Origin of the sequence: Cellulomonas cellasea (genome assembly GCF_030372105.1) — a bacterium.
Lineage (GTDB): Bacteria > Actinomycetota > Actinomycetes > Actinomycetales > Cellulomonadaceae > Cellulomonas_A > Cellulomonas_A cellasea_A.
The window spans coordinates 168,530-224,113 of sequence record NZ_JAUDBQ010000003.1 but is presented as its reverse complement, the minus strand read 5'-3'; the positions used below and the strand labels follow the sequence as shown (position 1 = coordinate 224,113).

Sequence of the window (55,584 nt, the reverse complement as noted above, 5' to 3'; positions counted from 1 at the left end):
GGCCATCGCCGGGCGCCACGGGGTGAGCCCCGCGCAGGTCGTGCTGCGCTGGCACCTGGACATCGGCAACATCGTGATCCCCAAGTCGGTGACCCCCGCGCGGATCGCCGCGAACCTGGACGTCTTCGGCTTCGCGCTGACTGCGGAGGACCACGCCGAGATCGCCGGGCTGGACCGTGGCGCGCGGATCGGCCCCGACCCCGACGTGATGGGAGCGTGAGCGACATGGCCTCGACGCCTGTGCTGACCGAGGAGCTGCTCGCGCGGATCGCCGAGCGGGCGCCGTTGCACGACAAGGCGAACACGTTCCCGCATGACGACCTGAGCGACCTCGTCGCGGCCGGCTACCTCCGGGCGTTCGTGCCCGAGCGGCTCGGCGGGCTCGGGCTGACGCTCGAGCAGGTCGCCCAGGAGCAGGTGCGGCTGGGCGCGGCGGCGCCCGCCACCGCGCTGGCGGTGAACATGCACCTCGTGGTGACCGGCATCGCCGCAGCCCTCGCGGCGCGCGGCGACGACGCCCTCGAGTTCGTCCTGGAGGACGCCGGGCGGGGCGAGGTGTTCGCGTTCGGGAACTCCGAGGGCGGCAACGACCTGGTGATGTTCGGCTCGCGCACCCGCGCGGAGCCGCAGCCGGACGGCGGCTACCGCTACTACGGCACGAAGATCTTCACGTCGCTGTCCCCGGTGTGGACGCGGCTGGCGACGTTCGGGCGCGACGACTCGAACCCGGACGACCCCCGCCTGGTGCACGCCGTGGTCTCGCGTGAGGACGGCGGCGTCGAGGTCCGGGACGACTGGGACACGTTGGGGATGCGCGCGAGCCAGTCGTGCACCACGGTGCTGGACGGCGCGTACGCCCGACCCGAGCGGGTGTACCGGTCCCTGCCGCCCGGCCCGAGCGCCGACCCGTTCATCTTCGCGTTGTTCGCCACCTTCGAGATCCTGCTGGCGGCCGTCTACACCGGCATCGGGCAGCGGGCGGTGGAGCTCGCCGTGGCGGCCGCGCATCGGCGCACGTCGATGAAGAATGACGGCCGCACGTACGCGCAGGACCCGGACATCCGCTGGAAGATCGCCACCGCGGCGATCGCCCAGGACGGCATGCTGCCGCAGATCACCTCCCTCGCCCGGGACGTCGACGAACTGGCCGACCACGGCAGCCAGTGGTTCCCGCGGCTCGTGGGCCTCAAGGTGCGCGCCACCGAGAACGCGCGGTTCGTCGTCGACCAGGCGCTGCGCGTGTCGGGTGGCGGCTCGTACTTCTCCGGGAATGAGCTGGGCCGGTTGTACCGGGACGTGCTCGCGGGGATCTTCCACCCCTCGGATGACGAGTCGGCGCATGCGACAGTCGCGAACGCGCTGCTGGGGCCCATCGAGCGCTGAGGTTTTCGCTCGCCACCCTGCCAGTGCTGCTGGCAGGGTGGCGCGATGACGACGACGACCGACGTGGCGGTGTGGCCCCTCGCCGGGCTGCGGGTGGCGCAGGGCGGCCTCGAGCTGAGGTACCTCTCCGACGACCTGCTGCACCGGCTCGCCGCCGTCGCCGCGGGCGGTGTGCATGAGCCCGACGCGATGCCGTTCTCGAACCCGTGGAGCCGGGGCACGCCCGAGGAGGTGGCCCACAGGGTCCTCGCGTACCAGTGGGGCCTGCGGGCTGCCGTCACCCCGGAGAAGTGGGCGATCGAGCTCGCCGTGGTCCTCGACGGCCAGGTCGTCGGAGTGCAGGGGCTGTACACCCAGGACTTCGCTGTGACCCGCGAGGTCACCACCGGCTCGTGGCTGGGGCTGCCGCACCAGGGCCGGGGGACGGGCACCCGGATGCGCGCGCTGATCCTGCACCTCGCCTTCGAGGGCTTCGGCGCCCGTGTGGCCAGGACGGACGCGTTCGCCGACAACGCCGCGTCCAACCGGGTCACCCGCAAGCTCGGGTATGCGCCAGATGGCACCGAGTCCTTCGCGCGCGACGGCCGGGCGGCGGTGTCGAACCGCTACCGGCTGGACCGGGAGGACTGGGAGCGGCGAGGGGGCAGGCTGGACCGCGTCGAGCTGCACGGCGTCGCCGACGCGCGCCGATTCCTCGCCGTCGACGCGCTAGCGGCTGACGGGGCTCCGACGGCTGACGGGGCTCCGACGGCTGACGGGGCTCCGACGGCTGACGGGGTGCCGTCGGGTGACGCGGCTACCCCAGGATGTTGACGGCCCGCGCGACGACCAACGCGACAGTCACCAGCGAGATCGCCGACTGCAGCAGCATGATCAGCTTGGCCCAACGCGTCAGCGGCAGCGTGTCCGCGGGGCCCCAGGTCGCGGCGTTCGTGGACGACAGGTACAGGTAGTCCGCGAACCTCGGCTCCCAGTGCGGGTCGGCGATGTGCGGCGTGGCCATCTGCGGGAAGACGAAGTCGGGGAACTGCCGGTCGCCCAGCGCGCGCATGGCGGGGCCGCCTCGGTCCAGCTCCCAGTACCAGAGCGCGAACACCAGGATGTTGGTCAGGAACACCGACCCGCCCGCCCACAGCAGCCCCGCGCCGGTCTGCCCGAGGCCGCCGGTGACGAGCAGGTAGACCAGTTGCGCCGCGGCGACGCCGTTCCCCAGGCTGACCAGCGCGATCAGGATGAGGCCCGCGATCCGCAGCGGCCCCGACGCCCGGACGATGTGGCGGGGGTTCAGCACGAGCAGCACGAGGAGCAGCAGGGCCTCGACGCCGGGCAGCAGATAGCGCGGCTGGGGGGTCAGGTCCTCCGGGAGGGACACCTGGAGCGCGATGGCCACGCCGATCGCGACCAGCACCGGCCAGCGGACCTCGCCCCGGGTCCGGCGCCGCCACGCGGGCACGGCGGCCTTGCCGTCCGCGTGCACAACCGGGTTGGCGGTGGCCGCTGCCGGCTCGCCCGAGGTGTTCTCGGGCGGCGAAGGCCCGGGTGGTGGCGGATCCGGCGGCGTGGCGCCCATGGCTCGCCCTTTCCCGTGCGGCCGCATGCCGATGACGACACGCCCACGATGCCAGCGTGACGCGCCGCCCGCCTGGGCGGTCGGGTGCGGTCAGGTCACCAGCGGCGGGCGCGCCACTCCTCGAGGTGGGGGCGCTCGGCGCCGAGCGTCGTGTCGCGTCCGTGCCCCGGGTAGACCCAGGTGTCGTCGGGCAGGGTGTCGAACACGCGCCGCTGGAGGTCGTCCATCAGGCTGTCGAAGTCGTCGCCGCCCGAGGTGCGCCCCGGCCCTCCGGGGAACAGCGAGTCGCCGGTGAACAGGTGGGTGCGCCCCGGGACGGCCTCCGGCGCCCGCGCGTCGCGGGGCTCGCGGTAGGCGAGGGCGATCGACCCCGGGGTGTGGCCGCGCAGCGCGATGACCTCGAGGGCGAGATCGCCTAGCGGGACCGTGGCGCCGTGGTGCACGCGGCCCTCCACGTGGACGTCCGCCGCCTCGCCGATCGCCTGCGCGTCGTCGGCGCCGGCAAGGGCGCGGGCGCCGGTGACCGCGAGGATCGAGGTGAGCGCCCCGATGTGGTCGCGGTGCCGATGCGTGGTCACCACGGCGTCGAGCCGCGCCTGGGGTGAGCCCTCTCGGATGAGCTCGAGCAGGCGGTCGGCGTCCGCCGCCGCGTCCACGAGGAGCTGGGCGCCGGTGCGGCGGCAGGTGAGCAGGTAGGCGTTGTTGTCCATCGGCCCCACCGAGGCCTTGCGGATCGTCAGGGCGTCGAGCTCGCGGACGTCGGCCGGGCCGCCGGGGGAGGCCACTCCGGTGTAGGCCATGGTCATTCCTCCAGCAGGGGTCTGTCGGCGCGTGGGGCCGCGGGTGACGGCCGACGCGCGGCTCGGCGGGCGAGGGCCCGGTCGTGGCTGTGGACGGCCTGCACCAAAGCGAGGTGCGAGAGCGCCTGGGGGAAGTTGCCGACCATCCGCCCGCCCACCGGGTCGTACTGCTCCGCGAAGAGTCCCACATCGTTGCCCAGGCCGATGAGGCGGTCCAGCAGCTCGCCGGCCTCGTCGACCTCGTCGCCGCGCGCCAGGGCGTCCACGAGCCAGAACGAGCACGCGAGGAATGGGTGCTCGTCGCCGCGCATGCCGTCGTCCGTCGCGTCGGCGCGGTACCGAAGGACGAGGCCAGGGGCGACCTCCAACTCCTCGCGGATCGCGGCGACGGTGCCCCGCATCCGGGGGTCGTCCGGTGGCAGGAAGCCCACCTGCAGCATCTGCAGCAGCGCGGCGTCGGTGTGCGCCGAGCCGTAGTGCTGGGTGAACGTGCCTCGTCGGGCGTCGAAGCCGTGCGTCAGCACGTCCAGGCGGATCGCGGCGCGCTCCGCCCGCCACCGCTCCAGCGGGCCGGGCAGCCGATGCTGCTCGACGGCACGGACAGCGCGGTCGAGCGCGGCCCATGCCATCACCTTCGAGTGCGTGAAGTGCTGCGGCTGCCCGCGCACCTCCCAGATGCCGTGGTCCGGCTCCCGCCAGTGCCCGATGAGCTCGGCGACGAGGTGCTGCTGCATCGACCAGGAGTCGGTCGTCTCGCGCAGGCCGGCCTCCCGCGCCGACTCGAGCGCGACCATCACCCCGCCGAGCACGTCGTTCTGGACCTGGCCGACGGCGGCGTTGCCGACCCGCACCGGCCGGGAGGCCGCATAGCCGGCCAGGTGGTCCAGCGTGGTCTCGGGCAGGTCCCGCCGCCCGTCCGAGCCGTACATGATCTGCAGGTCGGCCGGGTCTCCCGCCACCGCGCGCAGCAGCCAGTCCCGCCACGCCGTGGCCTCCGCGCGGTACCCGTAGCCGAGCAGGGCGTCGAGGGTCATCGCGGCGTCGCGCAGCCAGCAGTACCGGTAGTCCCAATTCCGCTCCCCGCCGAAGGACTCCGGCAGCGACGTGGTGGGCGCCGCGACGATGCCGCCGGTCTCCTCGTCGGTGAGCATCCGCAGCACGAGCAGCGAGCGCACCACGGCGTCCCGGTGCGGGCCCTGGTGCTGGCACAGCCCCGCCCACCGCACCCAGCGCTGCCGGGTCTCGGCCAGCCGATCGGTGACCGACAAACGGCGCGGCGCACGCCGCCAGGAGTTGGTCCAGGTCGCGGCGAGTTCCACGACCTCGCCCTCGGCGAGGTCGAACGCGTCGACGTGCGCCCGCCCGGCGCCGTGCGGCAGGCGCGTGCCGCGCAGCATCAGCGAGTCGGGGCCGGCGATCGCGCGAATGGTGTCGTGGCCCTCGCGGTCCTCGACGTGGTGCACCCACGGCACGATCGTCCCGTAGCCGAACCGCACGACCCACTCATGCCGGACGGCGACAGTCCCCGACAGGCACTCGATGCGGCGCACGAGGTCGGCGCGGCCGTCGCCGAGCGGCATCGCCTCGGTGACCAGCGCGACGCCGGTGGGGGAGGTGTACGTGGTCTGCAGCACGAACGACTCGCCGAGGTAGGCCCGCCGCACGTCGGTGGCGTCGGGCACGGTGAGCAGCCACCTGCCCTGCGACGGGCCGCCGAGCAGCGCGGCGAAGCAGGCGGGGGAGTCGAAGAACGGGAAGCAGAGCCAGTCGACGGAGCCGTCCCGGGAGACGAGGGCCGCCGTGCGGCCGTCCCCGAGCACGGCGTACTCGCCGATCGGCGTCGTCCGCAGTCGGGCCATGGCTCCATCATCGTCCGGGGGATGGCCGGCCGGGAGATGGGTGAGATCTGCGACACAGTTCGAACACCTGTGCGATGTCAGCGGATCGCCTTACCATGTCCGGGTGAATGATCGACTGATCGTGCAAGGAGCGCGCGAGCACAACTTGCGCAACGTCGACCTCGATCTTCCCCGGGACTCGCTCGTCGTGTTCACGGGGCTGTCCGGGTCCGGCAAGTCCTCCCTCGCCTTCGACACCATCTTCGCGGAGGGGCAGCGGCGGTACGTCGAGTCGCTGTCGGCGTACGCGCGGCAGTTCCTCGGGCAGATGGACAAGCCCGACGTGGACTTCATCGAAGGGCTGTCCCCGGCCGTCTCGATCGACCAGAAGTCGACGAACCGCAACCCGCGCTCCACCGTCGGCACCATCACCGAGGTCTACGACTACCTGCGCCTGCTGTTCGCGCGCTCGGGCACCCAGTTCTGCCCGGTGTGCGGCGAGCAGGTCACGGCCCAGACGCCGCAGCAGATCGTCGACCGCCTGCTCGAGCTGCCCGAGGGCACGCGCTACCAGGTGCTCGCGCCGGTGGTCCGTGGGCGCAAGGGCGAGTACGCCGACCTGTTCAAGGAGCTGCAGTCCAAGGGCTTCGCCCGCGCCCGCGTGGACGGCGAGGTGGTGCAGCTCACCGACCCGCCGACCCTGGAGAAGAAGCTCAAGCACGACATCGAGGTCGTCGTCGACCGGCTGGTGGCGCGTGAGGGCGTCCAGCGCCGGCTGACCGACTCGGTGGAGACGGCGCTCGGCCTCGCCGGCGGGCTCCTCGTGGTCGAGATGGTCGACGCGGACAAGGACGACCCGGAGCGCGAGCGCCGGTTCTCCGAGCACCGGGCCTGCCCCAACGACCACCAGCTCGCGCTCGAGGAGATCGAGCCCCGCACGTTCTCCTTCAACGCCCCGTATGGCGCCTGCCCGGAGTGCACCGGCATCGGCTCGCGGCTCGAGGTGGACACCGACCTGGTGGTCCCCGATGAGGACCTGTCGCTCGCCGAGGGCGCCGTCGCGCCGTGGGCGCAGACGTCCAGCGAGTACTTCACGCGGGTGCTGTCGGCGCTCGCGAGCGACCTGGGCTTCTCGATGGACGTCCCGTGGCGGGCGCTGCCCGAGCGCGCCCGCAACGCCGTGCTGTACGGCGAGAACCATGAGGTGCAGGTCAGGTACAAGAACCGCTGGGGTCGTGAGCGGCAGTACTCGACCGGCTTCGAGGGCGCCGTGACGTTCATCGAGCGCCGGCACAAGGAGACCGAGTCGGACTGGAGCAAGGAGCGCTACGAGGCGTACATGCGCGAGGTCCCGTGCCCGGTCTGCCAGGGCGCCCGGCTCAAGCCCGAGGTGCTCGCGGTGCGCGTCGGCGGGCGCTCGATCGCCGAGGTCTGCGACCTGCCGATCCGGGAGGCGCGGGACTTCCTCAACGACCTGCGGCTCGGCGAGCGCGAGCGCGCCATCGCGGTCGAGGTGCTCAAGGAGATCCAGGCGCGGCTCGGCTTCCTGCTCGACGTCGGGCTCGACTACCTGTCGCTGTCCCGCCCCGCCGCGACGCTCTCCGGCGGTGAGGCGCAGCGCATCCGCCTGGCGACGCAGATCGGCTCCGGGCTGGTCGGCGTGCTGTACGTCCTGGACGAGCCGAGCATCGGCCTGCACCAGCGCGACAACCGCCGCCTCATCGAGACGCTGACCCGGCTCCGCGACCTGGGCAACACCCTCATCGTCGTCGAGCACGACGAGGACACGATCCGCGCCGCGGACTGGATCGTCGACATCGGCCCCGGCGCCGGGGAGCACGGCGGGCACGTCGTGCACTCGGGCGACTTCGCCGGGCTGCTGGCCTCACCCGAGTCGATCACGGGCGCGTACCTCTCCGGCCGGCGCTCGATCCCGATGCCCGCCGAGCGCCGCCCCATCGACCCGGCCCGGCAGGTGACGGTGGTCGGCGCGCGGGAGCACAACCTGCGGGGCATCGACGTCTCCTTCCCGCTGGGCACGCTCACCGCCGTCACCGGCGTCTCAGGCTCGGGCAAGTCCACGCTCGTGAACACGATCCTGTACACGGTGCTCGCCAACGAGCTCAACGGCGCCCGCCAGGTCGCCGGGCGGCACAAGCGCGTGACCGGGATGGAGCACCTCGACAAGGTCGTGCACGTGGACCAGGGGCCGATCGGACGCACCCCCCGGTCGAACCCGGCCACGTACACCGGCGTCTGGGACCGCATCCGCAAGCTCTTCGCCGAGACGACCGAGGCGAAGGTCCGGGGCTACACGCCGGGCCGGTTCTCGTTCAACGTCAAGGGCGGGCGCTGTGAGGCGTGCGCGGGCGACGGGACGCTGAAGATCGAGATGAACTTCCTGCCCGACGTGTACGTGCCGTGCGAGGTCTGCCATGGCGCGCGCTACAACCGGGAGACCCTCGAGGTCCGGTACAAGGGCAAGAACGTCGCCGACGTGCTCGACATGCCGATCGAGGAGGCGGCCGAGTTCTTCGCGCCGTTCGCCGCGATCTCCCGCCACCTGAACACGCTCGTGGACGTCGGCCTCGGGTACGTGCGGCTCGGGCAGCCGGCTCCGACGCTCTCCGGCGGCGAGGCCCAGCGGGTCAAGCTCGCGACCGAGCTGGCCCGCCGCTCGACGGGCCGGACCATCTACGTGCTCGACGAGCCGACCACGGGCCTGCACTTCGAGGACATCCGCAAGCTGCTCCAGGTGCTGCAGTCGCTCGTCGACAAGGGCAACAGCGTGATCGTCATCGAGCACAACCTCGACGTGATCAAGAACGCCGACTGGGTCATCGACATGGGGCCCGAGGGCGGCTCAGGCGGTGGCATGGTCATCGCGGAGGGCACACCGGAGCAGGTCGCCGCCAGCGAGGACAGCCACACCGGGCGGTTCCTTGCCGAGGTGCTCGAGCCGGCGCCGGTCGCCGTCAGCGCTTAGCCGCACAGCGCCGGTGGTCGCCGCTCAGGACGTGGGGGCCGCGACCACCGGGGTGGGCTCCGTGCGCGGGGTCGATGGCTCGCAACGCACCGGGAAGTTGACGGAGCGGGCGATGAAGCAGTGCTCGTGGGCGCGCACATGCAGGGCGTCCAACCGGGCGTCGTCCACGGCGCCGCCCTGCGTGGCGTGCGAGCCCGCGGCGAGGGCGACTGACGGGCGCAGCACCACCTCGGTGAACTGGCCGTGCCCCGCGGCCTCCACCCGCATCGTGCCGTGCGCCCGGTCGGTGTAGCCCGTGACCACCACGCCGTCCGTCGCGGCCAGGTGCAGGAACCACAGCATGTGGCACTGGGCGAGCGCCGCCACGAGCAGCTCCTCGGGGCTGTACCGGGTGGGGTCGCCCCGGAACGCGGGATCGGCCGACCCCGGCAGCGGCGGCTTGGAGCCGATGCGCACGTCGTGGTCGCGGCTGTACGACGTGTAGCTCGTGGTGCCGGTGTCCCCGGCGCCCGTCCAGACGACATCGGCTGAATAGGTGTGCAGCGGTCCCATCGCGCCACGCTATCGGCGGTGGGCCGCCCATGTGCCGCGTTGAGCGTCAGGAGCGCGAACTACGCTCGTCGCATGGCCGATCCCGCGACCTATCGCCCCTCACCCGGTGAGATCCCCGACTCCCCGGGCGTCTACCGGTTCCGCGACGAGCACGGGCGGGTCATCTACGTCGGCAAGGCCAAGAGCCTGCGCTCCCGGCTGAACAGCTATTTCCAGGACGTCGCGGGCCTGCACCAGCGCACCCAGCAGATGGTCACCACCGCGGCGTCGGTGCAGTGGACGGTGGTGGGCACCGAGGTCGAGGCGCTGGCGCTGGAGTACTCCTGGATCAAGGAGTTCGACCCGCGCTTCAACATCAAGTACCGCGACGACAAGTCCTACCCGTACCTGGCCGTCACCATGTCGGAGGAGTTCCCGCGCGTGCAGGTCATGCGCGGCGCGAAGCGTCCTGGCACCCGCTACTTCGGCCCGTACGGGCACGCCTGGGCGATCCGCGAGACCGTCGACCTGCTGCTGCGCGTCTTCCCGGTGCGCACCTGCTCGGCGGGGGTGTTCAAGCGCGCGCACCAGCAGGGCCGGCCCTGCCTGCTCGGCTACATCGACAAGTGCTCGGCGCCGTGCGTGGGCCGCATCTCCCCGGAGGACCACAAGGCGCTCGCCCAGGACTTCTGCGACTTCATGGCGGGGGACACCGCGAAGTTCACGCGGCGCCTCACCGCGCGCATGAAGGAGGCCGCCGCCGACCTGGACTTCGAGCGGGCCGCCCGCCTGCGCGACGACATCGCCGCCCTGGAGCGGGCGACGGAGCGCAACGCCGTGGTGCTGCCCGACGGCACCGACGCCGACATCTTCGCGCTCGTCGGCGACGAGCTGGAGGCCGCCGTCCAGGTCTTCCACGTGCGCGACGGGCGCATCCGGGGCCAGCGCGGCTGGGTCGTGGAGAAGGTCGAGGACGCCACCGACGCCGACCTGGTCGAGCACCTGTTGCAGCAGGTGTACGGCGGTGAGGACGAGGCGGCCCGCCTCGAGGGCGAGCGGCGCGGCGACACCCGCGCGGTGCCCCGCGAGGTGCTGGTGCCGGTGCTGCCGCCCGACGTCGAGCAGGTGCAGGCCTGGCTCACCGGGCTGCGCGGCAGCAGGGTCGAGGTCCGGGTGCCGCAGCGCGGTGACAAGAAGGACCTCGCCGAGACGGTGCGCCGCAACGCCGAGCACGCGCTGGCGCTGCACCGCACGCGCCGGGCCGGCGACCTCACGACCCGCAGCCAGGCCCTGCGCGAGATCCAGGAGGCGCTCGAGCTGCCCACCGCCCCGCTGCGCATCGAGTGCTACGACGTGTCGCATAACCAGGGCACGTTCCAGTCGGCGTCGATGGTCGTGTTCGAGGACGGCCTGGCGCGCAAGAGCGAGTACCGGCACTTCTCGGTGCGGGGCGCGGAGGGCCAGGGCGCCCGGGACGACACCGAGGCGATGCACGAGGTCATCACCCGCCGGTTCCGCCGCTACCTGGCCGAGCGCACAGCGTCGGGGGACCTGGAGATGGGCGCCGACGAGGACGACGCGCCGCGCTCCGGGCCCATCGACGAGACGACGGGCAAGCCGGTGCGGTTCGCGTACCCGCCGAACCTCGTGGTCGTCGACGGCGGGCCGCCCCAGGTGGCCGCGGCCGCTGCGGCGCTGGCGGAGCTGGGCATCGACGACGTGGCGCTGTGCGGGCTCGCGAAGCGTCTCGAGGAGGTGTGGCTGCCCGGGGAGGAGTACCCGGTGATCCTGCAGCGCAGCTCGGAGGGCCTCTACCTGCTGCAGCGGGTTCGGGACGAGGCGCACCGGTTCGCGATCACGGCGCACCGCAAACGGCGCAGCAAGGGGATGACGGTCTCCGCCCTCGACTCGGTGCCCGGCCTCGGCCCGGCCCGGTCGGCGGCGCTGCTCAAGCACTTCGGCTCGCTCAAACGGCTGCGCGCCGCCTCGGTGGAGGAGATCGCATCGGTGCCGGGCATGGGGGAGCGGACCGCCGCCGCCGTGGTCGCGGCGCTCGCCACGCCCTCGCCCGCGGAAGCGACGCTCACCTAAGCCCGCCTGGCATGCTGGGGCCATGTCAGACGAGCCGTCCCCCATCACGGTGCCAGCCGGCATCCCCGCTCTCGAGGCAGCAGCCGAGGCCCCTCGCCTGGAGACCCCCGAAGTCCTCATCATCACGGGCATGTCGGGCGCCGGGCGCACGCGCGCCGCCGCCGTGCTCGAAGACCTCGACTGGTACGTCGTGGACAACCTGCCCGCGCAGATGCTCACGCACCTCGTCGGGCTGATGACCCACGGCGCCGGCGGCGGCCTGCGCCAGCGGCTCGCCGCGGTCGTGGACGTGCGGGGCCGCGAGTTCTTCGCGGACCTGGAGCAGGTGCTGTCGGGGCTCGGCGAGGCGGGCATCCAGTACCGCGTGCTGTTCCTCGACGCCTCCGACGAGGTGCTCGTCCGCCGGTACGAGCAGGTGCGGCGCCCGCACCCGCTGCAGGGCGACGGCCGGATCCTGGACGGCATCGGGGCGGAGCGCGCGATGCTGCGCAGCACCCGCGAGCGGGCGGACATGCTCATCGACACGTCCGACCTCAACGTCCACGACCTGGCCCGGGAGGTTCGGGCCGCGGTGGCGGGCGGCAGCTCGGACGGCCTGCGCGTCAACGTGGTCTCCTTCGGCTTCAAGTACGGCCTGCCGTTGGACGCCGACCTCGTCGTGGACGTCCGGTTCCTGGCCAACCCGTACTGGATCACCGAGCTGCGCCACCTGTCGGGGCGAGACGCCCCGGTCCGCGACTACGTGCTGGGCCTGCCCGGCGCCCTGACGTTCGTCGAGCGCTACGTGGACGCCCTGGAGCCGGCGCTCGCCGGGTACGTGCAGGAGGAGAAGCGCTACCTGACGATCGCCGTCGGGTGCACCGGCGGCAAGCACCGGTCCGTGGCGATCAGCGAGGTGATGGCCGCGCGGCTGCGTGAGCGCGGTGTGCGGGTGACCGTCTCGGCCCGGGACCTCGGCAAGGAATGAGCGCGCTCGCCAGCGGGGGCCCCGCGTTCGTCGCCCTCGGCGGGGGGCATGGCCTGTCCGCGACGCTCTCGGCGTTGCGGCTCATGTCGGACCAGCTCACAGCGGTCGTGACCGTCGCGGACGACGGGGGCTCGTCGGGACGGCTGCGCGACGAGCTGGGCGTGCTGCCGCCAGGCGACCTGCGGATGGCGTTGGCGGCGCTCTGCGACGACTCCGAGTGGGGCAGGACGTGGCGGGACGTGCTGCAGCACCGGTTCTCGTCGTCGGGCGACCTGGACCGTCACGCGGTCGGGAACCTGCTGATCGTGGCGCTCTGGGAGCTCCTCGGGGACACCGTCGAGGGGCTCGACTGGGTGGCCAAGCTGCTCGGCGCCCGGGGGCGGGTGCTGCCCATGGCGGCGGTCCCGCTGGAGATCGAGGCGGACGTCGACAAGGGCGACGGTGTGACGTGCGTGGTCCGCGGGCAGAGCGCTGTGGCCGTCGTGGGCGAGCGCATCACGCAGGTCCGCCTGGTGCCCGAGGCGCCGCCGGCGTGCCCCGAGGCTGTCGCGGCCGTCGAGTCCGCGGACTGGGTGGTGCTGGGGCCGGGATCGTGGTTCACGTCGGTGCTGCCGCACCTGCTGGTGCCGGAGCTCGCCGCCGCCCTGCACCGCACCTCGGCTCGCCGGGTCGTCGTCCTCAACCTCGAGCCGGACGCCGGCGAGACGGACGGGATGCGCGCGGAGGACTACATCGACGTGCTCCGCCGGCATGCGCCAGACCTCCGCGTGGACGCCGTGGTGGCCGATCCCGGGGCCGTGGAGGACGTGTCGGTGCTCGTCGAGCGGACCCGTGCGATCGGCGCCCGGCTGCTGCTCCGGCAGGTCGGCAGCAGCGACGGATCAGCCCGTCACGACCCGTTGCGCCTGGCTGCGGCGCTGCGCGACGTGGTCGACGGGTTTCTCGGCGACGTGGGGACGCGTACTGCGGACGCGTAGGAAATGGCAGGATGACGGCATGGCGCTGACGGCACAGGTGAAAGATGAGCTCGCACGGCTCCAGGTCGACAAGACGTCCTGCCGCAAGGCAGAGGTCTCGGCGATGCTGCGGTTCGCGGGGGGGCTGCACATCATCTCGGGGCGGATCGTCATCGAGGCGGAGCTGGACACGGGCATCGCGGCGAGGCGGCTGCGGCTGGCGATCGCGGAGGTCTACGGGCACGGGAGCGACGTGATCGTGGTCTCGGGCGGTGGTTTGCGGCGAGGGAGCCGCTACGTGGTGCGGGTGGTCAAGGACGGGGAGTCGCTGGCCCGCCAGACGGGCCTGCTCGACAACCGCGGCCGGCCGGTGCGGGGTCTGCCCCCGCAGGTCGTCTCGGCGGGCGTCGGCGAGGCGGAGGCCGCATGGCGCGGGGCGTTCCTGGCGCATGGCTCGCTCACCGAGCCCGGGCGCTCCTCCGCGCTCGAGGTGACGTGCCCGGGACCGGAGGCCGCGCTGGCCCTGGTGGGCGCGGCCCGGCGGCTCGGCATCGCGGCCAAGGCCCGCGAGGTGCGCGGTGTGGACCGCGTGGTGATCCGCGACGGCGACGCGATCAGCGCGATGCTGGCCCGGCTCGGCGCCCACGACACGATGCTGGTGTGGGAGGAGCGGAGGGTGCGGCGCGAGGTGCGCGGCACCGCGAACCGGCTCGCGAACTTCGACGACGCGAACTTGCGGCGATCGGCCCGGGCGGCGGTGGCGGCCGGCGCGCGGGTCGAGCGGGCCTTCGAGATCCTCGGCGCCGACCTGCCCGAGCACCTGCGTGAGGCTGGCGAGCTACGCCTGGCGCACAAGGAGGCCTCGCTCGAGGAGCTGGGCAAGCTGGCCGACCCGGTGCTCACCAAGGACGCCGTCGCCGGCCGCATACGGCGGCTGCTCGCGACGGCGGACAAGCGCGCCTCAGAGCTCGGCATACCCGACACCGAGGCAGGCCTGAGCCCGGAGCTGTTGGACCTCTGAGCACGTCTCACGCAGACCAAGGTCCCGGCGTGATGCCTGTCACGGGTATAGGCTCGGGGATAGCCGGTGGCCGGGGGAGGGCCAAGGGGGAGCACGACTCTTCCTCGCAGGACACCGGTGCGCACATCGGCGTGCGTGTCAGTCAATCACCGTAAATGTGTGCGCCGACCTCCGTCGGCGCTGCCGAGGAGGGCAAGTGACCATCCGCGTCGGTATCAACGGCTTCGGCCGCATCGGACGTAACTTCTACCGGGCCATCCTGGCGTCCGGGGCGGACATCGACGTTGTCGCTGTCAACGACCTCACGGACAACAAGACCCTGGCGCACCTGCTGAAGTACGACTCCGTCCTGGGCCGCCTCCCCGCCGAGGTCACCTACGACGAGTCGTCGATCATCGTGGACGGCAAGGCCATCCGCGCCCTCGAGGAGCGCGACCCCGCGCTGCTGCCGTGGGCCGAGCTGGGCGTCGACATCGTCATCGAGTCGACCGGCTTCTTCACTGACGCGACCAAGGCGAAGGCGCACATCGACGCCGGCGCCAAGAAGGTCATCATCTCGGCTCCGGCCAAGAACGAGGACGGCACGTTCGTCATCGGCGTCAACGAGCAGGACTACGACGCTGCCACGCAGCACATCATCTCGAACGCGTCCTGCACGACGAACTGCCTGGCGCCGCTCGCGAAGGTGCTCGACGAGGCCTTCGGCATCGAGCGTGGTCTCATGACCACGATCCACGCCTACACGGGCGACCAGAACCTGCAGGACGGCCCGCACCGCGACCTGCGTCGCGCGCGTGCCGCTGCGGTCAACATCGTCCCGACCTCGACGGGCGCCGCGAAGGCTGTGGCCCTCGTGCTCCCGCAGCTCAAGGGCAAGCTCGACGGCTACGCGCTGCGCGTCCCGGTCCCGACCGGCTCCGCCACGGACCTGACGTTCACGGCTGGCCGCGAGGTCACCGCCGCTGAGGTCAACGCCGCGGTCAAGGCCGCCGCGGAGACCGACGCGCTCAAGGGCGTCCTGGTCTACACCGAGGACGAGATCGTGTCCTCGGACATCGTCACCGACCCGGCCTCGAGCATCTTCGACTCGAAGCTCACCAAGGTGATCGGCGACCAGGTCAAGGTTGTCGCCTGGTACGACAACGAGTGGGGCTACTCGAACCGTCTCGTGGACCTCACGGTCTACGTCGGCGAGCGTCTCTGATCGTCGACCTGACGTAGCACGACCATGCGTCCGCGTGCGCGCCGCGGCCTTCGGGTCCGGGCGCGCACGCGGACGCTGTCATGTGTGGCGGGTCGCCCCGCGCGACCCCTGTGAGGAATGAGAACGCCATGAAGACCATCGAGGACCTCGGGGACCTGCGGGGCAAGACCGTGCTGGTCCGCTCCGACTTCAACGTGCCGCTCGACGGCACGACCATCACCGATGACGGGCGCATCCGCGCGGCGCTGCCGACGCTGACGACGCTGCTCGACAAGGGCGCGCGCGTCGTCGTCGCCGCCCACCTGGGCCGCCCCAAGGGCGCCCCGGACGCGAAGTACTCCCTGGCGCCCGTCGCGGCCCGCCTGAGCGAGCTGCTCGGCAAGCCCGTCGCCCTCGCCGAGGACACCGTCGGCGACTCCGCCAAGGCGACTGTCGCGGCGCTGCAGGACGGCCAGATCGCCCTGCTCGAGAACATCCGCTTCGACGCGCGTGAGACCTCCAAGGTCGACGCCGAGCGCGAGTCGCTCGCCGAGGACCTCGCGGCGCTGGCCGACGCGTTCGTCTCGGACGGTTTCGGCGTGGTGCACCGCAAGCAGGCGTCGGTGTACGACGTCGCGAAGAAGCTGCCCAGCGCTGTGGGCCTGCTCGTCCTCAAGGAGGTCGAGTCCCTGAAGAAGGCGACCGAGAACCCGGAGCGCCCCTACGCCGTCGTGCTCGGCGGCTCGAAGGTCTCCGACAAGCTCGGGGTCATCGACAATCTCATCACCAAGGCCGACCGCATCCTCATCGGCGGCGGCATGGTGTTCACGTTCCTCGCCGCCAAGGGCTACTCGGTGGGCGCCTCGCTGCTCGAGGCCGACCAGATCGAGACCGTCAAGGGCTACCTGGCGAAGGCCGAGGAGCGCGGCGTCGAGATCGTGCTGCCCACGGACATCGTGGTGGCCGACGCGTTCGCCGCGGACTCCCCGCACCAGGACGTCGCCGCCGACTCGATCCCCGACGGCAAGATCGGGCTGGACATCGGCCCCGACTCGCGTGACCTGTTCCGCTCGAAGATCCTCGACGCGAAGACCGTCGTGTGGAACGGCCCGGCGGGCGTGTTCGAGTTCGAGGCGTTCTCGAAGGGCACCCGCGCCGTCGCGCAGGCGCTCGTCGAGGCCGCGCAGAACGGCGCGTTCACCATCGTCGGCGGCGGCGACTCGGCTGCGGCCGTGCGCGTCCTCGGCTTCGACGAGGCCGGCTTCGGCCACATCTCCACGGGTGGCGGCGCCAGCCTGGAGTTCCTCGAGGGCAAGTCCCTCCCCGGCATCGCAGTTCTGGAGGGCTGAGCCATGGCAACCCGCATCCCGCTCATCGCGGGCAACTGGAAGATGAACCTCGACCACAACGAGGCCATCCACCTGGTGCAGAAGCTGGCCTGGACGCTCAAGGACGGCAAGTTCGACTACGCCACGACCGAGGTCGTCGTGCTGCCGTCGTTCACGTCGATCCGCTCCGTGCAGACGCTCGTGGACGCTGACAAGCTCGAGCTCGGCTACGGCGCGCAGGACATCTCGCAGCACGCCAGCGGCGCGTACACCGGCGAGGTCTCGGCGGCGCAGCTCTCGAAGCTGGGCGTCACGTACGTGACGGTCGGCCACTCGGAGCGCCGCGAGTACCACCACGAGACGGACGCGATTGTCGCGGCCAAGGCCGTCGCGGCCTTCGGCGCGGGCATCGTCCCGATCGTGTGCGTCGGCGAGGGCCTGGACATCCGCAAGGCCGGCGAGCAGGTGCCCTACACGCTGACCCAGCTCGAGGGCTCGCTGGCGGGCATCACCGCCGAGCAGGCCGCGAAGGTCGTCATCGCGTACGAGCCCGTCTGGGCCATCGGCACCGGCGAGGTCGCCACGCCTGAGGACGCGCAGGAGGTCTGCGGCGCGATCCGCGGCAAGCTGGCCGAGCTGTACGGCCAGGAGGTCGCCGACGCCGTGCGCGTGCTGTACGGCGGCTCGGTGAAGTCCGGCAACGTGGCCTCGATCATGGCCAAGCCCGACGTTGACGGCGCGCTCGTCGGCGGCGCGAGCCTGGACGCCGAGGAGTTCGCGAAGATCGCGCGCTTCCAGGCGCACGAGGTCGGTCTCTGACCCGCTAGCGCACCTCGATGGTGGGCGTGCGGGCCGTATTCGGCCCGCACGCCCACCGGCATGTCGGCGGCGCGCGCCCCCTATTCGCCCGGATGTTGGCGAACAGGGTGTGCCGTCGCCTAGGCTGGATCGCCTAGTCTTGACGCGATCACCTCTCGGTGACGCCCCGCACGAGTGAGGACAGACCCCCGACGTGGACGCCCTGCGCATCACCCTCCAGGTCCTGCTGGTGCTCTCCAGCTTCCTGCTGATCCCCCTGGTCCTGCTGCACAAGGGCCGTGGTGGCGGTCTGTCTGACATGTTCGGCGGCGGCATCACCTCGAGCGCCGGGAGCTCCGGCGTCGCCGAGCGGAACCTGAACCGCATCACGGTGACCGTCGCGGTCCTGTGGGCCGTGATCATCGTCCTGCTGGGCTTGATCCAGCGCGTGGGTTGAGGGGGGAACTCGATGGCGAGTGGGAGTGCGATCCGCGGATCGCGAGTGGGCGCCGGCCCGATGGGCGAGGCCGAGCGGGGCGACAGCGCTCCGCGGGTCTGGATCTCGTACTGGTGCGCGAACGGGCATGAGACGCGCCCCAGCTTCGCCGAGGAGGCCGCCGAGGAGGCGCCCGTCACCTGGGACTGCCCCCGGTGTGGATTCCCCGGAGGCCAGGACCAGGAGAACCCTCCGGCGCCGTCCAGGAACGAGCCGTACAAGACGCACCTCGCCTACGTGAAGGAGCGCCGCTCGGACGAGGACGGCGAGGCGATACTCGACGAGGCGCTGGCCGCCCTGCGCGCGCGTCGCGGACGACGCTGAGAGCCTCAGCGACACAGACAGCACAGAGCGCCCGACCCCTCCTGGGGTCGGGCGCTCTTGTCATGCGTGCCCGAGGCGGACGGCAGGGACGCTCAGACGGCCGTCCCGGCGGCGGCGACGTCGAGCAGCCACAACGTCCGCTCCTGGCCGTGCACGCCCGCCGCTGGCGTCTGCTCGACCGGTCCGCCCGAGAGCGCCGACGCGACAGCCTCGGCCTTCTCCGGGCCCGCGGCGACCACCCAGGCCTCGCGTGCGGCGTGCAGGGCGTCGAAGGTCAGCGAGACCCGCTGCGGCGGCGGCTTGGGGGAGGCGTGCACGCCGACGGTGGCGACCCCAGCGGCCTCGAGGGCCGGGTGCCCGGGGAACAGCGACGCGACGTGGCCGTCAGGCCCCATGCCCAGCAGCAGGACGTCGAAGGCGGGCGCCTGGGCTCCGGGCGGGGCCCAGCGGGCGAGCTCGTCGGCGTACAGCGCCGCCGACAGCTCCGGGGTGGCGACGGTGGCGTCGAGCGCCGGGATGGCGTGCACGTTGGCGGCTGGCAGCGCGTCGCCGAGCGAGTCGATCAGCGCGTCGCGCGCCTGGGTCTCGTTGCGGTCCGGGTCGCCGTCGGGCAGGAACCGCTCGTCGCCCCACCACAGGTGCACCTGCGACCAGTCCACGGCGGTGCGCACCGGGTTGCGCGCGACGGCCGCGAGCGTGGCGATGCCGACGGTGCCGCCGGTGAGCACCAGGTGGACGGGGCTGCGCTCCGACTGGACGTCCAGGACGCGGGTGAGGAGTCGTGCCGCCGTCGCCTCGGCGAGGATGGCGGCGTCCGGGTGGACGATGACGAGGCGGCTCATGACTCGATCCTCGTCAGGCCCTTGCGGAGCACCTCGCCGTACACCTCGTCCGGGTCGAGCCTGCGCAACTCCTCCGAGAGGCACTCGCGCAGCTGGCGGATCGGCAGCGCGATGCGGTGCTCGGGCTGGCCCGGCTGCGTGAGCGCGGCCGTCTTGCCGTCCGGCCGGTCGAGGACGATGGGGCCGCTCTTGCGCTCCAGGCGCACCTGGGTGATGGCGGGGGCGCCCGCGACGCGCTCGACGTCGACGGGGCACCGCAGCGCCTCGGCCAGCCACGCGGCCATGAGGTCCACCGACGGGTGGGTGCTCTCCCCGACGACGAGTGCGCGCTGCACCTCCTCGTAGGGCGGCTGGTCGAGCGTCGCGGCGATGAGCCCGCGCCACAGCGTCGTGCGGGTCCACGCGAGGTCCGAGTCGCCGTCCGAGTACACGGACGCGAGGCTCCGCAGCGCGTCCGATGGGACGTCGGCGTTCACGGAGTCGGTGATCCGGCGCTGCGCCATCTTGCCGACGGGGTGCTCCGCGGGGTTCTCCGGCGCCTCGTACGGCCACCACACGACTATCGGCGCGTCGGGCAGGAGCAACGGGATGACGAGCGTGTCCGCGTGGCGGCACAGCGCGCCGGCCGAGCGGAGCAGGATCACCTCGCTGGCGCCCGCGTCGCCGCCCAGGCGGATCTGCGCGTCGAGTGAGGCCGGCGCGTCCCCGGGCTGGTCCTGGAGCACGATGATGCGGCACGGGTGCTCACGGCTGGCCTCGTTGGCCGCGGCGATCGCCTCCTCGGGGTCGTGCCCCGCGAGGTCGATGATGAGGGTCAGCACCCGCCCGAGGGCGACGGCGCCGCCCTCGTCACGGGCCTTCACCAGGCGCTTGTTGATCGCCCGGGTGCTGGTGCCGGGAAGGTCGATGATCACGGGATCCTCCAGGCGCGGCCGTCGCGGGCCATCATCTCGTCGGCGGACGCCGGGCCCCACGTGCCGGAGCGATACGGGTCGGGCTTGCCGTGGGTGGCCCAGTACTCGGTGATCGGGTCCAGGATCTTCCAGGACAGCTCGACCTCCTCGTGGCGGGGGAAGAGCGGCGGGTCGCCGAGCAGCACGTCGAGGATGAGTCGCTCGTAGGCCTCCGGGGAGGACTCGGTGAACGCGTGGCCGTAGCCGAAGTCCATCGTGACGTCGCGGACCTCCATGGCCGTCCCGGGCACCTTGGCGCCGAACCGCAGGGTGACGCCCTCGTCGGGCTGCACGCGGATGACCAGGGCGTTCTTGCCGAGCTCCTCCGTGGCCGTCGACTCGAACGGCAGGTGCGGGGCCTTCTTGAAGACCACGGCGATCTCGGTGACGCGGCGGCCGAGCCGCTTGCCGGTGCGCAGGTAGAACGGCACCCCGGCCCAGCGGCGGGTGTCGATGTCGACGCGGATCGCGGCGAACGTCTCGGTCGTCGAGCCGGGGTTGAAGCCCTCTTCCTCGGTGTACCCGGCGACCTTCTCGCCGCCCTGCCAGCCCGCGGCGTACTGCCCGCGCGAGGTGTGCTTGCCCAGGTCCTTCGGCAGGCGCACCGCCGAGAGCACCTTGGTCTTCTCGGCGCGCAGGCCCTCCGCGTCGAAGGAGACGGGCTCCTCCATCGCGGTCAGCGCCAGGAGCTGCAGCAGGTGGTTCTGGATGACGTCGCGCGCGGCGCCGATGCCGTCGTAGTAGCCGGCGCGACCGCCGATGCCGATGTCCTCGGCCATCGTGATCTGCACGTGGTCCACGTAGTTGGCGTTCCAGATCGGCTCGAAGAGCTGGTTGGCGAACCGCAAGGCGAGGATGTTCTGCACCGTCTCCTTGCCGAGGTAGTGGTCGATGCGGAACACGTCGTCGGGCCGGAAGACCTCGGAGACGACGGCGTTGAGCTCGCGTGCGCTCTGCAGGTCGTGCCCGAACGGCTTCTCGATGACGACCCGGCGCCAGGTGCCCTCACGCGGCTGGGAGAGCCCGGAGCGCGCGAGCTGGCGGCACACCACCGGGAAGGAGCTCGGGGGCACGGACAGGTAGAACGCGTGGTTCCCCTCGGTGCCGCGCACCTCGTCGAGCTCGTGCACGGTGTCGCTGAGCCGGTCGAAGGCCGCGTCGTCGTCGAAGGAGCCCTCCACGAAGCGGATGCCCTCCGCGAGCTGGCGCCACGTCGCCTCGCGGAACGGGGTGCGCGCGTGCTCCTTGACGGAGTCGTGCACGATCTCGGCGAACTGCCGGGTGTCCCAGTCGCGGCGCGCGAAGCCGGTGAGCGCGAAGCCCGGCGGCAGCAGGCCACGGTTCGTGAGGTCGTAGACCGCCGGCATGAGCTTCTTGCGCGCGAGGTCGCCCGTCACGCCGAAGATCACCAGCCCGGAGGGGCCGGCGATCCGGGGCAGCCGGCGGTCGCGCGGGTCCCGCAGCGGGTTGTGGTCGGCGGTGACTTCCGCCGGGCTCACCGGGCCACCTGGCCGAGTCCTGCCGAGACGGTGCTCAGGAGCTGTTCCCAGCTCGCCTCGAACTTCTGCACGCCCTCGACCTCGAGCTGGGCGGTGACCTCGTCGAGGTCGACGCCGAGCGCCGCGAGGTCCGAGACCACCCGGGCAGACTCCGCCTGGGTCCCGCTCACGGTGTCCCCGCGCACCTCGCCGTGGTCGGCGAACGCGAGGAGCGTGGCCTCGGGCATGGTGTTGACGACGCCCGGGGCGATCAGCTCCGAGACGTACAGCGTGTCGGGGTAGGCCGGGTCCTTGACGCCCGTGGAGGCCCACAACGGTCGCTGCGGGCTCGCGCCGCGCTCGGCGAGGGCCTGCCACCGGTCGCCGGCGACGACCTTCTCGTACAGCCCGAAGGCGAGCCGGGCGTTCGCGATCGCGGCCTTGCCCCGCAGCGCGGCGGCCTCGGGCGTGCCGAGGGCGTCGAGCCGGGGGTCGATCGCGGCGTCCACGCGGGAGACGAAGAACGACGCGACGGAGCCGATCGTGCGCAGGTTGTAGCCGTTGTCGTGGGCGCGCTCGAGTCCTTCGAGGAACGCGTCCAGGACGGCCGCGTAGCGCTCGAGCGAGAAGATCAGCGTCACGTTGACGCTGATCCCCTCGGCGAGCACCGCGGTGATCGCCGGCAGGCCCTCCAGGGTCGCCGGGATCTTGATGAAGACGTTGGGGCGGTCGACGGCAGCCCAGAGGGCCTTCGCCGAGTCGATGGTGCCCCGGGTGTCGTGCGCGAGGCGGGGATCCACCTCGATCGAGACTCGACCGTCGACGCTGTCCGTCGCGTCGTACACGGGACGCAGCACGTCGGCCGCCTCCCGCACGTCGTCGGTCGTGATCGCGAACACTGCCGCGTCGACGTCGGCGCCGGCGGACGCGAGCTCACGGAGCTGCGCGTCGTAGGCGTCGATCTTCGCGAGCGCGCTCGCGAAGATCGACGGGTTGGTCGTGACCCCGACGACGTCGAGGTCGGCGACGAGCCCCGCCAGGTTGCCCGTGCGGAGCCGCTCGCGCGACAGGTCGTCGAGCCACACCGACACGCCGGCCTCGCTGAGCCGGTCGATCGGGTTGGTGGTGGCCTCGGTCATGGTGGATCCCCTTTTCCTCGCTGGCGGGCTATCAGACGATCTGGTCGCCGGTCCCGCTCTCCGTCGGCGTCCCCGCGTCGGACGCCGGCGCGTGCTGCCCGCGTGCCGCTGCGAGGGACTCGCGCGCTGCCTCGGCGACGGCCTCGGCCGTGATGCCGAACTCCTGGTAGAGGCGCTCGTAGTCCGCCGAGGCGCCGTAGTGCTCGAGCGAGATGACCCGCCCGGCGTCCCCGACGAGGCGGTGCCACGGCAGCGCGATCCCGGCCTCGACGGCCACGCGTGCGCGCACCGACGACGGCAGGACCTGCTCGCGGTACGCCTCGTCCTGCTCGGCGAACCACTCGAGGCTCGGGGCGGAGACGACGCGCGTGGCGATGCCCTGCGCCTCGAGGGCCTCACGCGCGGCGACCGCGAGCTGGACCTCGGAGCCGGTGCCGATGAGGATGACGTCCGGCGTGCCGGTCGACGCCTCGAGCAGCACGTAGGCGCCGCGGGCGACGCCGTCCGTGGTGGCGTAGCCGTCCTCGCCGCGCGGGAACGTGGGGACGTTCTGACGCGTGAGGATGAGGCCGACGGGGCCCTCGGGGCGCTCGAGGATCGCCTTCCACGCCGCCGCCGTCTCGTTGGCGTCGGCCGGGCGGACGATGTCCAGGCCCGGGATGGCGCGCAGCGCGGCGAGGTGCTCCACCGGCTGGTGCGTGGGGCCGTCCTCGCCGAGCCCGATGGAGTCGTGCGTCCAGACGTAGACGACCGGCACGCCCATGAGCGCCGCGAGGCGCACGGAGCCGCGCATGTAGTCGCTGAACGTCAGGAACGTCCCGCCGTAGGGGCGCGTGAGCCCGTGCAGCGCGATCCCCGAGAGGATCGAGCCCATCGCGTGCTCGCGGATGCCGAAGTGCAGCGTGCGCCCGTAGGGGTTGCCCGCGAACTCCTTGGTGGAGCGCTCCGTGGGGAGGAAGGACGGCTCGCCCTTCATCGTGGTGTTGTTCGAGCCGGCGAGGTCGGCGGAGCCGCCCCACAGCTCGGGCAGCGGCTCGGCGAGCGCGGAGAGCACCTCGCCGGAGGCGGCGCGGGTGGCGACGGCCTTGCCGGCGGGGAACGTCGGGATCGCGTCGGCCCAGCCCTCGGGGAGCTTGCCCTCGACGAGCCGGTCGAGGAGCGTCGCGCGCTCGGGGTTGGCGGCGCGCCAGGCGTCGTACTTCGGCTGCCACTGCTCCTTGGCCGCCTTGGCGCGCGCGGCGACCTGGCCACGCGTGTGGGCGATGACCGCGGGGTCGACGTCGAAGGACTTGTCGGGGTTGAAGCCCACGACCTCCTTCAGCGCGCGGACCTCGTCGGCGCCGAGCTTGGAGCCGTGCGCGCTGTGGCTGTTCTGCTTCGTGGGCGACGGCCAGGCGATGATCGTGCGCAGCCCGATGAAGGACGGGCGGTCGGTGACCTGCTTGGCGGCCTCGATGGCGGCGTTCAGCGCGTCGATGTTCTCGGTGTAACCGTCGTCGCCGGCGGTCCAGTCGACGAACTGCACGTGCCAGCCGTACGCCTCGTAGCGCTTGAGGACGTCCTCGGTGAAGGCGATGTCGGTGTCGCCCTCGATGGAGATGTGGTTGTCGTCCCACAGCACCACGAGGTTGCCGAGCTGCTGGGTGCCGGCGATCGAGGAGGCCTCGCTCGTGACGCCCTCCTGCAGGTCGCCGTCGGAGGCGATGACGTAGACGAAGTGGTCGAACGGGCTCTCGCCGGCGGGGGCGTCGGGGTCGAGGAGGCCACGCTCGCGGCGCGAGGCCATCGCGAAGCCGACGGCGGACGCGAGGCCCTGCCCGAGCGGCCCGGTGGTGATCTCCACGCCGGTGGTGTGCTTGTACTCGGGGTGGCCCGGGGTCTTGGAGCCCCAGGTGCGCAGCGCCTCGATGTCCTCGATCTCGAGGCCGTAGCCCGCGAGGTACAGCTCGAGGTACTGCGTCAGGCTCGAGTGGCCCGCGGACAGGATGAAGCGGTCGCGACCGAGCCAGCTCGGGTCGGCCGGGTCGTGCCTCATCACGTTCTGGTAGAGCAGGTACGCCGCTGGGGCAAGGCTGATCGCGGTGCCGGGGTGGCCGTTTCCGACCTTCTCCACGGCATCGGCGGCCAGGACACGCGCTGTGTCCACTGCCTTCTTGTCGAGCTCGCTCCAGCCGACTGACTGGGCCTCGGGGGCCTTGGCGTTCACCGCACCTCATTCCCGCCCGGGCATGGTGCGCCTGGGCGTTGGATCGAACTGTCCGGCCGCCCGTCGATGGACGCCGGCCACGAGATGTGCTCAGCCCGGAGGGGCGCGTGGCGTACTCGTGAGGTTCGACCCTATCTCGCCTGGGGGGTCGCGGAGTGAAGGCGCCCAGATGGCGGGAAGCGCTTTCCGCCCGGTTCTCCGGCCAATGTCACACCTGCCGCGGCCCGCGGGACGCGCCGGGAGGCCACTCCTGCTGGGCAGCGCCGTAGCATGGGCATCCGACGAAGGTCCCGCTTTGCTGAAGAACGGAAGTCCTACGCGCGTGCGCACCACGAGCCCAGCCCCCCTGGACGATGCCGGGGCGTCCGCCCGAGCAGCGGGAGACTGGCGCCCTCCCATCCGTGAGGCCAGCGCATCAGCCCCTGAGGCGAGCGCGCCAGCGAAGGTCGCCGCGCCGGCTGTCGTCGTGCCGCCGATCGACGCCGCCGAGCGCCGCCCGCAGGGCTGGCAGGCCGCCCGCCGGACGCTCGCCAACTACATCTCGCTCACCAAGCCGCGCGTCATCGAGCTGCTCCTGGTGACCACCATCCCCACCATGATCCTGGCCGAGGGCGGCTTCCCGTCGATCGGCCTGATGCTCGCCACGCTCGTCGGCGGGGGAGCGGCGGCCGGGGCCGCGAACTCCTTCAACTGCTACCTCGACCGCGACATCGACGAGGTGATGAACCGCACCAAGCGGCGGCCGCTCGTCACCGGGGAGATCACCCCCCGCGCCGCGCTCGTCTTCTCCTGGGTGCTCGCGATCATCTCGCTCGCCTGGCTCGCGCTGCTCGTCAACGTGGCCTCCGCGGCGCTGACCGCCGTCGCGGTGCTGCTGTACGTCGTCGGCTACACGATGATCCTCAAGCGCCGCACCCCGCAGAACATCGTGTGGGGCGGGGCCGCCGGCTGCATGCCGGTGCTCATCGGCTGGTCGGCCGTCACCGGCAGGGTCTCCTGGGCCGCTGTGCTGCTGTTCGGCGTGATCTTCTTCTGGACGCCGCCGCACTACTGGCCGCTGTCGATGAAGTTCCGTCGCGACTACGCCGCCGCGAACGTGCCGATGCTGCCCGTCGTGGCCGCCGACACCAAGGTCGCGCGCCAGATGATCGCGTACACCATCGCGATGATCGCCTGCTCGCTGCTGCTGATGCCCGTGGCCGGGATGACCTGGGTCTACGGCGTGGCCGCGCTCGTGCTCGGCGGCTGGTTCCTCGCCTCGTGCATCGGCCTCTACCGGCGGGCGCTGGACCCCACGCGCGGCAAGCTCGGCGCGATGAAGGTCTTCCACGGCTCGATCACCTACCTCACGCTGCTGTCCGTCGCGATCGCGGTGGACGTCTTCCTGCCCCTCTGACGAGGGCCGGGCGATGTCCGAGAGCGCGCTGCAGCGGATCCTGCGGGACTACCTCGCCCACCTGACCGTCGAGCGAGGGCTCTCGCCGCACACCCTCTCGGCCTACCGGCGGGACCTGGTGCGCTACCTCGACCACCTCGCGGCGCGTGGGCGGGAGCTGCCCGGGGACGTCACCGAGGCCGACGTCGAGGACTTCGTCACCGTGGTGCGCACCGGGTCGGACGGGCGCAACGCGCTCTCGGCCTCGTCCACCGCCCGCAGCGTCGTCGCGGTGCGCGGGCTGCACCGGTTCTGGACGCTCGAGGGCCTGACGGGGAGTGACGCGGCCAGCGCTGTCCGGCCCCCGGCGCAGCCCAAGCGGCTGCCCAAGGCCATCTCCACCGCCGATGTCGAGCGGCTCCTGGAGGCCGCGTCCGCCGGCGAGGGCGCCATCCCGCTGCGCGACCGGGCGCTCCTGGAGCTCGTGTACTCGACTGGCGCGCGCATCTCGGAGGCCGTGGGGCTCGCCGTCGACGACCTGGACCTGACGCCCGGGCGCGGCGCGGTGCGGCTGCTCGGCAAGGGCGACAAGGAGCGGATCGTCCCCGTCGGCTCCTACGCGATCGAGGCCGTCGAGGCCTACCTCGTGCGCTCCCGCCCCGCGCTGGCCGCCGGTGGGCGCGGCATCCCGGCGCTGTTCCTCAACACCCGTGGCGCGCGGCTCAGCAGGCAGAGCGCGTGGGCGGTGCTGCGCGCCGCCGCCGAGCGGGCCGGCCTGCCGGCCTCGGCGCACATCTCCCCGCACACGCTGCGCCACTCCTTCGCCACGCACCTGCTCGCGGGCGGGGCCGACGTCCGGGTGGTCCAGGAGCTGCTCGGGCACGCGTCGGTGACCACGACGCAGGTGTACACGCTCGTGACGCGCGACACGCTCCGGGAGGTCTACGCCACGGCGCACCCGCGGGCGATCCGGCGCGGCGCCCCGTCGCCCGCGACGGCGGCCGCCGCCGCCCCCTAGGAGTCTTCCGGGCGTGTCCGGGATGTCGCAGCCTCACGGCGCGCACGCTCCGGTAGGTTGTCCGCGTGGCAACCGAGCAGATGACCGAGATGGAGCTCGACCCCGTCGGTCGACCCCTGCCGCGCTTCCCCGAGCCCGCGCCGCTGGCCTCGCACGGCCCCGCGCGCGTCATCGCGATGTGCAACCAGAAGGGTGGCGTCGGCAAGACGACGACCACCATCAACCTCGCCGCCGCCCTCGCCGAGGTCGGCCGCCGGGTGCTCATCGTCGACTTCGACCCGCAGGGCGCGGCGTCCGTGGGCCTGGGCATCAGCCCGCATGAGCTCGAGCGCACCGTCTACAACCTGATGATGGAGCGCAACGCGTCACTCGCCGAGGTGGTGCGCAGCACCGACATCGCGAACCTCGACCTGCTGCCGGCCAACATCGACCTCTCGGCGGCAGAGGTCCAGCTCGTCTCCGAGGTGGCCCGCGAGTCCATCCTCGCCCGGGTGCTGCGCCCCGCCCTCGACGACTACGACGTGATCCTCATCGATTGCCAGCCGTCCCTGGGGCTGCTGACCGTCAACGCCCTCACCGCGGCCCACGGCGTCCTCATCCCGCTCGAGTGCGAGTTCTTCGCGCTGCGCGGCGTCGCGCTGCTCGTGGAGACCATCGAGAAGGTGCGCGACCGCCTGAACCCACGCCTCGAGGTCGACGGCATCCTCGCAACCATGTACGACTCGCGGACGCTGCACGCCCGCGAGGTCGTCGCGCGCGTGCACGAGGCCTTCGGCGACACGCTGCTGCAGACGGTCATCGGGCGCACGGTGAAGTTCCCGGACTCGTCGGTCGCGGCGGAGCCGATCATCACCTACGCGTCGAACCACAGCGGGGCGAGCGCCTACCGGCAGCTCGCGCGCGAGCTCATCGCCCGTGGCGACGCCGCCTAGCCTGGTCGCCGAGGCGCCTGCAGCCCACGAGACCGCCGCACCGGCGGCAGCCCCCACCGGCGAGGCCGCGTCCTCGCCGTCGGGGACGAGCCCCTTCGAGGTGCACCTCGACAACTTCAGCGGCCCCTTCGACCTGCTGCTCGGGCTGATCTCGAAGCACAAGCTCGACATCACCGAGGTGTCCCTCGCCCGGGTCACCGACGAGTTCATCGCCCACATTCGCGCCGCCGAGCGCACCGCCGCCGCGGGCGGCAGGTCCTGGGACCTGAGCCAGGCCAGCGAGTTCCTGGTCGTCGCGGCGACGCTGCTGGACCTCAAGGCGGCCCGCCTGCTGCCGCAGGGCGTGGTCGAGGACGCCGAGGACCTCGAGCTGCTCGAGGCGCGGGACCTGCTGTTCGTGCGGTTGCTGCAGTACCGCGCGTACAAGGTGGTGGCCCGGGACATCGGCGATCGGCTCACCGCAGAGGGGCGCAGGTTCCCCCGCTCGGTGACCTTGGAGCCCCAGCTCGCTGCGCTGCTGCCCGAGCTCGTGTGGCAGATCGGCCCACAGCAGCTCGCCGCGCTCGCCGCGAAGGCCCTGGCGCCCAAGGCCCCGCCGCCCGGCGTGGACCTCAGCCACCTGCACGCCCCCGCGGTATCGGTGCGCGAGCAGGCGGCGCTGCTGGTCGAGCGGCTGCGGCGCGGCGGCTCCGCGACCTTCCGGGCGCTGACCGCCGACGCCGACTCCACCCTCATGGTGGTGTCGCGGTTCCTCGCGCTGCTCGAGCTGTTCCGCGAGGGCGCCGTCGGCTTCGACCAGGTCACACCGCTGGGGGAGCTCACCGTGCGGTGGACGGGGGCCGACGACGGCGAGGTGCGCGTCTCCGACGACTTCGACGTGGCGGACCTCACAGCCGACCCCAGCACCGCCTCCCAGGAGCCCGACGCATGAGCCAGACACCCCCCGACCTCGACGCGCTGACCGCGCCGGACGCTGACGGCCCGGTCGTCGAGGCCGACGAGCTCGCCTTCGACGTCGACGACCTGCCGGGTGGCGCCCTCGCCGCCCTGGAGGCCGTGCTGATGGTCGCCGACGAGCCGATTCCCGCGGTGCGGCTGGCCTCGGTCCTCGCACTGCCCACGGACCGCGTGGAGGGGCTGCTGGAGGCCTTGGCCGCGGAGTATCGGGGGGAGCACGGCGGCAGGCCGCGCGGGTTCGAGCTGCGGCAGGCCGGGGCGGGCTGGCGGATCTACTCGGCGTCGGCGTTCGCCGAGGTCGTCGGGCGGTTCGTGCTCGAGGGGCAGACCGCGCGCCTGACGCAGGCCGCGCTCGAGACCCTGGCCGTGATCGCCTACCGGCAGCCGGTCACCCGCGGGCAGGTCTCGGGGGTGCGCGGGGTCAACGTCGACGGCGTGGTGCGCACGCTCGCGTCGCGCGGTTTGGTGGCCGAGGCGGGCTCCGACCCGAGCACTGGCGCCGTGCTCTACGAGACCACGGGATACTTCTTGGAGCGGATGGGGCTCGCGAGCCTGGATGAGCTGCCTCCACTTGCGCCCTATCTGCCGGACTTCGACGCGCTCGAGGGCGTGGACATGGCGAACAGGGAGACACGATGAGCACTGAGGGACGACGGGGAGGCGCTGCGGGCGCCGGCCGTGGACGTGACGGCGGCGGGCGCGCTGGCGCTCCGCGCGGAGCAGGCGGAGGCCGTGGCGGGCAGCCCCGTCCGGCGCGCGCAGGGCAGCCGGGTCGACCGGCGCGCCCGACACGGGCCAAGGCCCCGGCACGCGCCGCCGAGCCGCCGCGCGACGTGCACGACCCCGAGGGCGTGCGCTTGCAGAAGGTGCTCGCGACGGCCGGGCTCGGGTCGCGGCGCGCGTGCGAGGACTTGATCACGGCGGGCCGGGTGACGGTGGACGGCGTGCCCGTCCTCGAGCTGGGCGTGCGGGTCGACCCCGCGAAGGTCGCGATCCACGTGGACGGGATGCGCGTGCAGCTCGACACCTCGATGGTGACGATCGCGCTGAACAAGCCGCTGGGCGTGGTCTCGACGATGCATGACCCCGACGGGCGCCCGTCACTGGCCGAGTTCGTGAAGAACCGCGAGGAGCGGCTCTTCCACGTGGGCCGGCTCGACGCCGAGACCGAGGGCCTGATCCTGCTGACGAACGACGGCGAGCTCGCGAACCGCCTGGCGCACCCGTCGCATGAGGTGCCCAAGACGTACTTCGCGGAGGTCGAGGGGCGGGTGCACCCGTCGCTGGGCAAGCAGCTGCAGAAGGGCATCGAGCTGGAGGACGGCCTCGTCACGGTCGACAGCTTCCGGATCGTCGACCAGACCGCGCAGGCCAGCCTCGTCGAGCTCGTGCTGCACGAGGGGCGCAACCGCGTGGTCCGGCGCATCTTCGACGAGGTGGGCTTCCCGGTGACGCGCCTGGTCCGCACGCAGATCGGCCCGATCAAGCTCGGCGACCTGCGCCCGGGGCGCACCCGCGTGCTCGGCAAGACGGAGCTGGGCACCCTCATGGCGCTGGTGGGGATGTGACCCAGGCGGTCGCCACCCAGGGCCCGGTGCGCGTGGTCGGCACCGGGCTCCTCGGCGCGTCCGTCGGGCTGGCCCTGGCCACGCGCGGCGTCGACGTGGTGCTGCACGACCCGTCGCGCACCGCGCTGGCACTGGCCCGCGACGTGGGCGCCGGGCGCCCGGCCGCGTCCGACGACGCCGCGCCGGCCCTGGTGGTCGTCGCGGCGCCGCCGGATGTGACCGCCGACGTGGTGCGGGCCGAGTTGGCGGCGTGGCCGCACGCGGTGGTGACCGATGTCGCGAGCGTGAAGGGCTACGTGCTCGACGAGCTGCGCGAGTCCGGGGCCGACCTGAGCCGGTACGTGGGCTCCCACCCGATGGCGGGCCGTGAGCGGTCCGGGCCTGCCGCCGCCGTGCCCGACCTGTTCGTCGGGCGGCCCTGGGTGATCGCGGACTCCGGGGCGTCCTCAGCGCAGGCGCTGCTGGTCGTGCGCGCCCTCGCCGTCGACCTCGGCGCGATACCCGTGGAGATGGACGCCCAGGCGCACGACGAGGCCGTGGCGCTCGTGTCGCATGTGCCGCAGGTGGCCTCGAGCCTCGTCGCGGCCCGCTTGCGCGACGCCAGCGAGCCCGCGCTCGGGCTCGCTGGGCAAGGACTGCGGGATGTGACGCGGCTCGCCGCGAGCGATCCCGCGCTGTGGACGTCGATCCTGGCCGCGAACGCCGAGGCTGTCGCTGCGGTGCTGCGGGACCTGCGCACCGACCTCGATGTGGTGATCGAGGCGCTCGACCGGGCCGCGGCGGCCACTGGCCCCGAGACCGTCGAGCTCGGCGCCCTCGCGAGCATCGCGCAGGCCATCGGCCAGGGGAACACCGGCGTCGCCCGGGTCCCCGGCAAGCATGGCGGCGCCGCGCGCGTCTACGAGGTCGTCACGGCGCTGGTCCCCGACGTCCCCGGCGAGCTCGCACGGCTGCTGGCCGACGTAGGCGAGGCCGGCGTCAACCTGGAGGACCTCCAGCTCGAGCACTCGGCCGGCCGGCCCGTCGGCATGGCGTCGATGTCGGTGCTCCCCGGGCGGTCCGAGCAACTCGAGGCGGAGCTCAGTGCCCGCGGATGGAGACTGGTGAGTTGAGCACGGAACCTCAGGACGGCATGCGGCGCCAGCAGGCGATCGTGGTCGCGATCGACGGGCCCTCGGGCTCGGGCAAGTCCAGCGTGTCGCGCATGGTAGCCCAGCGCCTGGGCCTGGCGTTCTTGGACACCGGGGCGATGTACCGCGCGGCGACGTGGTGGTGCCTCGAGCAGGGCGTGCCGCTCACCGACACCGAGGCCGTGGCCGCAGTGGTCCGGGAATTGCCGTTGGCCGTCGGGGTCGACCCGGCCGGGCCGACGGTGCACGTGGGCGGGACGGACGTCGGCGAGGCGATCCGCACGACGGCGATCTCCTCGGCGGTGAGCGCCGTCGCCACGAACCTGGAGGTGCGCGCCGAGCTGGGCCGCCTGCAGCGCGAGGCCATCGCCGCGGAGCGGGTGCCGCAGTCGTTCTCCCACGGGCGCGGGATCGTCGCCGAGGGGCGGGACATCACCACGGTGATCGCCCCGGACGCCGACGTCCGCATCCTGCTGACCGCCAGCGAGGAGGCACGGCTCGCCCGGCGGGCCAAGGAGGTGCACGGCAGCGCGGACGCCGAGGCGGTGCAGGCCACCCGCGACCAGGTGCTGCGACGCGACAAGGACGACTCGACGGTGTCGACGTTCCACGTCGCTGCGGACGGTGTCGTGACCGTGGACTCCTCCGACCTGGACCTGGAGCAGACCGTGCAGGCCGTGCTCGACGTCGTCGCGCAGGTCACGGGCCGGACAGCGCTGTGAGCGGCGCCGAGTCCGTCACGCGACCCGCCCCGCAGCGGGAGGCCGCAGCGGTCCCCGAGGAGCGGCAGGCGCGCCGCGGGCACGCGCTGGGCAAGCTCTTCGCGCATGTGCTGTGGAACACCGAGGTGATCGGCGCCGAGAACGTGCCGCTGGACGGCCCGGTGCTCCTCGCGGCCAACCACTCCGGCGTCGCCGACGGGCCCGTGCTGGTGGGCGCCTCGCCGCGTCCCTCCCATGTGCTGATCAAGGCGTCGATGTTCTCCGGTCCCGTGGGCGCCGTGCTGCGCAGCGCGGGCCAGATACCGGTGGACGGCGACGGCCGCTCGTCGCTGGCCACCGCGCTGGGCGTGCTGCGGCGTGGCGGGGTCGTCGGGGTGTTCCCCGAGGGCAGCCGGGGTCGCGGCGACATGGCGGACGCCCGCGCGGGCGTGGCCTGGCTGGCGATCAACGGCGCCGCCTGCGTCGTGCCCGTCGCCGTGCTCGGCACCCGCCGCACAGGGGAGGCCGTCAGCCGCCTGCCGGGGTTCCGCCGCCGCCTCGTCGTCGAGTTCGGGGAGCCGTTGAGCCTCGAGCGGGCGCCGGGGACGTCGGGCCGCGCCGCCGTGGCGCAGGCCAACGAGGCGATCCGCGTCGCGATGGTGGCGCTGGTGGGCGCCGCGGCCGAGCGGGCGGGTCTGCCGCTTCCCACAGACGACCCCCATCGGGCGGCGCCGGCAGCGCATTAGTCGTCCGGCCCTCGGGCAGGGGAGAATGACCCCATGACCGAGACCGACCCGACCGCGGGCATGCCCGACGACGCTGCCGCGACGGCAGCCGACACACCTCTGGACCCCGCCACGTCGGACCCCGCGCTGTCGGACCCGGCCCACTCTGACGCCGACCAGTCAGACGCTGACCCGTCGGACACCGCCGCCGCGGACGCCGTGCGCGAGGAGGCCCTGCGGGCCGGGCTCGCCGAGTACGACCTCGAGGAGGACGACCTCGCGCTGCTCGAGGGCGAGGCCGCCATCGAGGCGGGCGAGCCCGGGGGAGCGCCGCTGCCCGTGCTCGCCGTCGTGGGCCGCCCCAACGTGGGCAAGTCCACCCTCGTCAACCGCATCCTCGGCCGCCGCCAGGCCGTCGTCGAGGACAAGCCCGGCGTGACGCGCGACCGCGTGAGCTACCCGGCCGAGTGGGCGGGGCGGAACTTCACGCTCGTCGACACCGGCGGCTGGGAGGTCGACGTGCTCGGCATCGACGCGCGCGTCGCCGAGCAGGCCGAGGTCGCGATCTCGCTGGCCGACGCGGTGCTCTTCGTCGTCGACGCCACCGTCGGGCCCACGGCCACGGACGAGCGCGTCGTGCGGCTGCTGCGCAAGTCCGGCAAGCCCGTGGTGCTGTGCGCCAACAAGGTGGACGGCCCCCGCGTGGAGGCTGACGCGACCGAGCTGTGGAGCCTCGGCCTGGGCCAGCCGCACCCCGTCTCGGCCCTGCACGGCCGTGGCACCGGCGACCTGCTGGACGCCGCGATGGCCGCGCTGCCGAAGGTGTCGCAGCACGGCTCGGCGATCCCCGCGGGCGGCCCCCGCCGCGTCGCGCTGGTGGGGCGGCCCAACGTGGGCAAGTCCTCGCTGCTGAACAAGATCATCGGCGCCGAGCGGGTCGTCGTCGACGACGTCGCGGGCACCACGCGCGACCCGGTCGACGAGCTGGTGCAGCTCAAGGGCAAGACGTGGTGGTTCGTCGACACCGCCGGCATCCGCCGCCGCGTGCACCAGTCGCAGGGCGCGGACTTCTACGCGTCGCTGCGCACGCAGGCCGCGATCGAGAAGTCCGAGGTCGCGGTCGTCCTGCTGGACGCGTCGACGAAGCTCACCGAGCAGGACACGCGCGTCATCTCCCAGGCGATCGACGCGGGACGCGCCATCGTGCTGGCGTTCAACAAGTGGGACCTGATGGACGAGGACCGCCGGCCGTTCCTCGAGCGCGAGATCGAGCAGGACCTGGTCCAGGTGCAGTGGGCGCCGCGCGTGAACCTCTCCGCGAAGACGGGCTGGCACGCCGAGCGCCTGGTCCCGGCCATCGAGCGCGCGCTCGCGTCGTGGGAGACCCGCATCCCGACGGGCCGCCTCAACGCGTTCCTCGGCGAGCTCGTCGCCGCCCACCCGCACCCGCTGCGGGGCGGCAAGCAGCCGCGCATCCTGTTCGCCACGCAGGCGTCGACGTCCCCGCCGCGGTTCGTGATCTTCGCCAGCGGCTTCCTCGAGGCCGGCTACCGGCGTTTCATCGAGCGTCGCCTGCGCGAGGACTTCGGCTTCGAGGGCACGCCGATCGAGATCTCGGTGCGGGTGCGGGAGAAGCGCAAGCGGTGACCCGTGAGGCGGCCGACGGCGGCGACGCTGCCGTCGGCGCGCCCCTCGGAGGGGCGCGCCGCCCGACTTCCCTCCACGGGAGGGCGCTGCTGCTGAGGCTGGGCCTGCCGCGCGATCCGGCCGCGCCCCAGCATCTGGCCGCGTTCCTCGTGGCGACCGTCGTCACTGTGCTGCTCACCCGCGGGGCGCTGGCGGCCACCGGCTACCCGCAGGTCGGCGGCGCCACGCTGCACATCGCGCATGTGCTGTGGGGCGGCCTGCTCCTCGCCGTCGCCGTGGTGCTGCTGCTCTCGTACGCCGGGCCGGTGGTGCGGCCGATCGGGGCGCTGGTGGGTGGGATCGGCTTCGGGCTGTTCATCGACGAGATCGGCAAGTTCGTCACCGCTGACAACGACTACTTCTACGAGCCCACGGCATCGCTCATCTACGTGGTCGTGGTGCTGCTGGTGCTGCTGGCCGAGGTGCTGCACGGTCGCCGGGAACGCGATCCGAGCGAACTGCTGGCGGGGGCAGTGGACCGTGCGGTCTCGGGTGTGGTGGGCGGGTTCAGCCCGCGCGCCCGGCGGCAGGCCCATGCGCTGGTCCGTGCCGCGGGGGAGCAGCACGGGGCGGCCGAGGTCAGCGCGCTGCTGCGTGTCGTGGAGGACGACCGCGAGGAGCTGCCCGACGTCACCGGTGTGATCGCGCGCTGGGTGGTGAAGGGCACGTACCGGCTCGTCCGGGCGCGTTGGGTGCCGTGGGTGGCGGTGGTGGTGGTGACCGGGACCGCCGTCGCGACCATGGGCCGGGGCGTGGCGGCATGGGTGGCGGGCGCCGACGTGCCCGGGTGGGTCGTGACGGGGATGCTCGTCTCCGGCGCGGGATCGGTGGCGTGCTGCGTCGTCGGCCTCGTCGTGGTGCGCGGCTCGCGGGAGAACGGGTTCGCGTGGTTCCGCCGGGCTGTGCTGATCAGCCTGCTGCTGACCCAGATCTTCCTGTTCCGGCTCGAGCAGTGGGCTGCCGTGGCGGGGCTCGTCGTGGACCTCGTGGTGCTCGCGGTGGTGGCCGCCGAGGGCGAGGTCGCGCGCAGTCGCCGGCTCGAGGCGGGGTCGGGAGCAGGCTCCTCGACGACTTAGACTCGTCTTGTGTCTATGTCGTTCCCCACTGGCGCCACCGCGTCATCGCCCACGCCCTTGCCGGCACTCTCATCCGGAGCCCCGGTCCCCGCGGCCGAGCGCGCTTACGCGCACGTCAAGGAGCAGGTGCTCACCGACTCGCTCCCCGGCGGCACCATGGTCAGCGAGGGCGACATCGCCGCCCAGCTCTCCATGAGCCGCACGCCCGTCCGGGAGGCGTTCCTCCGCCTCGAGTCCGAGGGCTGGCTGCGGCTCTACCCCAAGCGCGGCGCCCTGGTGGTGCCCGTGGCCGCGGGCGAGGCGCAGTCAGTGGTCGACGCGCGCCTGCTCCTCGAGGTCCACGCCGTCGAGGCGCTGCGCCACCGCGACGATCGCGAGCGGCTGCACGAGCGTCTGAGCGCCTCGATCGAGCAGCAGCGCGCCGCGTTGGACCGCGGCGACATCGACGCCTACGCGGAGCACGACACCGAGTTCCACCTGACGATCGTCGCCGCGGGCGGCAACCCGCTGCTCACGAGCTTCTACGTCACCCTGCGGGAGCGGCAGCGGCGCATGGTCGCGCGGTCGCTGTGGCGCGACGAGAGCCGCGCGCGGAGCTTCGTCACCCAGCACGAGCACCTCGCGGCGGCCGTCGGCGCCGGGGCGGTAGCCGAGTTCAAGGTCGCGCTGCGCCGCCATCTCGACCACGCGCACCTTCCCGAGCGGGCCGCAGCGGCCGTCGACGCCCGATGACCGCCACCGACCTGCGCGATGCCCCCCAGCAGGCGCCGGGCGACGGATCGGTGCCCCGCCGCGCGTGGCTCGCGGTGGCCGCCACGATGGTGGCCGTCGCGTGGGGCGGCAACGAGTTCACCCCGCTCCTGGTCATGTACCGGGAGGTCAGCAGTTTCTCCGCCGTGACCGTCGACCTGCTGCTGGGCGCCTACGTGCTGGGAATCGTGCCGGCGCTACTGCTCGGCGGCCCGCTGTCCGACAGGTACGGGCGCCGGCCCCTGCTGCTCCCCGCGGCGCCGCTGAGCCTCGCGGGGTCGCTCGTGCTCGCCGTCGGGTCCGGCTCGCCGCTCGCGCTCGGCATCGGCCGCGTGCTGTGCGGAGCCGCGCTGGGGCTGGTGATGGCTGTGGGGTCCACCTGGATCACCGAGCTCTCCGACAACGCCGGTGACGACCCGCGGGCCGGCGCCCGGCGCGCGTCGCTGGCCCTGACCCTCGGCTTCCTGGTGGGCGCCGGGGTGGCGAGCGTGCTCGCCCAGTGGGGCCCGTGGCCCGCCCACACCGCCTACATCCTGCACGCCCTGTTGACCCTCGCCTCAGGCGCGTGGCTCCTCAGTGCGCCCGAGACCCGGCAGCCCACGGCCAGCGCCTCGCAGACGCCGCTACGGGACGACCTGCGCATCCCCGCCGCAGGCGATCGCCGGTTCCTGCGCGTCGTGCTGCCCCTGGCCCCCTGGGTCTTCGGCTGCGCGGGCTCCGCCTACGCGGTGCTGCCCAGCCTCATGCGCGAGCACTCCGGTGGGATGCCCATCGCGTTCTCCGGGCTGCTCACCGTGCTCACCCTGGGCTGCGGCATCGGCATCCAGGTGCTCGGGCGGGCCATCGACACCGACCGCAGCGCCCGCGCGTCCGTGGTGGCCCTCGCGATCATCGCCGTCGGGATGGGACTCGGCGCCTACGCCAGCGCCCGCCTCACGCTGGTCGGGGCGCTCCTCGCGGCCGCCGTCCTCGGCATGGGGTACGGGCTCGCCCTCGTGGCCGGGCTCAACGAGGTGCGCCGCATCGCCGGGCCCGACGACTTGGCCGGGCTCACCGCCGTCTACTACTCCGTCGCCTACGTCGGCTTCTTCATCCCCGCGGTGCTGGCCGTCCTGGCCGGCTGGTGGAGCTACCCGCAGATGTTCGCCGGGGGACTGGTCATCGCGCTCGGGTGCCTCACGGTGGTCGCGGCCGCCTGGCGCGCCCACCTGCCCGCCACCGCCGCCGTGACGCTGGCCACACCCGACGCCGTGACCAGCATGGGCATCAGCGAGAGCGGCGCCCACAGCGCGGGCGACGGACGAGAGACCCCCGTTCAGTGAGGTAGAGTCTCCGTGTTCCCACGGGAACGTTCGGGCTGTGGCGCAGCTTGGTAGCGCACTTGACTGGGGGTCAAGGGGTCGCAGGTTCAAATCCTGTCAGCCCGACAGAGAACTGCAGGTCAGGAGCTTACGAGCTTCTGACCTGCAGTTGTATACGGGGTCGCCCATTAGCCACCAGCATGCCTTTAGGTGCTCGCGCGCCTCGACGAGTGACTCGGTGCCGCCGTCCCCGGCCAGGGCTCGGTCCAGAGTGCGGGCCCAGAACGGCCGCGGTCGGCCGAGAGTGGCGCCGTATGGAAGTGGCACTAGCTCCAACCGCGAACCAGATTCAGGACAGTGCTTTTCGAGGCGTGCACCCCTGCCGGCGACCTGACCCTGAGCGTCGGAACGAGAGCCCGCGTGTTCTGCCCAAGGAGCGCGACTGAGCCAATGAACGCGGGCCCGCAGAGCCATCGCTCGCTCGAGATCGGCCCTCGCCTCGGCCAAGACTTGCTTCGAGTCGACCAAGCGCCGGCTGGTGGACCGCGCTCGATCCGTGATGAGCGCGAGCGCGTTCTGCGCGGGGTGAATGTTGGCGTGATGTGAAGTGCTCCGAGCAACTTGGGGGATCGGCGTACCGCCGGTGCTCTCAGGATCGAAGGCGCTCGGGTTCGGCTGGCAACGCAGCCGTCGCAGGCTGCTGGACATGTCCGACCGCGATGACAGCGGGGCGAGGTGGTTGGTTGCACCATCGCGCGCTTCTACCATGTGAGTATGACGTTTCCTGCCATCGCCGTGCGTGTCATGGTCGCTTCTCCGGGTGACGCGATCGAGGAACGCGCGGCAATTGCCGATGTGCTCGACCGGTGGAACGGTGACCGCGCGATGCAGTCCGGGGTCGTGCTACTGGCCTGGATGTGGGAACGGCACGCGGTGCCGGAGCTTGGAGGCAGTGGGCAGGACGTTATAAACGCCCAGGGACTGGATGACGCAGACATCCTGGTGGCGGTGTTCCGTTCGAGGCTCGGTCAGCCGACGCGGGAGTTCGCGTCGGGGACGATGGAGGAGATCAAGCGGGCCGACGCGGCGGGCATGCCTGTGCACGTGTACTTCTCGAATATGTCGCACCCACAGAACGTCGACGAAGCGCAGCTCGCGTCGCTCCGGGGCGCGCGGAGGCTGCTGTGTGACGACGGGCTGGTCGGCGGCTACAACTCGATCGAAGACCTGCGCGAGAAGGTTCGCGCTGCGATCGAGAAGGACGTCGACGAGATTAAGGCAACTAGCTTCGTGCCCGCTGGTGACTTAGGGCCTAAAGCCGATCTCACGGCGAGCGACTGCCCGCGACTCGTCGACGGGCAGGCCGAGTTGGTCGTCCGCAACTCTGGAACAGGGACGGCGCGGGACGTGAGAGTCTCCTTGTCGTCGAAGCAGGTAGCAGACGGGTACCACTTGCCTTCGTTGGACAAGCACCCCGGTGTCAACATCGCGGGCGGATCGGGTTGGAGCATCCCGTTCGTGGACCTGCCTCCCAGCATCGCGAAGCACAGTGAGGTCACCTTCACCTGGACAGAGCGCGGGCAGGAGTTCACGGAATCGCACTCGATCAACCTGAGTCACCTGAGCGGCTTCGTCTTGTAGCGCGCCACTCCAGGCATGGCGAAGGCCCGCTCAACCAATATGCCGGTCTGCCGCCGGGGGCGCATTACAGCGCGATCCATAGCGGGAGCGTTCCTTTTCTGCTCCTCTGGCAGTGTCGATTGCGGGTTCTGGAGTCCATGCTGCCGTCTACACTGCGGCCTATGTGAGCCCAGCTTGCGTCGCAGGTCGAGCATCGCGGGACCGGAGGTGGAACCAATGCCGAACGAGTTGGAGATGGGAACGCGTCGTGTAGGCGACCTTATCGACTTCCAACAGGACACACCGGAGGTCAAGGTCACTCTCGAGCGGTCCGATAAGGGGATCAGCGTCTTAGTGCCCTGGTCGGATCCGGAGAGCCCGTATGCGCAGTGGTTCCTAAGGGATGACGGCCATATCGAGACCCCGCCGCAGCCAGGTTCTCTGCCGGCACCGAAGAGGGTGCAGTTCCATGACTCGCACGGCGTCGTTCTGCTCATTCGTTGCTTCCCCCGCGGGTATCACAGCAACGTGCTGGGCCCGGGGAGCGGTACCCTTTGGGCTCGCGCTGCAATCATCGGCGTGGGGCGGAACGTCGAGTTTGAGCGACCTCATGGCATGCAGACAGAGATCTCCGGGCTGCGCGCGTGGCTTGGAATCACTTCTTGGCAAGAGGAGCATGACTGGTCGGGCGGTCACCGCGGGATATGCTTATCATCCAAGCGCACGCTCGACATTGATGTCGGCGAATTTGATGGCTTCTCACTGCGGTTTCGGCCAGGCTGGCGTATCGCTCACGAGGACGGCGGAGACCGACGGGTGGTCCTTGATCTTGTCCACTGCGTCACGGGAAGCGAGGATCCGCGCGGTTGGGACGAGCACGAGCAGCTCCACCGGGCGGTCCGCGATCTTCTCGTGCTGTCACGATGGAATCCCGAGTCGTGCGTCGTGAGACGTGCTATGCACAGGGAAGATCCACTGCGCACTCTGGACGGCAGAGAGCACGGTGAGCAGTGGCGGGATGTCGTCGTTCCCGACGATACTCTCGCCGCGCCACCCTCCGGCTATCGCGATCACCTACTGACCTTCGCTGAGTTGAAGGAGGAGGGAATCGTGCGCTGGATTACATTGCGAGACGCGTTCGCTCGTGCCCTCGATCCGGTTATTTCCGGACTCGATATTCGAAAGGCGTCGCCGAGCACGATGCTCGCGCATACTGGGCCAGGCCTGGAGGCCCTCGGCTATCTGCTCATAGTACGCGACGGAAATTCTGAACGGGACGCGAGAAGGGCGACATTACAGGAGCGGTTCGTGCGTATCCTTGCCGATCTAGGTGACTGTTTGCCGTTCGATGGTCCCGGATGGGCAACAGACACGGCCGCGGCGTACAACGGATTGAAGCATGCGAACCGCGCGGAGCCGAACCCTGTCGACGTGCTTAACGCATGGCGCACGAGCGTCATGGTCGTCCGCGCTTGGGTCGCGATCGAGTTGGGGACACCAGAGGATGTTGTGAAGGTGAGGCTCGCGCGCGACCCGCAGTGCCGTCCGTACGTGAATCGTGACTGACGACCGCGTGCCTAGAGTATCCGTAGGGCGTGTCTCGGTTCTGAGATGACGCGCTCGAGAGCGCTTATCACCCCGCAGCGGGGCCCCCTCTCGGACGGCCAGGTCAGAATAGGCAGTTCTCGCCACCGCGGGGGCAGAATAGTAGTTGTCCGGGCCGTCGGTGTTCACGGCAGTCCTGCATGTACTCCGCGTTGCGGATTTCAGCCGGACGTACTTCGATGGTGGCGTGCGTAAAGCTGCGGAATGAGAGGGTCGCAGGTTCAAGTCCCGTCAGCCCGACAGAAAAGCCCTGGTGAGAGTTCCTCTCGCCAGGGCTTTGTCGTGTCCGGGGCATACCGAAGGGCTGCCAGAACGGCGTGGCTAGGCGGCCCTCGGTCGGCGCGGGATCACGACGAGCGACACGACCGCGGCGACGGCGGCAGCCCCCGCGGCGAAGCCGAAGGCCTGTTGGAACCCGGTGTCGCCGCCTGCGACCAGGCTGAGCGCGGCGATGCTGGACGCGGTGGCGACGCCGATGGAGGCGCCGAACTCGTGGAAGGTGCTGAGCAGGCCTGAGGCGATCCCCGCCTCCTCAGGGCCGATCTGGCCGAGGGCCGTGGCCGACGCCACCACGAACAGGGCGCCGATGCCGAGGGCCCCGAAGCTGACCCCGATGGTGATCGCTGCCGTGTGCGGCCACATGGCTGGCACGAGCAGGCCGGCGGCGGCGATCATCATGCCCAGTGCCCCCAGGGTCCGAGCGCCCATGCGGGCGATCAGGCGTCCGCCGAGGCTCGCGCCCGCCATGGTGGCCACCGCGATCGGCAGGAACAGCACGCCGGTCGTCAGCGGTCCGTGTCCGGCGGACTGCTGGAAGAAGAAGGTGCCGAGGAAGAACACGGCGACCATCAGGGCGGTGGCGATGAGGATCACGAACACTCCCGCGCCCACGGGGCGGCGGGTCAGCAGTCCGAGGTCCATGAGCGGGGAGGCCGCGGTCTTCTGGCGCCAGCCGAACAGCAGGTACAGCAGCACTGCGGCTCCGGCCGCGAGGAGCGTCTGCGCGTCCGCCCATCCCGCCTCGCCCGCGGTGGTCAACGCGTAGATCGCCGAGCCCGTCGCCCCGGTCACCAGCAGAACGCCCAGGACGTCGAGCGCGGGCCGCGGGCCAGCGGCGGGCGGCAGTGGCGGGAGGACTCGGGGGAGCGCGGCCAGCACGATCAGGCCGAGGGGGATGTTGAGGAAGAACACCCACGGCCAGCCCGGGCCGGCGGTGATGAGCCCGCCCAGCAGCACGCCGACGGCCGCGCCGCCGCCGCCGAGGGCGGACCAGATGCCCAGGGCTCGGTTGCGCTCGTCGCCGGTGAACAGCCGCACCACCACCGAGAGCGCGGCTGGCGAGAGCATCGCCGCGGCGAGGCCTTGGGCGACGCGGCCGGCGAGCAGCGCGGTGCCGTTGTCGGCGACTCCCGCCAGCAGCGAGCCGGCCGTGAAGGTGAGCAGCCCGGCGTAGACGATCGGCTTGGAGCCGAACAGGTCCGCGCTGCGCCCGCCCAGCAGCATGAGCCCGCCGAAGGTGAGGGTGTAGGCGGCGACTACCCAGGTCGCCACCTCGCGTGTCAGGTCGAGGTCGGCGCTCATCTGCGGCAGGGCGATCGCCACGACCGTGACGTCCAGGATCAGCATGAACTGCGCGATGCCCAGCAGCGCGAGCGCGAGCCAGCGCTTCGGGTAGACCCCTTCGCGGGCCACCGCCTGCGTCCTCGTGGTCGCCATCGCTCCTCCTAAGTCGTACGGCCGCGTCCGGGTTTCTCTCACGGTAACTCAGACATTCATGTACGGGAAGTGGGTGTGTGGCGGCCATTACACTTCCCGGATGCCACAGCGCTCTGCCCTCGTCGCCGGTCTCGCGCCCCTCGGAATAGGACTCGGTGTCGGGTCGCTCACCTCGCTGCTCCAAACGAGCGCGGACTTCCCCTGGCTCGCCCTCGTCAACGCGGTCAGCCCGTGGCTAACGACGGCCTTCGCTGCCGGCGCCCTCCAGCGCAGGCTCTCCGCCGCGACGTGGGCCGGCCTGGCCGCGACGCTCATGCAGGTGGTCGGCTACTACGCCACCGCCGAGGCTCGGGGCTTCGGTGTCAATCTCGGGTGGGTGGCGATGTGGGCCGTGTGTGCCATCGTCGGAGGCCCGCTGTTCGGCGCAGCCGGGCACGCCTGGCGCCGTGGCCGCCCGTCCGGCCTCGGGGCCGCCGCCCTGGTCGCCGCGTGGGCCAGCGAGGCGGTAATCGCATACCAGCTCCGCCTCGGCTACACGTCGAGCGCCGTGCTGTTCGGCGTCATCGCCGTGGTCCTCGCGCTCGCGCTCGGGAGGCATCGGGCCCAGTACGGCCGCATGGCGGCGTGGCTCGTGCCCCTGCTACTGGCAGGCGCGGCCGGGCATGCCGTGCTGGGGGTTGTCGCGGGCTGAGCCTGGGCCAGCGCTCGCCCGATCGGTCCGCCTCCTCCCGTGAGGTCACCCGACAACCCACTCGACTGGCCCCGGGTTCATGTGCCCTTGAGATCGCAGTCGAAGAACTCGATGGTCCGCCGTCTGGCGTCTCGGGTGGCGGCCTCGTCGTACTCGGTTCCCGAGACCCGCGCCAGGAACCTCAGCAGTAACGTCTGGTCGCCAGGGTCGTGGTCGTTCATGAAGCCGTGCCCGGCGCCGGGATAGACCTTGATGTCGTGCGGGACGTCGAGCTCGGTGAGCAATCGGTCGAGCCGCTCACCGGCCCGCCAGCCGAGCGGCGAGTTGTCCGAGCCGCCGTAGCTCCCCACGATCGGGCATGCCTGCGAGATCCACTCCTCGGCGTCGGACGGACAGCCTCCGTAGTTCACGCTGGCACCGGAGCAGCCGTGTTTCGCCGCAGAAGTACCCGAAAGGCGTACTTTTGGCATGACAACTCGGGTAGCGGTGTACGCGCGCCAGTCCGCCTTCGTTCAGGAAGGCGTCACAGATCAGGTTCGGCGGTGCACAGCACTGGTCAAGGGGTGGGCCGTCGCGGGCGTCTACCAGGACAACGACACCAGCGCGACCAAACCCCGTGCCGCAAGACCGACTGGGCGCGCATCCTCAACGACGGCCGCGATGGGCTTTTACGCAAGCTGCCAGAGACGGCGACCGAGCAGTGTTGGGCTGTCATCTGCCTGGACCTGGGCATTGACACCAGCACCACGACTGGCGCGGCTATGGCTCAGGTGACGTGCGTGTTCGCCGAGATGGAGCGGAAGCGGATCGGGAGCGGACGCGCGAAGGCATGGCCAAGATCAGCCCCGAGGCCCGCGAGAGGAAGCGTCAGAGCCCCGGACGGCCCCGGTCCCTGAGCCCGGCGACAGAGGCCCGCATCCGCGAGTTGCGCGCCGGAGGCAGCGGTCTCGCGGTCATCTGCGCCACGCTCACCGCCGAAGGCGTGCCCACCGCCACGGGCGGGCGCTGGTGACCGGCAACCGTGCGTGGGGTGCTCGGGAGGGCTTAGGCGACCTCGGCCGAGACCTCGACCTCCGTATCCTCGAACATGCAGTCGATGATGTCGTCGATGTGGAACGACACCTTCTCACCGGGGTGCATGTAGACGTAGATCGGCCAGTTCTCAAGCGTGCCGAGTAGCCGGTTGCCGTTGCGCTTCGTCACCCTGACCCACATCCGCTCGCCCGGGAACCGTTCGACTGACCACATCAGCTTCACCAGGTCGCCAGGTCGGACGTCCGCCTTGTCCTCGTCGTCCGGGACCCAGAACGAGTCCGGGTACTGCCGGTGACGCTTAAGCCCCGAGTCCAACTTGCTGCGGTGCCAGACGTGGCGCCCCCAGTACCATTCGACACGCGGAGCAAGCCCGACCCTGAGCGCAACCTCGAACTGCTGGGCGACCCAGAACGGCCGCTCCCAGCGGGGGACCTCGTACAGCTCGGCCTGCAGTTCGAGTCGTCGGTCTATGTCGGGGATCAGCCGCACGATCGCCGCAAGCACTATGCCAGGGGCGAACCCGAAGATGAGCACCGCGAGCGCGAACGCCCCGAGCGCTCCCGGCGCCCCGATGAGGTCTCCAATCATGCGAACGCCACCTTCATCGACTGGAACCGGGGCTGGCTTTCGGCCCGCGCGATGACAGCGCCAAGTTCCCTGCGCCCAGCGTCGGTGAGCGTGTAGTACCGGCGAGGCGGGCGCTTCTGGCCCTCAGCGCGTTCCTCCCAGTGATCATCCAGCCAGCCCTCGCTCATCATCCGGTCGAGCTGCGGGTAGAGGACCCCCGACCGCACTCCGGACCGCTTGGACAGCGCGTAGCCCCACACGCGACCGTCACCCTCTCGATCCATGTCCAGGAGCGCGAGCGACACGAGCACCAGCGCATGAGTGACCTTCATAGGTATAAAGCTACATAGGTAGGACTGGGTGGTCAAGGGGCGGCGCGCCAGTGACACCGAGCCAACCGGTCGTCTGCGATCCCAACCCAGCCGGCCCTCCCGTCGTTGCCCAACTCTTCCGTAGGCTCGGTATGTGAGCAGCAAGAAGCGCTTCCGGTGCTACGTGTTCGTTGGAGCCGACGAACAGCAGATGTCGACGGCTTGGCACTTCTGGGCGCACAGGACTTCGTTTTACCTCACGAATGAAGATCTGGGAGGGCTCAAAGTCAGCCTCCACGGCCGTGACCCGCGGCACCCCGGAAAGGAGCACTATCGAATCGAACCCGTCAACAGTGGAGGCGGGCTGCACGGCACGGAACGGGTTGCACTCATCCCGCCTCGGGATGGTTGGCCGCTGCGGTTCAAGGGGCAACGAACCGACCAGGGAGATCTGGTTCTCCGGCTACGCGTGACATATGCGGCGAGCCGCCTGTCGAGTCGTCCGGCTCCACCACCACAAATGCCCAGCAGTGCGAGGATCGCGCTGCCTCCACACCTGGATGGTTGGGCCAACGACTTCGAACTGACCTTCTCGCAGGTGCCGATGGGCTGGTACCCCGCGAACACTCACGACGACTGGATCACCCTGAGCCACGCTGGAACTACGGTTCACATCGGGAGGAAGCAACCGGGCTTCATGATCAACAGTGACGACGGGGCAGTGCTACGCGGCAACTCACGCCGCCGCTGGACCGACTGGTATCCCACGCCGGCCCACCTGCGTGCGTCGCCGGAGGCGGCATCTCCGAATGGCCGGCGCGTCGTCGCCATTGACGTTGATGCGGATGGACTGCTGTGGGTTGTCGAACAAGCGATGACGCCAGCATCCATCCTCTCTCTTCCTGGCGATGAGGATCGACGCAGATCGGAGCGTTGGGGCGGGATCAACTCGCTCTACCGATAAGGGCAGGCGCGCATCGCTGAGCGGCACGATCATGACACCGCGTAGACCTGCGTGACAGTGCGCGCGCCCTCCTCCCACGTAACTTCCACTTTGGACACGGCAGGGTCCGCCAACGAGCGTTCGACGATGACCTTGAAGCCGTTGCCGGGCGATATGTGCGTGTCCTCGTAGCCAGGGAGCACCATTGCCGCTCCCTGCTCTCCGGGCCGGGTGACGTCAGTGACCTTCACCAGTTTGACGTCCTGGCCACCGGTGTTCGTGAACACGCGTGTGTTCTTGCCCTCTGAGCTTATCTGCCACACCGTCTTTCCTTCCGCCCTGAGACGTGAGTTCACTTCGTCGTTGCCCGCGCTGACCGCCCACTCGACGGCCTCGCGGCCGGAACGCTCGGCTCGCTTCCCTGCCCGCCGAGCGGACGAACCAAGCAGCGCCGCTGCCGCCGCAACGATCACTGAGAGCACCGATGCTCCGGCCTGGATCCAGTCTGTGAGTGTCGGGCCGTCACCGGTAACGATCACGATCGGGTCTGGGGCCATAGCAGCCCATCTTGCACGGCCCGCGCCGGTCCACGTGCGCGCTTCAACGTAGAGAACGCCGTAACCCGTCGGGCTCACTCTCATGCGCGCGTTACGCGCCCGCGCGTCGAGAGTGTGCACCGCAGCGGCCGCACGCCCGGCTTCCCAGCACCGCCCCTCAATGTGGTCATACCAACACCACCGCTCCGGCCGAGCCGCCGAGCCGCCCCGTAGAGGGGGGCGGCTCGGCTCGGGCTCTCAGGGGCCGCGCCTGACGGCTCGGAAGTCGGGCGGCTGGGGGGGTCTGTTCAGCGCAAACGGCGTGTCGAGCCGCCGGAGCCGCCCCGAGCCGTCCGCGCGCGGCTCGGCCCCGTCCGGGCGCAGCCCGGGCAGCTGGGCGGCTCGGGCTTGTAGTACGCCTTTTACGCGCCAGTGCGGCGGCCAACGCGATTGCGTACCCACCGCCCATGCAGAAGCCGATGACCCCGATCCGGCGGGTGCACTCATGGTGGTCTCGAGGCCATCCTCGGGCCGCTTCGATGTCGTCGAAGGACCGCCCGCGGCGTTTGCCGAGATCCCGCATGACGGTGCGGAGACAGCCCAGGCGGCTGCCCCAGTAGTACAGGTCGGGCGCGACGGCCAGATACCCCTCGCCCGCCAGCCAGTCGGCTTGGGAGCGCAGGTCATGGCTCATCCCCGTGAAGTCGTGGATGACCACCACCCCGGGCCACGGCGGCGGCGTCCCCGGAACCGCACAGTAGGCGGGCATCTTTCCCCGCCCGGTTTCGATCTCCAGGTTCACGACGGACCCCCCGGGGCGGCATCCGGATCTGTTTGCGGCGATCAGCCCGAACCGCTCATACCGGATTCCGTCCACCCTCTCCCCGTCGAGCCGGGATGTCGAGTCGGGCGCCACGGCACGACGATCACGGGGCGATCGCCGCAACAGTGCTCTCCTGGATCGGCATGGCCGCTGGGCTCGCCGAGCTCGCCCCGGGAGATTCGCCGGCTTGTCGCCCAGGTGTGCCCCGGCACGTGCGCTAGGCGCTCCGGGTCACGAGCGCGAACGCGCCATATCCGAAGGCGAGCTGGGCGACAACGAGGAAGAAGAGACTCGGGGCGACCGGTGCGCCGAGGCTGATCGCGAGAGTGGCGGCCGAGGTCAGCGGCAGCGCGCTGACCCCGACGACGGCGAACGCCCGGGTGGCGATGGCATGGTCGCGCTCGTCGCCGGAGCCCGCGCACAGCCGGTCGCCTGGCGTTGCGCTGTCGGGCCGGCCCGTCCCGCGCCAGAGGGCGACTCCGCCGAGCGCCGCGCCAATCAGGCAGCCCACGGCGACCCCGCGCCCGAGATTCCCCGGGCCCCAGCGCTCGAGGGTGGCGATGAGCGCTGCCGCCGTGACGAGGACTGCAGCGAGGCGCGCCGCGAGGGCTGTGTGACCGTGCGGGGAAGCGTGCGAGCTGTCAGTCGTCGACATGGAAGACCTCCTCGATCGTGCGCCCGAAGAGTCGGGCGATCCGGAACGCCAAGGGGAGCGAGGGGTCGTAGCGGCCGCGTTCGATCGAGATGACCGTCTGGCGGGAGACATCGAGCCGCCTCGCGAGCTCGGACTGGGTGAGGCCGGCCGCCGCACGCATCTCGGAGACGCTGTTCCTCATGAGGCGCCTCCTGGTGGATGTCAAGGACCCTTGACATCAGGATGGCGGTCCGCCGACGTCCATGTCAAGCAAACTTGACCTGCACGCCGTCCCGAACCGGCGTGGCCGGCCACCGGCCCGCGCCGACCCCCTGGGAGACCGACGCGGGCAGGCCGGGTCAGGCGAGGTGCGGGAACCGTCCGCGGTGCAGCGCCTTGATCTCCTCCGTGAGCTCGTCGGCCGGGCCGTCGACCACGGCGCCCGGGACGACCTGCATGATCGGCAGCGGCGCCACGGGCCCGGCGGGGCAGCCCCACTCCGTGAGCCACGAGGTGAGCTGCTTCGAGGACGCCACGTAGACGATCCGCCCGAGGCCCACCCAGCCGTGGCTCGCCGCGCACATCGGGCAGTGCTCGCCGGAGGTGTAGACCGTCGCCGACGCGCGATCGGCGGGGGACAGGTGGGCGGCGGCCCAGCGGGAGATCTCGAACTCGGGGTGGCGGGTCTGGTCGCCGTCCTTGACCCGGTTGCGGTCCTCGAACAGCGTCTCGCCTGTGGCCGAGACCAGCACGGAGCCGAAGGGCTCGTCGCCGTCCTCGAGCGCCTCCCTGGCCAGGTCGACGCAGCGGCGCAGGTGATTCAAGTCAATCGCTGTGATGCTCATCGGGTCATCTTCGCCCGAGCGGCGCGGCGGACACGACGGGGCGCGCTGGGCGCCCACGCGTGAGGGAGCCCGGTGGAGGTGATCCACCGGGCTCGTCGGCTCGTGCAGGTCGAGGCGGCTCGGGTTAGCCCGTTCCAGGGGCCCGCCTGCGGACGGCGGTGGCGCCCCAGGCGACGAGGCCGCCGATCGCGCCGATCGCCGTGCCGGTGACCAGTCCGCTGGGGATGGCGGCGAGGCGGGGGATGAGCGTGCTGGCCTCGCCCGTGCCGATGGCCGGAGGCGCGCCCTCGAAGGCGGTGTCCCACAGGAGCTGGTGGGTGATCACCAGCATCACGCCGAACATCACACCAGTCAGGAGGACGGTGAGGAACGGCCGTGGCGAGTGCCGCAGGACTGTGACGGCGATCCACACGAGGACGGGGCCGATGGCCAGCAGGGCGGTCAGGAGCGTGCCCTCGTCAATCACGTGGAGGTCGTGGAGGATGACTCGGGGCAGGCCCAGGAGCGCGAGTCCCGCCATGGCGACGAGCGGCATGCCGAAGCGGGGCTGACGGTCCGGGGCGGTGCGTGTCGGGGTGAGAGTGTGCTCTGTCATGCCACCGACGCTAGGGACGGCGCCGGGCTGGCTGCTGCCGGCCCCAGGCGAGATGTCAGGTCGCCTGGCGCCGACGCGCCGTGTCGCGCACAGGCGACAACGAGGCCCGGACCCACTGGCCCGGGCCTCGCCGCGTCAGATGGCCATGCCCGCCTGGAACCCCATGTGCACGGCCTCCGCGACCTTCGCGGGCTGGACCGCGTCGCCGACGACGTGCAGCTCGGCGACCCGGCCTGCCAGGGCGTCCGCGAGCGTCGTGTTCGAGCGCACCCCGAACGCCGTGATGACGGTGTCCGCCTCGATGCGCTCCTCGCCGTCGGGCCCCTTGACCTGGACCGCGCCGGGCTCGACGGCTGTGACCACGTGGCCGGTGAGCACCCGCACCCCCTGCTCGGCGAGCTGCCGCAGCAGGGCGACCCGGTTGTAGACGACCATGGTGGGGGCGATCGCCTCCGCCATCTCGACGACCGTCACCTGGTGGCCGTCGCGCGCGAGCTCGAGTGCGGAGTCCACGCCGGAGAGCCCGCCGCCGCACACCACCACGCGCTTGCCCACGGGCGCCCCGCGGTGGAAGGCGAGCACGTCGACCACCCCTGGCGCGTCGATTCCCGGGATGCCCGGCACCACGGGGGTGGAGCCGGAGCCGACCACCACGGCGTCCGCCTCCAGGATCTCGGGGGAGTCGGGCCCGACCTCGTGGTCGAGGTGGACGCGCACGCCCAGCTCGTCGAGCTCGCCGCGCCACCAGTCGATCATCCGGTGCAGCTCGCGCTTGAAGTCGGGTGTCGCGGCGGGCTCGAGCACCCCGCCGATGGCGTCGGTGCGCTCGTACACGTCGACGTCGTGCCCGCGGGATGCGGCGACACGGGCGGCCTCCAGCCCGGCGGGACCGGCCCCGACCACGGTGACCCGGCGACGGGTGGGAGCCGGCAGCAGGACCCGGTCGGTCTCGTGGCCGGCCTGCGGGTTCACGGAGCACTCGACACCGGCGCCGCGCACGACGTTCCCGATGCACAGCTCGTTGCAGCGGATGCACGGGCGCACAGTGGACGCGCGTCCGGCGCGCACCTTGGCGGGCAGGTCCGGGTCGGCGATGAGCATGCGCCCGAAGCCGATGAAGTCCGCGACGCCGTCCCGCAGCGCCTGCTCGCCGAGCTCGGGGGTGAGGTTGCCGCAGACCGCGACGGGGATGTCGAGGTCCGGCTTCACGGCCGCCGCGTCGGGCAGGTAGACGCCGTCGCCCATGTAGTACGACGGGAACGACCAGTCGACGGCCTCGTAGGAGCCGGCGTCGACGAGCAGCACGTCCAGCCCGGCGTCCTGCAGGATCCGCGCCATCTGGCGGGACTCCTCCGCCTCGCGGCCGCCCGGGAACTGGTGCCTGACGGTGATGCGCATCGACAGCGGGAAGTCGTCGCCCGCCTCCTCGCGCACGATCCGCATCATGTCCGTGGGGAACCGCAGGCGGTTCTCGAGGCTGCCGCCGTACTCGTCGGTGCGGCGGTTCCACGTCGAGGACATGAACTGGTCGGTGAGGTACCCGGTGTGGGCGCGCAGGTCGATCGCGTCGAAGCCGCAGTCCAGCGTGCGGCGCACCGCCGCGCGGAACTGCTCGAGGATCGCCCCGATCTGGTCGAGGCTCAGCTCGCGGCAGCGCTGCGACGGGTCGGCCAGGATCGTGTTGTCGGAGGCGGAGAACGACGGGCCGCCGTCGGGCCCCACGGGCATGACCCGGCCCATGCCCGGGGTGAGGTTGGCCGCGATGAGCGCGCCCGCCGCGTGCACCTGCGCCACCGCGTCGCGCAGGGGCGCGATCTGGTGGTCCGCGGAGATCGAGATGACCGACGGGTTGGCGATCTCCGAGACCGTCTGCGTCTGGATGGACTCGGTGATCAGCAGGCCGACACCGCCTCGCGCCCGGGCCAGCCAGTAGGCGAGCCCCACGTCGGAGATGGTGCCGTCGGGGTGGGTGGTGTGCGTGCCCATCGGGGGCATGAACATGCGGTTCGGCAGCTCGAGCGAGCCCCATCGTGCCGGCTCGAGGAGCCGCGAGAAGTCAGACATCGTGTGCGCCTTTGCGAACGGGGGACGTGATGCTCCTCATCGTGCTCGGCGTACCCGCAGGTCAGGCCGGACCTTCGTCCGTGTGGGCTGCCTGGGTGTGACGCACCCTCCCTGATGTGGGGCGTATCGCCGTAGGTTGCTGCCATGACAGCGCCGACCCTCGCCGACTTCCTGCGCGCGCGACGCGACGCCACGACGCCCACGAGCGTGGGCCTGCGCGGCGGCGAGCGCCGACGCGTCCCCGGCCTGCGCCGCGAGGAGGTGGCGATGCTCGCCGACATGAGCGTCGACTACTACATCCGGCTCGAGCAGGGCCGGGAGTCCGGGCCGTCCGGGCAGGTCCTCGACGCGCTCGCCGCAGCCTTCGACCTGGACGACGACGGACGCGGGCACCTGTACCGGCTGGCCGGGCTCGCGCCCCGCCCGCGGGGGGACCGGTTCGCCCAGCGCGTCGACCCCGAGCTGCTGCGCCTCATGGACTCCTGGCCCGGGACGCCCGCGCTCGTCATCAACGCCGCCTACGACGTGATCGCGGGCAACCGGCTCGGCGACGCCCTGTTCGGCGGATTCCCGGTGAGCCGCAACCTGATGGAGAAGGTGTTCCTGGACCCGGCCGCCCGCAGCTTCTACGCCGACTGGGAGGCGGCGGCCGCGAACGCCGTCGCCGGGTACCGCCTCGCGGAGGGCCGATCGCCGGACCATCCGCGGATCCGGGCGGTTGTCGACAGGCTGCTGGCGACCAGCCCCGACTTCGCCCGCCTGTGGAACGAGAACCGCGCTCGCGGCAAGCGGCTCGAGACCAAGCGGTTCGTGCACCCCGCCGTGGGGGAGCTGACCCTGTCGATGCACACCTTCGACGTCGCGGCCGCGCCCGGCCAGCAGCTGCTCTGCTACCAGGCGGAGCCGGCCAGCCGAAGCGCGGAGGCGCTCAGCCTGCTCGGCACGATCGCCGCCTCGGGCGCGCCCGGGTGGGCCGACGTCCGCTCGTCCGCCTCGTAGCGGCCGCGAGCCTGGGTGCGGCCGCGAGCCTGGGTGCGGCCACGAGCCTGGGTGCAGCCGCGAGCCTAGGTGCGGCGCTCCCAGGCAGCGCGCGGCCTTCATCACCGACCAGGACCCCGCGACAGTGGATGGCAAGCACGACAGAGCCCTCCACGAGCGAAGGAACGCACATGAGCGCACATCCCTATGCCGGACTCTGGTCGACCGACGACGGGCGCATCCGCCACCGGCTGCTGCCGGACGGCCGATACGACGAGGCGCGGGGCGACCGCGAGCACGCCTACCGGGGCCAGTACTGGGTCGAGGGCGACCACATCGAGTACCTCGACGACACCGGGTTCACCGCCGACGGCGACTTCATCGACGGCGTGCTCCATCACGCCGGCATGGTGCTGCGCCGACAGTCGGACTCCACCACGACCACCGATGAGAGGACCCGCCATGCCGGCACCGCTTCCTGACCTCACCGCAGCCCCGACTCCCACGTTCCTCTTCACCGGCGGCGCCGTGATCACCGGCTCTGAGGCTGTCCCCGACCTCGAGCGGGGCGACGTGCTGGTGCACGACGGCGCCGTCGTCGCCGTCGGAGAGGACCTGCGACGGCAGCCCGAGCTGGCCGGCCTCGTCGGCGAGGCTCTGATGGTCGACGCCCGCGGCCGGATCATCGCGCCCGGCTTCGTTGACACGCACCGCCACGCCTGGCAGGCGCAGATGCGCCGCAGCATCCCCGACGTCACCGACCTGATGTCCTACGTCACCACGACGCTGGCCCGTACCGCCCCGGCCTACACGCCCGAGGACATGCTCGTCGGGACGCGGCTGGCGGCGCTCAGCGCGATCGACAGCGGCATCACCACGCTGCTCGACTTCTCGCACAACTCCCGCAGCGCCGCCCACACCGACGCCGCGATCCAAGCGCTCGCGGACAGCGGGATCCGCGGGGTCCACGCGTCCATGGCCCCGCACTTCGGCGACTGGGACGAGCAGTGGCCCGGCGACCTGGAGCGGGTCGTCTCCCGGTACCAGGGCAGTGCGGGCGGCCGGCTCTCGGTGCGGCTGGGGGCGTTGGCCACGGACGAGATCGCCGGGCAGCGCCTGGCGTACGGGCCCGCGCTCGGCGCTGTGGCGCAGGGCCTCGACATCGGTGTCAGCATCGACGCCGTCTTCGGGGACGCCTCGTCGGCCGCCATCCTGGATTGGGCCCGTGACGGTCTGCTCGGGCCGTCCGTCACCCTCATCCATGCCACCGGGCTGAGTGACGACGCGTGGAAGGCCATGGGCGACCTTGGGGCCACGGTGTCGCTGGCCCCGACGTCCGAGCCGCAGATCGGCCTCGAGTCGGGCGTCCCGGCCATCGACGAGGCGCTTGCCGCGGGCATCCGGCCAGGGTTGAGCATCGACGTCGAGGTGGCGCTCTCCGGCGACATGTTCACGCAGATGCGCACGCTGCTGGCCATCCAGCGCATGCGCGCCGTCGAGCGCCGGCCGGGCGCCCCCGCCCAGCGCATCACGACACGTGACGTGCTCGACTTCGCCACCCTCCAGGGGGCCCGCACCCTCGGGCTCGGCGACCTCACCGGCTCGATCGAGCCCGGCAAGCGCGCCGACCTCCTGCTGGTCGACGCCCAGTCGATCGGCATGATGCCGCTCAACGACGCGATCGGGGCCCTCGTGCTCGGGGCTGCCGCAGGGGACATCGAGGCGGTGCTCGTCGACGGGATCCCCCGCAAGTGGGCCGGCCGGATCGTCGGCGTCGACCTCGACGCGCTCGTCGAGGATGTCGAGGCCTCCCGCGACCGCATCGTCCGACGAGTCGGCTGAGGAGGTCAGCGCGCTCGTCGTGTCGCGCCCGAGGCCCTGCACGGGCCGCTCAGGCGTCGCGTCGTCGGAGCGTGATGTGGGAGGCGACGGTGAGCCAGACGGTGAAGACGGCCATGACGCCGATGCCGACCATGGGAGGGGCGCCACCGGTGTCGGCCACGCTGTAGGCCGCCTGCCCGGCGGTGGTGGGCCAGTAGTCGCCGAGCGACTCGCCGAGCGGGCCGGGCAGGCCTGGCGTGAGGGCCGGGGCGAGGAGGGCGATGACCACGATCAGCGCGAGCGCTCCCGACGACGACCGTGTGATGACGCCGAACGCGAGCCCGAGCAGCGCGGTGAGCGTGAGGTAGGCGACCGCGGCCAGGAGGGCGCGGAGCACGCCCGGGTCGCCGAGCGACGCCGCGGGCAGCCCGGCGGCGCCGATCACGCCCTGGCCGGCGACGAAGCTGAGGCCCACGGTCACGAGCGCGGTCGCGAGCGCGAGCGCCGAGGCGATCCCCGCTTTGGCAGCGAGCAGCTTGCTGCGCTGGGGCGAGATCGACAGGCTCGTGGCGATCATCCCGGTGGCGTACTCGCTGGTGATCGTCCCGGCGCCCAGCATGCCGATGAGGAGCTGCCCGACCAGGATCCCCTTGAGGCTCATCGCCGTCGGGTCCCAGGGGTCGGGCAGCTC

The 55,584-nt window shown here is 71.8% G+C and carries 55 protein-coding genes and 1 tRNA gene (2 of these 56 only partly in view); 35 read left to right on the top strand and 21 right to left on the bottom strand.

Features of this window, described 5'->3' with window-relative positions:
- The 3 genes in view from QUV83_RS04800 to QUV83_RS04790 are tightly spaced (at most 45 nt apart) and all read left to right on the top strand, a layout consistent with a single transcriptional unit that may run on beyond the window.
- Positions 1-220, top strand: partial view of an aldo/keto reductase gene (locus QUV83_RS04800; protein ID WP_289563030.1) — the final stretch only. It extends 623 nt beyond the left edge of the window; the window shows 220 of its 843 coding nt (coding positions 624-843); the start codon falls outside the window, past its left edge; the stop codon is at positions 218-220.
- Positions 221-225: 5 nt separating this feature from the next.
- Complete coding sequence (locus QUV83_RS04795) at positions 226-1,383, top strand: acyl-CoA dehydrogenase family protein (protein WP_289563029.1); 1,158 nt, start codon at positions 226-228, stop codon at positions 1,381-1,383.
- 45 nt (positions 1,384-1,428) lie between these two features.
- On the top strand, positions 1,429-2,196 hold the full coding sequence (locus tag QUV83_RS04790) for a GNAT family N-acetyltransferase (RefSeq protein WP_289563028.1): 768 nt from the start codon (positions 1,429-1,431) through the stop codon (positions 2,194-2,196).
- Here the strand turns inward: QUV83_RS04790 and QUV83_RS04785 are convergent.
- The 3 genes from QUV83_RS04785 to QUV83_RS04775 form a co-directional block, all read right to left on the bottom strand.
- Positions 2,180-2,953 carry a hypothetical protein gene (locus QUV83_RS04785; RefSeq protein WP_289563027.1) on the bottom strand — a complete coding sequence of 258 codons (774 nt, stop codon included), beginning with the start codon at positions 2,951-2,953 and terminating at the stop codon, positions 2,180-2,182. The genes QUV83_RS04790 and QUV83_RS04785 overlap by 17 nt on opposite strands.
- A gap of 95 nt (positions 2,954-3,048) precedes the next feature.
- Positions 3,049-3,753 (bottom strand): MBL fold metallo-hydrolase, encoded by a 705-nt coding sequence (locus QUV83_RS04780; RefSeq protein ID WP_289563026.1) that lies wholly within the window; start codon positions 3,751-3,753, stop codon positions 3,049-3,051.
- Positions 3,754-3,755: 2 nt separating this feature from the next.
- Positions 3,756-5,612, bottom strand: coding sequence for a glycoside hydrolase family 15 protein (locus QUV83_RS04775; RefSeq protein ID WP_289563025.1), 1,857 nt, complete (start codon positions 5,610-5,612; stop codon positions 3,756-3,758).
- A 103-nt stretch (positions 5,613-5,715) separates the two neighbouring features.
- Between QUV83_RS04775 and uvrA the strand changes: the two genes are divergently transcribed.
- On the top strand, positions 5,716-8,577 hold the full coding sequence (gene uvrA, locus QUV83_RS04770; RefSeq protein WP_289563024.1) for an excinuclease ABC subunit UvrA: 2,862 nt from the start codon (positions 5,716-5,718) through the stop codon (positions 8,575-8,577).
- A 24-nt stretch (positions 8,578-8,601) separates the two neighbouring features.
- Here uvrA and QUV83_RS04765 read toward each other — a convergent pair whose 3' ends face one another.
- Positions 8,602-9,129: an OsmC family protein gene (locus QUV83_RS04765; RefSeq protein ID WP_289563023.1), complete on the bottom strand. Its 528-nt coding sequence runs from the start codon at positions 9,127-9,129 to the stop codon at positions 8,602-8,604.
- A 72-nt stretch (positions 9,130-9,201) separates the two neighbouring features.
- On the opposite strand from QUV83_RS04765, the gene uvrC reads away from it, so the two are divergent.
- From uvrC to QUV83_RS04720, 9 genes are all read left to right on the top strand, one after another.
- Positions 9,202-11,199 carry an excinuclease ABC subunit UvrC gene (gene uvrC, locus QUV83_RS04760; RefSeq protein WP_289563022.1) on the top strand — a complete coding sequence of 666 codons (1,998 nt, stop codon included), beginning with the start codon at positions 9,202-9,204 and terminating at the stop codon, positions 11,197-11,199.
- Positions 11,200-11,221: 22 nt separating this feature from the next.
- Positions 11,222-12,166: an RNase adapter RapZ gene (rapZ, locus tag QUV83_RS04755; RefSeq protein ID WP_289563021.1), complete on the top strand. Its 945-nt coding sequence runs from the start codon at positions 11,222-11,224 to the stop codon at positions 12,164-12,166.
- Positions 12,163-13,143, top strand: a complete 981-nt coding sequence (locus QUV83_RS04750) for a gluconeogenesis factor YvcK family protein (protein WP_289563020.1) — start codon at positions 12,163-12,165, stop codon at positions 13,141-13,143. Before rapZ ends, QUV83_RS04750 begins: the two co-directional genes overlap by 4 nt.
- A gap of 19 nt (positions 13,144-13,162) precedes the next feature.
- Complete coding sequence (gene whiA, locus QUV83_RS04745; protein ID WP_289563019.1) at positions 13,163-14,143, top strand: DNA-binding protein WhiA; 981 nt, start codon at positions 13,163-13,165, stop codon at positions 14,141-14,143.
- A 196-nt stretch (positions 14,144-14,339) separates the two neighbouring features.
- A complete protein-coding gene (gene gap, locus QUV83_RS04740; protein WP_289563018.1) occupies positions 14,340-15,347 on the top strand; it encodes a type I glyceraldehyde-3-phosphate dehydrogenase in 1,008 nt (335 codons plus the stop codon).
- 128 nt (positions 15,348-15,475) lie between these two features.
- Positions 15,476-16,675 carry a phosphoglycerate kinase gene (locus tag QUV83_RS04735; RefSeq protein WP_289563017.1) on the top strand — a complete coding sequence of 400 codons (1,200 nt, stop codon included), beginning with the start codon at positions 15,476-15,478 and terminating at the stop codon, positions 16,673-16,675.
- Between the two features lie 3 nt (positions 16,676-16,678).
- On the top strand, positions 16,679-17,473 hold the full coding sequence (gene tpiA / locus QUV83_RS04730; RefSeq protein ID WP_289563016.1) for a triose-phosphate isomerase: 795 nt from the start codon (positions 16,679-16,681) through the stop codon (positions 17,471-17,473).
- Positions 17,474-17,666: 193 nt separating this feature from the next.
- Positions 17,667-17,909, top strand: coding sequence for a preprotein translocase subunit SecG (secG, locus tag QUV83_RS04725; protein ID WP_289563015.1), 243 nt, complete (start codon positions 17,667-17,669; stop codon positions 17,907-17,909).
- Between the two features lie 12 nt (positions 17,910-17,921).
- Entirely contained in the window at positions 17,922-18,272 is a 351-nt protein-coding gene (locus QUV83_RS04720; protein WP_066588248.1) for an RNA polymerase-binding protein RbpA, read from the top strand.
- A gap of 92 nt (positions 18,273-18,364) precedes the next feature.
- Here QUV83_RS04720 and pgl read toward each other — a convergent pair whose 3' ends face one another.
- From pgl to tkt, 5 genes are read right to left on the bottom strand one after another with little or no spacing between them, the layout of a single operon-like run.
- Positions 18,365-19,114 (bottom strand): 6-phosphogluconolactonase, encoded by a 750-nt coding sequence (pgl, locus tag QUV83_RS04715; RefSeq protein WP_289563014.1) that lies wholly within the window; start codon positions 19,112-19,114, stop codon positions 18,365-18,367.
- Positions 19,111-20,028 carry a glucose-6-phosphate dehydrogenase assembly protein OpcA gene (gene opcA, locus QUV83_RS04710; protein ID WP_289563013.1) on the bottom strand — a complete coding sequence of 306 codons (918 nt, stop codon included), beginning with the start codon at positions 20,026-20,028 and terminating at the stop codon, positions 19,111-19,113. The genes pgl and opcA overlap by 4 nt, the downstream gene beginning before the upstream one ends.
- Positions 20,025-21,566 carry a glucose-6-phosphate dehydrogenase gene (gene zwf, locus QUV83_RS04705; RefSeq protein ID WP_289563012.1) on the bottom strand — a complete coding sequence of 514 codons (1,542 nt, stop codon included), beginning with the start codon at positions 21,564-21,566 and terminating at the stop codon, positions 20,025-20,027. The genes opcA and zwf overlap by 4 nt, the downstream gene beginning before the upstream one ends.
- Positions 21,563-22,684 (bottom strand): transaldolase, encoded by a 1,122-nt coding sequence (gene tal, locus QUV83_RS04700; RefSeq protein ID WP_289563011.1) that lies wholly within the window; start codon positions 22,682-22,684, stop codon positions 21,563-21,565. Before tal ends, zwf begins: the two co-directional genes overlap by 4 nt.
- A gap of 31 nt (positions 22,685-22,715) precedes the next feature.
- Positions 22,716-24,890, bottom strand: a complete 2,175-nt coding sequence (gene tkt, locus QUV83_RS04695; RefSeq protein WP_289563010.1) for a transketolase — start codon at positions 24,888-24,890, stop codon at positions 22,716-22,718.
- Positions 24,891-25,365: 475 nt separating this feature from the next.
- Between tkt and QUV83_RS04690 the strand changes: the two genes are divergently transcribed.
- The 16 genes from QUV83_RS04690 to QUV83_RS04615 all read left to right on the top strand — a co-directional run bounded on the left by QUV83_RS04690 (position 25,366) and on the right by QUV83_RS04615 (position 41,295).
- Positions 25,366-26,286 (top strand): heme o synthase, encoded by a 921-nt coding sequence (locus tag QUV83_RS04690; RefSeq protein ID WP_289563072.1) that lies wholly within the window; start codon positions 25,366-25,368, stop codon positions 26,284-26,286.
- A 13-nt stretch (positions 26,287-26,299) separates the two neighbouring features.
- Positions 26,300-27,283, top strand: coding sequence for a site-specific tyrosine recombinase XerD (locus tag QUV83_RS04685; protein ID WP_289563009.1), 984 nt, complete (start codon positions 26,300-26,302; stop codon positions 27,281-27,283).
- 80 nt (positions 27,284-27,363) lie between these two features.
- Positions 27,364-28,215, top strand: a complete 852-nt coding sequence (locus tag QUV83_RS04680; RefSeq protein WP_289563071.1) for a ParA family protein — start codon at positions 27,364-27,366, stop codon at positions 28,213-28,215.
- Positions 28,199-29,146, top strand: coding sequence for a segregation and condensation protein A (locus QUV83_RS04675; protein ID WP_436231881.1), 948 nt, complete (start codon positions 28,199-28,201; stop codon positions 29,144-29,146). Before QUV83_RS04680 ends, QUV83_RS04675 begins: the two co-directional genes overlap by 17 nt.
- Entirely contained in the window at positions 29,143-29,811 is a 669-nt protein-coding gene (scpB, locus tag QUV83_RS04670; protein ID WP_289563008.1) for an SMC-Scp complex subunit ScpB, read from the top strand. The genes QUV83_RS04675 and scpB overlap by 4 nt, the downstream gene beginning before the upstream one ends.
- A gap of 194 nt (positions 29,812-30,005) precedes the next feature.
- On the top strand, positions 30,006-30,740 hold the full coding sequence (locus QUV83_RS04665) for a pseudouridine synthase (RefSeq protein WP_354003923.1): 735 nt from the start codon (positions 30,006-30,008) through the stop codon (positions 30,738-30,740).
- The gene (locus QUV83_RS04660) at positions 30,737-31,852 is read left to right on the top strand and encodes a prephenate dehydrogenase (RefSeq protein ID WP_289563006.1); all 1,116 of its coding nucleotides are present in this window, start codon (positions 30,737-30,739) and stop codon (positions 31,850-31,852) included. Before QUV83_RS04665 ends, QUV83_RS04660 begins: the two co-directional genes overlap by 4 nt.
- Positions 31,834-32,592 (top strand): (d)CMP kinase, encoded by a 759-nt coding sequence (gene cmk, locus QUV83_RS04655; protein WP_289563005.1) that lies wholly within the window; start codon positions 31,834-31,836, stop codon positions 32,590-32,592. The genes QUV83_RS04660 and cmk overlap by 19 nt, the downstream gene beginning before the upstream one ends.
- Positions 32,589-33,317: a lysophospholipid acyltransferase family protein gene (locus QUV83_RS04650; RefSeq protein WP_289563004.1), complete on the top strand. Its 729-nt coding sequence runs from the start codon at positions 32,589-32,591 to the stop codon at positions 33,315-33,317. Before cmk ends, QUV83_RS04650 begins: the two co-directional genes overlap by 4 nt.
- A gap of 33 nt (positions 33,318-33,350) precedes the next feature.
- The gene (der, locus tag QUV83_RS04645) at positions 33,351-34,943 is read left to right on the top strand and encodes a ribosome biogenesis GTPase Der (RefSeq protein ID WP_289563003.1); all 1,593 of its coding nucleotides are present in this window, start codon (positions 33,351-33,353) and stop codon (positions 34,941-34,943) included.
- Positions 34,940-36,058, top strand: a complete 1,119-nt coding sequence (locus QUV83_RS04640) for a hypothetical protein (RefSeq protein ID WP_289563002.1) — start codon at positions 34,940-34,942, stop codon at positions 36,056-36,058. Before der ends, QUV83_RS04640 begins: the two co-directional genes overlap by 4 nt.
- Positions 36,059-36,073: 15 nt before the next feature.
- On the top strand, positions 36,074-36,790 hold the full coding sequence (locus QUV83_RS04635) for a GntR family transcriptional regulator (RefSeq protein WP_289563001.1): 717 nt from the start codon (positions 36,074-36,076) through the stop codon (positions 36,788-36,790).
- Positions 36,787-38,130 (top strand): MFS transporter, encoded by a 1,344-nt coding sequence (locus QUV83_RS04630; protein WP_289563000.1) that lies wholly within the window; start codon positions 36,787-36,789, stop codon positions 38,128-38,130. Before QUV83_RS04635 ends, QUV83_RS04630 begins: the two co-directional genes overlap by 4 nt.
- A gap of 31 nt (positions 38,131-38,161) precedes the next feature.
- Positions 38,162-38,235: transfer RNA gene (locus tag QUV83_RS04625), tRNA-Pro, on the top strand.
- A gap of 648 nt (positions 38,236-38,883) precedes the next feature.
- Positions 38,884-39,750: a hypothetical protein gene (locus QUV83_RS04620; protein ID WP_289562999.1), complete on the top strand. Its 867-nt coding sequence runs from the start codon at positions 38,884-38,886 to the stop codon at positions 39,748-39,750.
- Positions 39,751-39,966: 216 nt separating this feature from the next.
- A complete protein-coding gene (locus QUV83_RS04615) occupies positions 39,967-41,295 on the top strand; it encodes a HEPN domain-containing protein (RefSeq protein ID WP_289562998.1) in 1,329 nt (442 codons plus the stop codon).
- 360 nt (positions 41,296-41,655) lie between these two features.
- Here QUV83_RS04615 and QUV83_RS04610 read toward each other — a convergent pair whose 3' ends face one another.
- Positions 41,656-43,050, bottom strand: a complete 1,395-nt coding sequence (locus QUV83_RS04610) for an MFS transporter (RefSeq protein WP_289562997.1) — start codon at positions 43,048-43,050, stop codon at positions 41,656-41,658.
- 100 nt (positions 43,051-43,150) lie between these two features.
- Between QUV83_RS04610 and QUV83_RS04605 the strand changes: the two genes are divergently transcribed.
- Positions 43,151-43,741 (top strand): DUF6518 family protein, encoded by a 591-nt coding sequence (locus QUV83_RS04605; protein ID WP_289562996.1) that lies wholly within the window; start codon positions 43,151-43,153, stop codon positions 43,739-43,741.
- A gap of 77 nt (positions 43,742-43,818) precedes the next feature.
- Here QUV83_RS04605 and QUV83_RS04600 read toward each other — a convergent pair whose 3' ends face one another.
- Complete coding sequence (locus tag QUV83_RS04600) at positions 43,819-44,211, bottom strand: dienelactone hydrolase family protein (protein ID WP_289562995.1); 393 nt, start codon at positions 44,209-44,211, stop codon at positions 43,819-43,821.
- Positions 44,212-44,570: 359 nt separating this feature from the next.
- On the opposite strand from QUV83_RS04600, the gene QUV83_RS04595 reads away from it, so the two are divergent.
- On the top strand, positions 44,571-44,753 hold the full coding sequence (locus tag QUV83_RS04595) for a hypothetical protein (RefSeq protein ID WP_289562994.1): 183 nt from the start codon (positions 44,571-44,573) through the stop codon (positions 44,751-44,753).
- A gap of 32 nt (positions 44,754-44,785) precedes the next feature.
- Here QUV83_RS04595 and QUV83_RS04590 read toward each other — a convergent pair whose 3' ends face one another.
- Positions 44,786-45,364, bottom strand: a complete 579-nt coding sequence (locus QUV83_RS04590; RefSeq protein ID WP_289562993.1) for a DUF2314 domain-containing protein — start codon at positions 45,362-45,364, stop codon at positions 44,786-44,788.
- Positions 45,361-45,675 carry a PadR family transcriptional regulator gene (locus QUV83_RS04585; protein ID WP_289562992.1) on the bottom strand — a complete coding sequence of 105 codons (315 nt, stop codon included), beginning with the start codon at positions 45,673-45,675 and terminating at the stop codon, positions 45,361-45,363. The genes QUV83_RS04590 and QUV83_RS04585 overlap by 4 nt, the downstream gene beginning before the upstream one ends.
- A gap of 133 nt (positions 45,676-45,808) precedes the next feature.
- Between QUV83_RS04585 and QUV83_RS04580 the strand changes: the two genes are divergently transcribed.
- Positions 45,809-46,618 carry a hypothetical protein gene (locus QUV83_RS04580; RefSeq protein WP_289562991.1) on the top strand — a complete coding sequence of 270 codons (810 nt, stop codon included), beginning with the start codon at positions 45,809-45,811 and terminating at the stop codon, positions 46,616-46,618.
- Positions 46,619-46,647: 29 nt separating this feature from the next.
- Here QUV83_RS04580 and QUV83_RS04575 read toward each other — a convergent pair whose 3' ends face one another.
- The 7 genes from QUV83_RS04575 to QUV83_RS04545 all read right to left on the bottom strand — a co-directional run bounded on the left by QUV83_RS04575 (position 46,648) and on the right by QUV83_RS04545 (position 52,094).
- Positions 46,648-47,154, bottom strand: a complete 507-nt coding sequence (locus QUV83_RS04575) for a hypothetical protein (protein ID WP_289562990.1) — start codon at positions 47,152-47,154, stop codon at positions 46,648-46,650.
- Between the two features lie 166 nt (positions 47,155-47,320).
- Complete coding sequence (locus QUV83_RS04570; protein WP_289563069.1) at positions 47,321-47,902, bottom strand: dienelactone hydrolase family protein; 582 nt, start codon at positions 47,900-47,902, stop codon at positions 47,321-47,323.
- A 271-nt stretch (positions 47,903-48,173) separates the two neighbouring features.
- Positions 48,174-48,611 (bottom strand): hypothetical protein, encoded by a 438-nt coding sequence (locus tag QUV83_RS04565; RefSeq protein ID WP_289562989.1) that lies wholly within the window; start codon positions 48,609-48,611, stop codon positions 48,174-48,176.
- A complete protein-coding gene (locus tag QUV83_RS04560; protein WP_289562988.1) occupies positions 48,598-48,792 on the bottom strand; it encodes a helix-turn-helix transcriptional regulator in 195 nt (64 codons plus the stop codon). Before QUV83_RS04560 ends, QUV83_RS04565 begins: the two co-directional genes overlap by 14 nt.
- A gap of 157 nt (positions 48,793-48,949) precedes the next feature.
- Positions 48,950-49,435 carry a nucleoside deaminase gene (locus QUV83_RS04555; RefSeq protein ID WP_289562987.1) on the bottom strand — a complete coding sequence of 162 codons (486 nt, stop codon included), beginning with the start codon at positions 49,433-49,435 and terminating at the stop codon, positions 48,950-48,952.
- A 124-nt stretch (positions 49,436-49,559) separates the two neighbouring features.
- Positions 49,560-50,030: a hypothetical protein gene (locus tag QUV83_RS04550; RefSeq protein ID WP_289562986.1), complete on the bottom strand. Its 471-nt coding sequence runs from the start codon at positions 50,028-50,030 to the stop codon at positions 49,560-49,562.
- 135 nt (positions 50,031-50,165) lie between these two features.
- Positions 50,166-52,094 carry an FAD-dependent oxidoreductase gene (locus tag QUV83_RS04545; RefSeq protein ID WP_289562985.1) on the bottom strand — a complete coding sequence of 643 codons (1,929 nt, stop codon included), beginning with the start codon at positions 52,092-52,094 and terminating at the stop codon, positions 50,166-50,168.
- 144 nt (positions 52,095-52,238) lie between these two features.
- On the opposite strand from QUV83_RS04545, the gene QUV83_RS04540 reads away from it, so the two are divergent.
- The 3 genes from QUV83_RS04540 to QUV83_RS04530 all read left to right on the top strand — a co-directional run bounded on the left by QUV83_RS04540 (position 52,239) and on the right by QUV83_RS04530 (position 54,914).
- Positions 52,239-53,093, top strand: coding sequence for a helix-turn-helix domain-containing protein (locus QUV83_RS04540; RefSeq protein ID WP_289562984.1), 855 nt, complete (start codon positions 52,239-52,241; stop codon positions 53,091-53,093).
- A gap of 170 nt (positions 53,094-53,263) precedes the next feature.
- Entirely contained in the window at positions 53,264-53,554 is a 291-nt protein-coding gene (locus tag QUV83_RS04535; RefSeq protein WP_289562983.1) for an Atu4866 domain-containing protein, read from the top strand.
- Positions 53,535-54,914, top strand: a complete 1,380-nt coding sequence (locus tag QUV83_RS04530) for an amidohydrolase family protein (protein ID WP_289562982.1) — start codon at positions 53,535-53,537, stop codon at positions 54,912-54,914. Before QUV83_RS04535 ends, QUV83_RS04530 begins: the two co-directional genes overlap by 20 nt.
- 49 nt (positions 54,915-54,963) lie before the next feature.
- Here the strand turns inward: QUV83_RS04530 and QUV83_RS04525 are convergent, their stop codons facing one another.
- Positions 54,964-55,584 carry the 3' portion of an ABC transporter permease gene (locus QUV83_RS04525; protein ID WP_289562981.1) on the bottom strand. Its footprint extends 135 nt past the window's final position, so only the last 621 of its 756 coding nucleotides appear in the window; its start codon lies beyond the right edge, outside the window — the gene reads right to left on this strand; the stop codon is at positions 54,964-54,966.

What these genes read in the sequence shown, in the direction of transcription:
- QUV83_RS04795 (WP_289563029.1), top strand. Translation starts at nt 226, where the DNA reads ATGGCCTCGACGCCTGTGCTGACCGAGGAGCTGCTCGCGCGGATCGCC.
- QUV83_RS04790 (WP_289563028.1), top strand. Translation starts at nt 1,429, where the DNA reads ATGACGACGACGACCGACGTGGCGGTGTGGCCCCTCGCCGGGCTGCGG.
- QUV83_RS04785 (WP_289563027.1), bottom strand. Translation starts at nt 2,953, where the DNA reads ATGGGCGCCACGCCGCCGGATCCGCCACCACCCGGGCCTTCGCCGCCC.
- QUV83_RS04780 (WP_289563026.1), bottom strand. Translation starts at nt 3,753, where the DNA reads ATGGCCTACACCGGAGTGGCCTCCCCCGGCGGCCCGGCCGACGTCCGC.
- QUV83_RS04775 (WP_289563025.1), bottom strand. Translation starts at nt 5,612, where the DNA reads ATGGCCCGACTGCGGACGACGCCGATCGGCGAGTACGCCGTGCTCGGG.
- QUV83_RS04765 (WP_289563023.1), bottom strand. Translation starts at nt 9,129, where the DNA reads ATGGGACCGCTGCACACCTATTCAGCCGATGTCGTCTGGACGGGCGCC.
- uvrC (WP_289563022.1), top strand. Translation starts at nt 9,202, where the DNA reads ATGGCCGATCCCGCGACCTATCGCCCCTCACCCGGTGAGATCCCCGAC.
- rapZ (WP_289563021.1), top strand. Translation starts at nt 11,222, where the DNA reads ATGTCAGACGAGCCGTCCCCCATCACGGTGCCAGCCGGCATCCCCGCT.
- QUV83_RS04750 (WP_289563020.1), top strand. Translation starts at nt 12,163, where the DNA reads ATGAGCGCGCTCGCCAGCGGGGGCCCCGCGTTCGTCGCCCTCGGCGGG.
- whiA (WP_289563019.1), top strand. Translation starts at nt 13,163, where the DNA reads ATGGCGCTGACGGCACAGGTGAAAGATGAGCTCGCACGGCTCCAGGTC.
- QUV83_RS04735 (WP_289563017.1), top strand. Translation starts at nt 15,476, where the DNA reads ATGAAGACCATCGAGGACCTCGGGGACCTGCGGGGCAAGACCGTGCTG.
- tpiA (WP_289563016.1), top strand. Translation starts at nt 16,679, where the DNA reads ATGGCAACCCGCATCCCGCTCATCGCGGGCAACTGGAAGATGAACCTC.
- QUV83_RS04720 (WP_066588248.1), top strand. Translation starts at nt 17,922, where the DNA reads ATGGCGAGTGGGAGTGCGATCCGCGGATCGCGAGTGGGCGCCGGCCCG.
- pgl (WP_289563014.1), bottom strand. Translation starts at nt 19,114, where the DNA reads ATGAGCCGCCTCGTCATCGTCCACCCGGACGCCGCCATCCTCGCCGAG.
- tal (WP_289563011.1), bottom strand. Translation starts at nt 22,684, where the DNA reads ATGACCGAGGCCACCACCAACCCGATCGACCGGCTCAGCGAGGCCGGC.
- QUV83_RS04685 (WP_289563009.1), top strand. Translation starts at nt 26,300, where the DNA reads ATGTCCGAGAGCGCGCTGCAGCGGATCCTGCGGGACTACCTCGCCCAC.
- QUV83_RS04680 (WP_289563071.1), top strand. Translation starts at nt 27,364, where the DNA reads ATGACCGAGATGGAGCTCGACCCCGTCGGTCGACCCCTGCCGCGCTTC.
- scpB (WP_289563008.1), top strand. Translation starts at nt 29,143, where the DNA reads ATGAGCCAGACACCCCCCGACCTCGACGCGCTGACCGCGCCGGACGCT.
- cmk (WP_289563005.1), top strand. Translation starts at nt 31,834, where the DNA reads ATGGAGACTGGTGAGTTGAGCACGGAACCTCAGGACGGCATGCGGCGC.
- der (WP_289563003.1), top strand. Translation starts at nt 33,351, where the DNA reads ATGACCGAGACCGACCCGACCGCGGGCATGCCCGACGACGCTGCCGCG.
- QUV83_RS04635 (WP_289563001.1), top strand. Translation starts at nt 36,074, where the DNA reads ATGTCGTTCCCCACTGGCGCCACCGCGTCATCGCCCACGCCCTTGCCG.
- QUV83_RS04630 (WP_289563000.1), top strand. Translation starts at nt 36,787, where the DNA reads ATGACCGCCACCGACCTGCGCGATGCCCCCCAGCAGGCGCCGGGCGAC.
- QUV83_RS04620 (WP_289562999.1), top strand. Translation starts at nt 38,884, where the DNA reads ATGACGTTTCCTGCCATCGCCGTGCGTGTCATGGTCGCTTCTCCGGGT.
- QUV83_RS04615 (WP_289562998.1), top strand. Translation starts at nt 39,967, where the DNA reads ATGCCGAACGAGTTGGAGATGGGAACGCGTCGTGTAGGCGACCTTATC.
- QUV83_RS04610 (WP_289562997.1), bottom strand. Translation starts at nt 43,050, where the DNA reads ATGGCGACCACGAGGACGCAGGCGGTGGCCCGCGAAGGGGTCTACCCG.
- QUV83_RS04605 (WP_289562996.1), top strand. Translation starts at nt 43,151, where the DNA reads ATGCCACAGCGCTCTGCCCTCGTCGCCGGTCTCGCGCCCCTCGGAATA.
- QUV83_RS04600 (WP_289562995.1), bottom strand. Translation starts at nt 44,211, where the DNA reads ATGCCAAAAGTACGCCTTTCGGGTACTTCTGCGGCGAAACACGGCTGC.
- QUV83_RS04595 (WP_289562994.1), top strand. Translation starts at nt 44,571, where the DNA reads ATGGCCAAGATCAGCCCCGAGGCCCGCGAGAGGAAGCGTCAGAGCCCC.
- QUV83_RS04590 (WP_289562993.1), bottom strand. Translation starts at nt 45,364, where the DNA reads ATGATTGGAGACCTCATCGGGGCGCCGGGAGCGCTCGGGGCGTTCGCG.
- QUV83_RS04585 (WP_289562992.1), bottom strand. Translation starts at nt 45,675, where the DNA reads ATGAAGGTCACTCATGCGCTGGTGCTCGTGTCGCTCGCGCTCCTGGAC.
- QUV83_RS04575 (WP_289562990.1), bottom strand. Translation starts at nt 47,154, where the DNA reads ATGGCCCCAGACCCGATCGTGATCGTTACCGGTGACGGCCCGACACTC.
- QUV83_RS04570 (WP_289563069.1), bottom strand. Translation starts at nt 47,902, where the DNA reads ATGCCCGCCTACTGTGCGGTTCCGGGGACGCCGCCGCCGTGGCCCGGG.
- QUV83_RS04565 (WP_289562989.1), bottom strand. Translation starts at nt 48,611, where the DNA reads ATGTCGACGACTGACAGCTCGCACGCTTCCCCGCACGGTCACACAGCC.
- QUV83_RS04560 (WP_289562988.1), bottom strand. Translation starts at nt 48,792, where the DNA reads ATGAGGAACAGCGTCTCCGAGATGCGTGCGGCGGCCGGCCTCACCCAG.
- QUV83_RS04555 (WP_289562987.1), bottom strand. Translation starts at nt 49,435, where the DNA reads ATGAGCATCACAGCGATTGACTTGAATCACCTGCGCCGCTGCGTCGAC.
- QUV83_RS04550 (WP_289562986.1), bottom strand. Translation starts at nt 50,030, where the DNA reads ATGACAGAGCACACTCTCACCCCGACACGCACCGCCCCGGACCGTCAG.
- QUV83_RS04545 (WP_289562985.1), bottom strand. Translation starts at nt 52,094, where the DNA reads ATGTCTGACTTCTCGCGGCTCCTCGAGCCGGCACGATGGGGCTCGCTC.
- QUV83_RS04540 (WP_289562984.1), top strand. Translation starts at nt 52,239, where the DNA reads ATGACAGCGCCGACCCTCGCCGACTTCCTGCGCGCGCGACGCGACGCC.
- QUV83_RS04535 (WP_289562983.1), top strand. Translation starts at nt 53,264, where the DNA reads ATGAGCGCACATCCCTATGCCGGACTCTGGTCGACCGACGACGGGCGC.
- QUV83_RS04530 (WP_289562982.1), top strand. Translation starts at nt 53,535, where the DNA reads ATGCCGGCACCGCTTCCTGACCTCACCGCAGCCCCGACTCCCACGTTC.